Annotated in this window: 53 protein-coding genes and 1 pseudogene (1 of these 54 running past the window's edge); 24 read left to right on the top strand and 30 right to left on the bottom strand. The window is 70.2% G+C overall.

Annotation, left to right across the window (positions count from 1 at the left end; all coding sequences use genetic code 11):
- Positions 1-813, bottom strand: an 813-nt coding sequence (locus H293_RS0115160; protein WP_020118712.1) for a class I SAM-dependent methyltransferase, incomplete at its 3' end; no start/stop codon positions are given.
- A gap of 64 nt (positions 814-877) precedes the next feature.
- Complete coding sequence (locus tag H293_RS0115165; RefSeq protein ID WP_020118713.1) at positions 878-1999, bottom strand: acyltransferase family protein; 1122 nt, start codon at positions 1997-1999, stop codon at positions 878-880.
- 240 nt (positions 2000-2239) lie between these two features.
- Between H293_RS0115165 and H293_RS0115170 the strand changes: the two genes are divergently transcribed.
- Genes H293_RS0115170 through H293_RS0115180 form a run of 3 tightly spaced genes read left to right on the top strand, consistent with a single transcriptional unit; the run spans position 2240 to position 7734 of the window.
- Positions 2240-3703 carry a glycosyltransferase family 29 protein gene (locus tag H293_RS0115170; RefSeq protein ID WP_020118714.1) on the top strand — a complete coding sequence of 488 codons (1464 nt, stop codon included), beginning with the start codon at positions 2240-2242 and terminating at the stop codon, positions 3701-3703.
- The gene (locus H293_RS0115175; protein WP_020118715.1) at positions 3700-6033 is read left to right on the top strand and encodes a glycosyltransferase; all 2334 of its coding nucleotides are present in this window, start codon (positions 3700-3702) and stop codon (positions 6031-6033) included. The genes H293_RS0115170 and H293_RS0115175 overlap by 4 nt, the downstream gene beginning before the upstream one ends.
- 9 nt (positions 6034-6042) lie before the next feature.
- Entirely contained in the window at positions 6043-7734 is a 1692-nt protein-coding gene (locus H293_RS0115180) for a hypothetical protein (RefSeq protein WP_020118716.1), read from the top strand.
- Here H293_RS0115180 and H293_RS0115185 read toward each other — a convergent pair.
- The 6 genes from H293_RS0115185 to H293_RS0115210 form a co-directional block, all read right to left on the bottom strand.
- Positions 7724-8992 carry an NAD(P)/FAD-dependent oxidoreductase gene (locus H293_RS0115185; RefSeq protein ID WP_020118717.1) on the bottom strand — a complete coding sequence of 423 codons (1269 nt, stop codon included), beginning with the start codon at positions 8990-8992 and terminating at the stop codon, positions 7724-7726. The genes H293_RS0115180 and H293_RS0115185 overlap by 11 nt on opposite strands.
- Positions 8989-9411 (bottom strand): GtrA family protein, encoded by a 423-nt coding sequence (locus tag H293_RS0115190; RefSeq protein ID WP_020118718.1) that lies wholly within the window; start codon positions 9409-9411, stop codon positions 8989-8991. The genes H293_RS0115185 and H293_RS0115190 overlap by 4 nt, the downstream gene beginning before the upstream one ends.
- 55 nt (positions 9412-9466) lie before the next feature.
- On the bottom strand, positions 9467-10423 hold the full coding sequence (locus H293_RS52705) for a glycosyltransferase family 2 protein (protein ID WP_020118719.1): 957 nt from the start codon (positions 10421-10423) through the stop codon (positions 9467-9469).
- 67 nt (positions 10424-10490) lie between these two features.
- Positions 10491-11333 carry an FkbM family methyltransferase gene (locus tag H293_RS0115200; protein WP_078612581.1) on the bottom strand — a complete coding sequence of 281 codons (843 nt, stop codon included), beginning with the start codon at positions 11331-11333 and terminating at the stop codon, positions 10491-10493.
- A 134-nt stretch (positions 11334-11467) separates the two neighbouring features.
- Positions 11468-12814 carry an alpha-2,8-polysialyltransferase family protein gene (locus tag H293_RS0115205; protein WP_020118721.1) on the bottom strand — a complete coding sequence of 449 codons (1347 nt, stop codon included), beginning with the start codon at positions 12812-12814 and terminating at the stop codon, positions 11468-11470.
- Positions 12814-13800: a glycosyltransferase family 2 protein gene (locus H293_RS0115210; protein ID WP_028807866.1), complete on the bottom strand. Its 987-nt coding sequence runs from the start codon at positions 13798-13800 to the stop codon at positions 12814-12816. The genes H293_RS0115205 and H293_RS0115210 overlap by 1 nt, the downstream gene beginning before the upstream one ends.
- 198 nt (positions 13801-13998) lie before the next feature.
- Here H293_RS0115210 and H293_RS0115215 point away from each other — a divergent pair, with 198 nt between their 5' ends.
- From H293_RS0115215 to H293_RS0115230, 4 genes are all read left to right on the top strand, one after another.
- On the top strand, positions 13999-15387 hold the full coding sequence (locus tag H293_RS0115215; protein WP_028807867.1) for a DUF6716 putative glycosyltransferase: 1389 nt from the start codon (positions 13999-14001) through the stop codon (positions 15385-15387).
- 35 nt (positions 15388-15422) lie between these two features.
- The gene (locus H293_RS0115220) at positions 15423-16688 is read left to right on the top strand and encodes an N-acylneuraminate cytidylyltransferase (RefSeq protein ID WP_020118724.1); all 1266 of its coding nucleotides are present in this window, start codon (positions 15423-15425) and stop codon (positions 16686-16688) included.
- Positions 16689-16702: 14 nt separating this feature from the next.
- A complete protein-coding gene (locus H293_RS0115225) occupies positions 16703-17644 on the top strand; it encodes an N-acetylneuraminate synthase family protein (protein WP_020118725.1) in 942 nt (313 codons plus the stop codon).
- Between the two features lie 97 nt (positions 17645-17741).
- Positions 17742-18806: a hypothetical protein gene (locus H293_RS0115230; protein ID WP_020118726.1), complete on the top strand. Its 1065-nt coding sequence runs from the start codon at positions 17742-17744 to the stop codon at positions 18804-18806.
- Positions 18807-18841: 35 nt separating this feature from the next.
- On the opposite strand, the gene H293_RS0115235 is transcribed toward H293_RS0115230, so the two are convergent.
- Positions 18842-20353: a sensor histidine kinase gene (locus tag H293_RS0115235; protein WP_020118727.1), complete on the bottom strand. Its 1512-nt coding sequence runs from the start codon at positions 20351-20353 to the stop codon at positions 18842-18844.
- 25 nt (positions 20354-20378) lie between these two features.
- Positions 20379-21059, bottom strand: a complete 681-nt coding sequence (locus H293_RS0115240) for a response regulator transcription factor (protein WP_020118728.1) — start codon at positions 21057-21059, stop codon at positions 20379-20381.
- Positions 21060-21215: 156 nt separating this feature from the next.
- Here H293_RS0115240 and H293_RS0115245 point away from each other — a divergent pair, with 156 nt between their 5' ends.
- The gene (locus tag H293_RS0115245; RefSeq protein ID WP_028807868.1) at positions 21216-24545 is read left to right on the top strand and encodes a S8 family peptidase; all 3330 of its coding nucleotides are present in this window, start codon (positions 21216-21218) and stop codon (positions 24543-24545) included.
- On the opposite strand, the gene H293_RS54815 is transcribed toward H293_RS0115245, so the two are convergent.
- The 6 genes and pseudogenes from H293_RS54815 to H293_RS0115265 form a co-directional block, all read right to left on the bottom strand.
- A complete protein-coding gene (locus H293_RS54815) occupies positions 24439-25149 on the bottom strand; it encodes a group II intron maturase-specific domain-containing protein (RefSeq protein ID WP_078612582.1) in 711 nt (236 codons plus the stop codon). The two genes, H293_RS0115245 and H293_RS54815, sit on opposite strands and share 107 nt — an antisense overlap.
- Complete coding sequence (locus H293_RS0115250; protein WP_028807869.1) at positions 25085-25756, bottom strand: class I SAM-dependent methyltransferase; 672 nt, start codon at positions 25754-25756, stop codon at positions 25085-25087. Before H293_RS0115250 ends, H293_RS54815 begins: the two co-directional genes overlap by 65 nt.
- A 53-nt stretch (positions 25757-25809) precedes the next feature.
- Complete coding sequence (locus tag H293_RS60115; protein WP_033415409.1) at positions 25810-25983, bottom strand: DUF397 domain-containing protein; 174 nt, start codon at positions 25981-25983, stop codon at positions 25810-25812.
- A gap of 58 nt (positions 25984-26041) precedes the next feature.
- Positions 26042-26155, bottom strand: a pseudogene (locus H293_RS60120) (DUF397 domain-containing protein); the annotation flags it as partial.
- A gap of 50 nt (positions 26156-26205) precedes the next feature.
- Positions 26206-26403: a DUF397 domain-containing protein gene (locus tag H293_RS0115260; protein ID WP_020118731.1), complete on the bottom strand. Its 198-nt coding sequence runs from the start codon at positions 26401-26403 to the stop codon at positions 26206-26208.
- Between the two features lie 13 nt (positions 26404-26416).
- Positions 26417-27271 carry a helix-turn-helix domain-containing protein gene (locus H293_RS0115265; protein ID WP_020118732.1) on the bottom strand — a complete coding sequence of 285 codons (855 nt, stop codon included), beginning with the start codon at positions 27269-27271 and terminating at the stop codon, positions 26417-26419.
- Positions 27272-27478: 207 nt separating this feature from the next.
- Between H293_RS0115265 and H293_RS0115270 the strand changes: the two genes are divergently transcribed.
- The 9 genes from H293_RS0115270 to H293_RS0115310 all read left to right on the top strand — a co-directional run bounded on the left by H293_RS0115270 (position 27479) and on the right by H293_RS0115310 (position 37686).
- Complete coding sequence (locus tag H293_RS0115270) at positions 27479-27877, top strand: ATP-binding protein (protein ID WP_020118733.1); 399 nt, start codon at positions 27479-27481, stop codon at positions 27875-27877.
- Between the two features lie 663 nt (positions 27878-28540).
- Positions 28541-29761, top strand: coding sequence for a M20 family metallopeptidase (locus H293_RS0115275; protein ID WP_020118734.1), 1221 nt, complete (start codon positions 28541-28543; stop codon positions 29759-29761).
- Positions 29762-30069: 308 nt separating this feature from the next.
- A complete protein-coding gene (locus H293_RS0115280) occupies positions 30070-31128 on the top strand; it encodes a BMP family lipoprotein (RefSeq protein WP_020118735.1) in 1059 nt (352 codons plus the stop codon).
- 199 nt (positions 31129-31327) lie between these two features.
- A complete protein-coding gene (locus H293_RS0115285) occupies positions 31328-32899 on the top strand; it encodes an ABC transporter ATP-binding protein (RefSeq protein ID WP_028807870.1) in 1572 nt (523 codons plus the stop codon).
- Positions 32896-34023 (top strand): ABC transporter permease, encoded by a 1128-nt coding sequence (locus H293_RS0115290; RefSeq protein ID WP_020118737.1) that lies wholly within the window; start codon positions 32896-32898, stop codon positions 34021-34023. The genes H293_RS0115285 and H293_RS0115290 overlap by 4 nt, the downstream gene beginning before the upstream one ends.
- Positions 34023-35306: an ABC transporter permease gene (locus H293_RS60125; RefSeq protein ID WP_020118738.1), complete on the top strand. Its 1284-nt coding sequence runs from the start codon at positions 34023-34025 to the stop codon at positions 35304-35306. Before H293_RS0115290 ends, H293_RS60125 begins: the two co-directional genes overlap by 1 nt.
- Entirely contained in the window at positions 35303-35701 is a 399-nt protein-coding gene (locus tag H293_RS0115300) for a cytidine deaminase (protein ID WP_020118739.1), read from the top strand. The genes H293_RS60125 and H293_RS0115300 overlap by 4 nt, the downstream gene beginning before the upstream one ends.
- Before the next feature lie 27 nt (positions 35702-35728).
- Positions 35729-37006, top strand: coding sequence for a thymidine phosphorylase (locus H293_RS0115305; RefSeq protein ID WP_028807871.1), 1278 nt, complete (start codon positions 35729-35731; stop codon positions 37004-37006).
- A 95-nt stretch (positions 37007-37101) separates the two neighbouring features.
- A complete protein-coding gene (locus H293_RS0115310; protein WP_020118741.1) occupies positions 37102-37686 on the top strand; it encodes a Uma2 family endonuclease in 585 nt (194 codons plus the stop codon).
- A gap of 1 nt (position 37687) precedes the next feature.
- On the opposite strand, the gene H293_RS0115315 is transcribed toward H293_RS0115310, so the two are convergent.
- Entirely contained in the window at positions 37688-38611 is a 924-nt protein-coding gene (locus H293_RS0115315) for an AEC family transporter (protein WP_020118742.1), read from the bottom strand.
- A 133-nt stretch (positions 38612-38744) separates the two neighbouring features.
- On the opposite strand from H293_RS0115315, the gene H293_RS54825 reads away from it, so the two are divergent.
- Positions 38745-39131: an STAS domain-containing protein gene (locus tag H293_RS54825; protein ID WP_158694420.1), complete on the top strand. Its 387-nt coding sequence runs from the start codon at positions 38745-38747 to the stop codon at positions 39129-39131.
- On the opposite strand, the gene H293_RS0115325 is transcribed toward H293_RS54825, so the two are convergent.
- Both H293_RS0115325 and H293_RS0115330 read right to left on the bottom strand, forming a co-directional pair.
- Entirely contained in the window at positions 39015-40031 is a 1017-nt protein-coding gene (locus H293_RS0115325) for a sigma-70 family RNA polymerase sigma factor (protein ID WP_020118743.1), read from the bottom strand. The two genes, H293_RS54825 and H293_RS0115325, sit on opposite strands and share 117 nt — an antisense overlap.
- Positions 40032-40203: 172 nt before the next feature.
- On the bottom strand, positions 40204-41472 hold the full coding sequence (locus tag H293_RS0115330) for an MFS transporter (RefSeq protein WP_020118744.1): 1269 nt from the start codon (positions 41470-41472) through the stop codon (positions 40204-40206).
- Positions 41473-41535: 63 nt separating this feature from the next.
- Between H293_RS0115330 and H293_RS0115335 the strand changes: the two genes are divergently transcribed.
- On the top strand, positions 41536-42486 hold the full coding sequence (locus H293_RS0115335; RefSeq protein ID WP_033415410.1) for a LysR family transcriptional regulator: 951 nt from the start codon (positions 41536-41538) through the stop codon (positions 42484-42486).
- A gap of 21 nt (positions 42487-42507) precedes the next feature.
- On the opposite strand, the gene H293_RS0115340 is transcribed toward H293_RS0115335, so the two are convergent.
- Positions 42508-43263, bottom strand: a complete 756-nt coding sequence (locus H293_RS0115340; protein WP_078612585.1) for an alpha/beta hydrolase — start codon at positions 43261-43263, stop codon at positions 42508-42510.
- Between the two features lie 113 nt (positions 43264-43376).
- Here H293_RS0115340 and H293_RS0115345 point away from each other — a divergent pair, with 113 nt between their 5' ends.
- On the top strand, positions 43377-44540 hold the full coding sequence (locus H293_RS0115345) for an adenosine deaminase (protein ID WP_028807874.1): 1164 nt from the start codon (positions 43377-43379) through the stop codon (positions 44538-44540).
- Between the two features lie 137 nt (positions 44541-44677).
- The gene (locus H293_RS0115350; RefSeq protein ID WP_020118748.1) at positions 44678-45034 is read left to right on the top strand and encodes a hypothetical protein; all 357 of its coding nucleotides are present in this window, start codon (positions 44678-44680) and stop codon (positions 45032-45034) included.
- Between the two features lie 80 nt (positions 45035-45114).
- Here the strand turns inward: H293_RS0115350 and H293_RS0115355 are convergent, their stop codons facing one another.
- From H293_RS0115355 to afsQ1, 5 genes are all read right to left on the bottom strand, one after another.
- The gene (locus H293_RS0115355; protein WP_020118749.1) at positions 45115-45315 is read right to left on the bottom strand and encodes a PspC domain-containing protein; all 201 of its coding nucleotides are present in this window, start codon (positions 45313-45315) and stop codon (positions 45115-45117) included.
- 92 nt (positions 45316-45407) lie between these two features.
- Positions 45408-45959: a VanZ family protein gene (locus H293_RS0115360; RefSeq protein ID WP_020118750.1), complete on the bottom strand. Its 552-nt coding sequence runs from the start codon at positions 45957-45959 to the stop codon at positions 45408-45410.
- A gap of 93 nt (positions 45960-46052) precedes the next feature.
- Positions 46053-46706 (bottom strand): hypothetical protein, encoded by a 654-nt coding sequence (locus H293_RS0115365; protein WP_020118751.1) that lies wholly within the window; start codon positions 46704-46706, stop codon positions 46053-46055.
- The gene (locus H293_RS0115370; protein WP_020118752.1) at positions 46706-48283 is read right to left on the bottom strand and encodes a sensor histidine kinase; all 1578 of its coding nucleotides are present in this window, start codon (positions 48281-48283) and stop codon (positions 46706-46708) included. The genes H293_RS0115365 and H293_RS0115370 overlap by 1 nt, the downstream gene beginning before the upstream one ends.
- The gene (gene afsQ1, locus H293_RS0115375; RefSeq protein WP_020118753.1) at positions 48280-48957 is read right to left on the bottom strand and encodes a two-component system response regulator AfsQ1; all 678 of its coding nucleotides are present in this window, start codon (positions 48955-48957) and stop codon (positions 48280-48282) included. Before afsQ1 ends, H293_RS0115370 begins: the two co-directional genes overlap by 4 nt.
- A 229-nt stretch (positions 48958-49186) precedes the next feature.
- On the opposite strand from afsQ1, the gene H293_RS0115380 reads away from it, so the two are divergent.
- Positions 49187-49966, top strand: coding sequence for a SigE family RNA polymerase sigma factor (locus tag H293_RS0115380; RefSeq protein ID WP_020118754.1), 780 nt, complete (start codon positions 49187-49189; stop codon positions 49964-49966).
- Positions 49967-50185: 219 nt separating this feature from the next.
- On the opposite strand, the gene H293_RS0115385 is transcribed toward H293_RS0115380, so the two are convergent.
- Positions 50186-50914, bottom strand: a complete 729-nt coding sequence (locus H293_RS0115385; protein ID WP_078612587.1) for a uridine kinase — start codon at positions 50912-50914, stop codon at positions 50186-50188.
- A gap of 60 nt (positions 50915-50974) precedes the next feature.
- Here H293_RS0115385 and H293_RS0115390 point away from each other — a divergent pair, with 60 nt between their 5' ends.
- The gene (locus H293_RS0115390) at positions 50975-51370 is read left to right on the top strand and encodes a hypothetical protein (RefSeq protein ID WP_020118756.1); all 396 of its coding nucleotides are present in this window, start codon (positions 50975-50977) and stop codon (positions 51368-51370) included.
- Positions 51371-51444: 74 nt separating this feature from the next.
- Here the strand turns inward: H293_RS0115390 and H293_RS0115395 are convergent, their stop codons facing one another.
- From H293_RS0115395 to deoC, 3 genes are read right to left on the bottom strand one after another with little or no spacing between them, the layout of a single operon-like run.
- Positions 51445-52347: an aldehyde dehydrogenase family protein gene (locus H293_RS0115395; RefSeq protein WP_020118757.1), complete on the bottom strand. Its 903-nt coding sequence runs from the start codon at positions 52345-52347 to the stop codon at positions 51445-51447.
- Entirely contained in the window at positions 52340-53788 is a 1449-nt protein-coding gene (locus H293_RS0115400) for an aldehyde dehydrogenase family protein (RefSeq protein WP_020118758.1), read from the bottom strand. The genes H293_RS0115395 and H293_RS0115400 overlap by 8 nt, the downstream gene beginning before the upstream one ends.
- Before the next feature lie 5 nt (positions 53789-53793).
- Positions 53794-54753: a deoxyribose-phosphate aldolase gene (gene deoC / locus H293_RS0115405; protein WP_028807876.1), complete on the bottom strand. Its 960-nt coding sequence runs from the start codon at positions 54751-54753 to the stop codon at positions 53794-53796.
- A gap of 110 nt (positions 54754-54863) precedes the next feature.
- On the opposite strand from deoC, the gene H293_RS0115410 reads away from it, so the two are divergent.
- Positions 54864-55535 carry a PH domain-containing protein gene (locus H293_RS0115410; protein WP_020118760.1) on the top strand — a complete coding sequence of 224 codons (672 nt, stop codon included), beginning with the start codon at positions 54864-54866 and terminating at the stop codon, positions 55533-55535.
- A 181-nt stretch (positions 55536-55716) separates the two neighbouring features.
- On the opposite strand, the gene H293_RS0115415 is transcribed toward H293_RS0115410, so the two are convergent.
- Positions 55717-56844: the 3' portion of a phospho-sugar mutase gene (locus tag H293_RS0115415; protein WP_020118761.1), read on the bottom strand. It continues 504 nt past the right edge of the window; only the last 1128 of its 1632 coding nucleotides appear in the window; its start codon lies beyond the right edge, outside the window — the gene reads right to left on this strand; its stop codon occupies positions 55717-55719.

A 56844-nucleotide genomic window follows, 5' to 3' on the forward strand; every position in this document is an offset into this window, starting at 1 on the left:
GATCCGGCGGGCCGGGGAGCGGCGCGGCTTCGGAGGGGGGCTCGGTGCGGCCACGGGCTCCACGTAGTGCCGGGAGTGCGGGAACGGCGGCGCCTGCATCTTCTGCGCCCGCGCCCGCACCAGCCGGTGACCGGCCGCCTCCTGGACGCTCAGGCCCACGTCCGTCCGCTCCCGCAGCATCGCAAGGAGTTCCTCCTGGACCGGTTCCGGATCGCCCCAGGTCGCGTACAGCTTCTGCGTGCTGAGGCAGATCGGCCGCAGATCGCGGTTGAGCACCGCCTCCCACACGGCGACCGAGACGCCCGGGGTGTGCTCGGAGCGGAAGTCGTCCAGGACGACGATCCCGTCGGGGAGCAGGATCTCGCGGGCGGCGCCGATGTCGCCGTACACGTGCTCGTACAAGTGCGAGGCGTCGATGTGGACGAACCGGCAGGTGCCCGGCGCGACTTCGCCGGGGACGACCGAGGTGGGCCCCTCGATCACCCTCGGCAGGGCGTCGTGGAAGGAGAGGTAGTTCCGCTCGAAGGCCTGCCGGGTGAGGGAGGCGTACGACTTCGTGGTCTCCGCGCGATTGGCGCCGTCCGGTGCCTCGCCCCCGAACAGGTCGCACACCGTGAACCGCTCGCCGTCCCGCAGGTGCTGCCCGAGCAGGATCGCGCTCTTGCCCATGTACGCGCCCAGTTCCAGCAGGTCACCCGGTTTCTCCTGGCGCCGCAGGAACCAGCTGAACAGCATCTGGTCGAGCGGCGGGAACCAGCCGGGCACGTCGCGGAGTTCACCGGGATACCTGTACATGTGCTGTGCGTCACCCATGAGACCAGTGTGCTCGTCCAGCGGCGGCGCAGCGGTCGGCGAAGCGAACGTCAGGTGAACAGCGTCAGAGCGTCTTGTTGAGCGCGGTCCGCAGCCGCGGGGTCAGCCGGTCCTCCACGAAGCGGTTCAGCAGCCAGGCCAGGGTCAGCATCGCGGCGACGGTCAGGGCGAAGGTCACGGCCGACGGCAGGCCCAGGTCGCGGTGGAGGACCTTGATCACCACCCAGCCCAGGTGCTCGTGCACCAGGTAGAAGGGGTACGTCAGGGCCCCGGCCACCGTCAGCCAGCGCCAGTCGGCCCAGCTCAGCCAGCCCAGCGCGATCGCGGCGACCGCGACGAAGCCGAAGGCGACCACCAGCACGATGCCCAGCGAGGTGCGGTGGGCGAAGGCGTGGCGGTCGGACACGTTCCACAGCGACTGGACCGCGTAGTGCTGCCCGATCAGGAAGCTGACCGCCACGATGCCCCACGCGTACACGTCCCGCCGGTCGCGGTGGACGAGGTAGAGGCCGACACCGCCGATGAAGTAGGAGGCGTACTCGGGCATGAACACCACGTCGAGCAGCGGCTGGTGCGCGGCCCGCGTGATCGCCGCCGCCAGTGTCCAGCCGGCACAGAACATGATCACCCGGCGCCGGGAGGCCCCGGGCAGGACCACGCACAGCGCGAACAGCACGTAGAAGCGGACCTCCGCCCACAGCGTCCAGCAGACGCCGAGCACCCGGTCGACGCCCAGCGGCATCTGAAGCATCGTCATGTTCACCATGACGTCGCTCGGCGACAGCGCCTTGTAGGCGACCATCGGCAATGCGAACACCGCCGTGACCAGCAGAACCGCCGCCCAATAGGCGGGCAGCAACCGGGAGGCGCGGGAGGCGAAGAACGACTTCAGGGGCCGGCCCCAGCCGCTCATGCAGATCACGAATCCGCTGATCACGAAAAAGACCTGGACGCCGAGGCAGCCATAGGAGAAATAGGTGTGCAGCGTCGGGAACTGGCGTTGTGCGGAGCTTCCCCAGGACTGGGTGATGTCGCCGCCCCGGCCGCCGTAGTGGTACGCGGCCACCATCAGCGCGGCCACCAGCCGCAGTCCGTCCAGGGCCCGCAGCCGGTTCTCCCGGGGGCGCGGCGCGGGCAGTGGCCCTTCCGGCCGCCGGGGCAGGTCGGGTGCCGGCCGGACGGTCATGCTGGTCACGGAAATCCCCTTCGCAAGCTCCGAAGAGCCTATGTCACTCCTGTGGATGCGCCTCAGCACGTTAGTCCGAATCACGGCGATGTCTTACTCGCCGGATCAACGATTGGCCTTCTGGTCCCGGTGAGTTCACCTGAATGTCGTTTTGACTTCCTAAGTTCGCCCAGAATCCCCCCACGTCGCAGTAAACCCAAGAACTTGCCTTTGCTTTGGCAAGAAAACAACAGGAGTGCCATGACGACGGTCCAGAAGAGGCGTGCACGCGCGCGTGGAGGGGAGCTGGACGACTGCCTGCGCGCCTGCGCGGCGCACAGCGGCAAGGTGGTCGGCAGCATCGACCGCCGCCGTGTCGAACTCGGCGAACAGTTGCGCAAGCTGCTCGTCGTCTGGGGCACCACCGCCACGGCCACCCCGGCGGCGCCCGCCCCGTCCGGTGCGACCGCCCTGCTGAAGCGAGCCGTCAAGGGTGCCGCGAGCCCCTCGTCGGACATCCCGGCCGAACTGCTCGACGCCCTGCTGGCCGTCGCCAACAAGGCCCTGGAGTGCGGCTACGACGACGAGCTGAACCTGGCCCTGATCATCAGCGACACGGTCCTCGCCCAGCGGAAGAACTCCCGGGCCGGCTGGCGGCTGCGCGCCCGGCTCCTGGAGGCCCTCGGCGAGGAGACGGAGGCGCTGGAGGCGTACGAGAAGTACCTGAGCCTCACCGACGACGACGGCTTCGGTGTCCGCGCCCGGATCGCGGGCCTGCGTATCGCGGGGGAGAAGGAGCGCGAACTCCTCGAACTCCTCAAGGGCCAGGTCCCCGGCGCCCGCGCCTTCGCCGGCCGCCCCGCCACCGACGTGTGGGCCGAGGGCCTGGCCGCGCACGCCGTCGGCGACTGGACCGAGGCCGAGCCGCGGCTGGTGGGAGCGCTCCTCTCGCTGGCCGGCGAGAACGCCCCCGTGCAGGAGCGGCAGGAACTGCTCAGTCAGTACCTCGACCTGCGCTCCACCGAGGACACCGACGGCGCGGCGCTCACCCGGGCCGTCGCGCTCTACGCCGAGCAGCGCCGCAACCGCATGCGAGGCCCCGTCGCCGACCCCGGCATCGGCGGCGTGCAGTGGATCACCCTCGGCGAGTTCCGCAACCAGATCGCGGGCAAGTCGATCTGCCTGATCGCCAACTCCGGGCGTGTGGGAGCGAGTTCGATGGGCGCCGAGATCGACGCGTACGACCTGGTCGTCCGCTTCAACTCGTACCGGATCGACCCGAGGCACACCGGCGCCAGGACGGACATCCACGTCACGATCCACAAGCACGGCTTCAACTGGGACCAGCAGGTCACCACCCGCCTCGTCTTCGGCGGCGTCTCCGGCGACTGGAAGTACTCGCTGCGCAACCGCCTGGTGCCCGGCGCCCAGACCTACCTCGGCGACGAGTCGCTGCGCTGGCCCCTGCGCAACATCGGCAAGGTCGGCACCGACGTCTGGTCCGGCATCCCGACCTCCGGCTTCAACATGCTGTGGCTGCTGGACTTCCTCGACGTGAGCCCGAAGCTCGACCTGATCGGCTTCGACTTCTACGAGAGCGGTGCCTACCGGGTCCAGGAGGCGATGAAGCTCGCCATCACGTCCGTGCACGAATACACCAGCGAGAAGGCATGGGTCATGGAGCGGGCCCAGAGCGTGACCGACATGAGGATATCCCTGCGATGACCACCAACTCCCTGATCGGGACCACCGCCCCCCTGGCCCCGGTGACCGACGCGCACGCGCTCACCGGCAAGCGGAAGATCGCCTTCGCCAGCTTCGTCGACGAGAACTACCTGCCGGGCTTCCTCGTCCTGCTGAAGAGCCTCGCGCTGACCAACCCGGACGTGTGCGAGGACTTCGTCGTCCTCTACGACGACCTGCGCCCCGGTTCGATCGCGCAGATCCGCGCCCTGCATCCGAGGATCGTCCTCCAGCGCGTCGACGCCGAGCGCTACGACTCGTACAAGAAGGGCGACCAGGACAACTACCTGGTCCGCAAGGCGTACTTCATCCTGGACGTCTTCAGGATCCGCGCGTACGACACCATCATCACCCTCGACACCGACATGGTCGTCCTCGGCGACCTGAGCGAACTCCTGCGGCTGCGCGAGGGGCTCGCGGCCGTCCCGCAGTTCTTCTACGGGCAGCACAAGCTCAACTCCGGTCTGCTGGTCATCCAGCGCGAGTACCTGAGCGACTCCTTCTGCGCGAAGATCGACAAGTGCGGCCGCTCCGGCGACTACGAGCTCGACAAGCACGACCAGGGCATCCTCAACGCCGTCCTGGACGGCGACTTCGTGCGCCTCGACGCCCGCTACAACTTCGTCAAGCGGCGGCTGTCCGGCGACCTCGCGGTCCCCGACGACACCGCGATCCTGCACTTCACCGGGCGCCACAAGCCCTGGCAGGGCGGTGAGGCCGGGTACAGCCGGGCCGAGGAGCGCTGGCGCGAGTTCGAGCTGTCCGACGCCGAGTTCCAGGCCGCCTACATGGAGCAGCAGGGCGGCCTGCACCACGACCTGATCGTGCACTACGGCACCCCGCACGTGGCCCGCACCGGAGACGTCGAGGCCGCGCGCAAGGTGGCCGCCGCCCACATCTCCTCCGGTGACTACCAGGACGCCGTCGACGTCCTCAGCGGCGTCCGCATCCCGCTCGACGAGGCCTGGCCGCACGAGGTCCTCGGCCACGCCCTGATGAGCGTCTCCCGCTACGACGAGGCGAAGACCCAGCTCCTGCTGGCCTCCGCCGCCCCCAACCGGGCCGCCACCGCCTACGCCCGCCTCGCCCAGATGGCCTGGGTGCACGGCGACAACACCGAGGCCCTGCGGCACGCGACCGCCGGCATGGCCGTCGACCCGACCCACCGCCCCAGCCGCCTGTGGGCGCAGCGCGCCTCCGCCGTGCCGCCCCAGGAACTGGGCGCCCCCGAGGACCAGTTGGCGCATGTCGCCTTCTACATGGACCGGCAGGGCAACGCGGGCGACAAGCTCCTCCCGGAGAGTGTCCGCTCCGCCTTCGGACCCGACACCACCTCGCGCCGCTGGCACTCGGTGCACGCCCACCGCCTCTTCGACGAGGGCGCCCTCCAGCGCGTCAACCGCCGTCGCGGCCTGGTCATCGGCGGCGGCGGCCTGTTCATCCCCGACACCATGCCCAACGGCAACAGCGCCTGGCAGTGGAACGTCCCGGACGCACTCCTGAAGCGCATCGACGTGCCCATCGCGGGCTTCGCCGTCGGCTTCAACGCCTTCGACGGCCAGTCCTACCGCGCCAACCGCTTCCGCGACTCGCTCAGGCTCCTCGTGGAGCGGTCCTCCTTCTTCGGGCTGCGCAACCACGGCTCGATCGAGAAGGTCCGGGCCATGGTCCCGTCCCACCTCCACGACAAGATCCGCTTCCAGCCCTGCCCGACCACGGTCACCCGTCAGCTGGTGCCCGGCTGGCAGGACCCGGCCAAGCGGGACGACACGATCCTCATCAACGCCGCCTACGACCGCGCGGGCCTGCGCTTCGGCCACGACTACGGCTACTTCCTGGCCCAGATGGCCAAGGCCGTCCGTGACCTGGGCGAGCTTGCCCAGGTCCAGTGCGTGGCGCACTCCCTGGACGACGAGAAGATCGTCTTCGACCTGCGTCGCGAGCACGGCATCTCGATGCCGGTCATCCCGATGTACGACTTCGAGAACAAGGAGATCCTCGACCTCTACGCCCGCACCAAGCTGGTCATCGGCATGCGCGGCCACGCGGGCATGATCCCCTTCGGCTGCGGCACCCCGATCATCAGCCTCATCTCGCACCCGAAGATGGCGTACTTCCTGCGGGACATCGACCGGCCCGAGTGGGGCGTCTCGGTCCACGACCGCCACCTCGCCGACCGACTGGTGGAGCGCTCGACGGAACTGCTCGCCGACCACGACAGGACGGTCGCCGACGTCCACGGCCGCCAGCGGGAGCTGTGGAAGGTCACCGAGTCCAACGCCGCCGACCTGCGCGTCCTCCTGGGCGGCTGAGTACACGGCATGACGACGACGCTGGCCGACGACACGACCGTACGGCCCACCGCGCACAGCGGCCGCCGCCCGTCCCTGTGGTGGGCGGCGGCCGCCGTGCCGTCCGCGGCCACCGTGCTCTACGCGGTGCTCACCCGCGGTCTCACCGGCGACCTCCACTACGTCCTGGCCGCCCTGCGCACCGGCCGCGCGGCCGGCTACTCCCCCTCCGAGGTCTTCACCCACCGCCCGTTCTTCTACCGGTGGTTCGTCGTCCTCCTGGACCGGCTCGCCTTCTTCGGGGGCACGGCGGTGCGCGAGGCGGTGATGAACGCGGCGGGCGTCCTGCTCGCCGCCGCCGCGGCGTACGCCCTGTACGCGGCACTGCTGCGCCGGACCACGCTCCGCGAGGCCGCGGTGACGGCCGGCGCCACCGGACTCGCCCTGGCCCTCGCTCCCCGCAACGACTTCCTCCAGCCGGAGTGGACGGCCGTCGTCCTCACCGCCTTCGCCGTCGCCGCCGCCCTCGGCCCCCGGCGGCCCTGGCCCGCCGCCCTGCTCGCCGCGCTGCCACTCGGGCTCGCGGTGATGATGAAGTACTCCACCGCCGCGACGGCCGCGATCGGAGTACTTCTCGTCTACGCGGTCGACCGGGGCCGGGCCGTACGCATCACCCTGATCGGCATCCCGGCCGCCCTGGCCCTGTTCGGGCTCAGCGTCCTCGCGGGCACCCGAGAGTGGCAGTGGACCGAGGACATGCCGCAGATCAACCAGTCCGCGCTCAGCCGGACCGGCATCCGCCCGCACTTCATCCTCGAACGCACTGCGGACTTCCTCGCCGACCGCGCGGTCACCAGCCCGGTGCTGCTGCTCCTGCCGGGCGCGCTGCTGCTGGTCCTGACCCGGGTGCGGGGCCGGCTGCGCCGCACCGAACTCCTCGTGATCGCCGCGCTCATCGGTCTCGCCGCACAGGCGGTCGTGGTCGTGCAGGGCAACTGGTTCCTGTACCACGGCGCGCAGATGCCCGTGGTGGCCGCGGTCGTCTGGGGTGTCGCGGTGGGCGGCGCGCGCAGGTCCCCACCGTGGTGCTTCGGGGCCGTGTCCCTGCTGTACGGCGTACTGCCCGTGCTGTACGCCCAGTTGCCCGGCAGGTTCCAGCGGCCGTGGGAGGTCTGGGCGGCCGGACTGGTCGCGCTGCTCGCGGCCGCGGTGGACGTCCTGCTGGTGAAGCGGCTGCGGAACCGCTCGGCCGTCCTGGTCGCCCTGTCCGGCATCGTCCTGCTGGCCGCGAGCATCTGGCCGGGCTCCCCGCACCTGGTGCTGCACGGCAAGGTCACCGTCACCGGCTCCGGGTACCTGGAGCAGCAGCGGCGCACGGCGGACCAGGTCGACCGGATCGCCGCCGAACTGCCCGCCGGCGCCCCCGTGCTGTACCTGGCCTTCGGCGAGACGGCGTACGACCTCGACCACCCGGCCCAGTGCCGCTACCCGATCGCCACGTTCCTTCAGCGCACCCGCTATCTGCCGGACGTGGCCGGGCTGAAGTCGTTCAAGGAGAACGCCGACTGCGTCGACCACGACCCGGCCCCGTACGCGGTGCTGGAGCGGCCCTGGTTCCAGCCGGGCCACGTCGACCCGGAACTGTGGCGCCGGGTCACCGCCGTGTACGACTGCCCACCCGGAAGGCCGGGGGAGCGGCTGGTGCTGTGCGTCAGGCGTTGAGCCCGAGCGCGGCGGTGACCTCGCGGGCCATCGCCACCGAGTAGCTCTGCCCGCGGTCCTGCGGGTAGATCTGCGCCATCGTGGCCAGCGTGACCCGGCTCATGGGCGTCTCATGGGCCGGGATCAGCGCCCGGTACTCGGGCGTCACCACCGGCTGGGCGAACCCGGCCTTCGAGAAGTGCCAGGTCTGGATCCAGGACCTCTCGAAGGCCGGGTTGATCCGCCGCAGATACGGCACGAACGCGTCGAGCAGCTTGCCCGGGTCCGTGGTGAACCGCCAGTCCTCGCGCTCCACGTAGTTGCCGACGTAGAGGATGTGCCGGCCGCCGTACACGGACGGGTCGATCATCTTCGTGTGCTCGACCACCGCGAGGAACGGGAAGTCCGGCTCGTTGATGTTGAGCCAGTAGTACGGGATCGCGCTGCGGTCCAGCTCCAGGACGAAGCAGGTCGCGCCCAGGTACTGGTTCTTCCACACCGCGCTGTCGTCGGGCAGCCCGGCCGCCTTCGCGAAGGCGGGCTGCGGGGTGGTGACGATCAGCCGGTCGAAGGCGTACGACGATCCGTCCGCGCAGGTCACGACGGCCTCGTCGGCCCCGTCCTGCCGGATCGACTCCACCGCCTTGCCGAACTCGACCTTCCCGCCGCGCTCCTCGATCCCGTCCTTGAGCGCCGCGTAGACCCGCTCGAACCCGCCGTCCACATAGCCGAGTTCGAAGTTCCGGCAGTGGATCCGCGCCCACAGCCACGCCATCGACACGTGTTCGGCGCGGTCGCCGAACTTGCCGCGCAGCAGCGGCTCCCAGATCGCGGCGGTGGCCTTCTTCCCTGCCCACCTGCGCAGCCAGGCCAGCGCGGTGAGGTCGTTGTAGCGGTCGCCCTTGCGGACCGCCTTCAGCAGCGCCGACGAACCGGCGAAGCGCACGGCGTCGACCGGGCCGAACTCCGGGTGGCGCAGCATGTCGAAGGGCGTGGTGAAGTCGATCAGCCGCCCGCCCCGGTAGATGCCGGTGGTCGGCTTGTGAAAGCGCAGGGCGTCACCGAGCCCCAGCTCCTCGATGAGCGCGATCATCGCCTTGTCGCTGCGGAAGATGTGGTGGTAGTAGCGCTCCAGCGGAACCCCGCCGACCTCCAACGACGCGGCCAGGCCGCCGAGTTCGTCGGCCGCCTCCAGGACGGTGACCTGGTGTCCGGCGCGTACGGCGTCCCAGGCGGCGGTGAGGCCGGTGGCACCCGCGCCGATGATGCCGAGGTTCATGCGAAGCTCCACTTTCTGTTGAGCACGAACTGGAGCGCCAGGACCAGCGGCAGCGAAGCCGCCTTGATCATGTTGGCGTCGATCCCCAGGCCGTCGGTGAAGGCGAGGAAGAGCAGGTTCGTCAGGGCGATGCCGGTCAGGCCGACGGCGTAGAACCGCAGGAAGCGCACGACGAGGCGGTCGCGGCGCTCGAAGGTGAACCGTGCGTTGAGCACGAAGTTGTTGGCGATGCCGAGCGTGGTGCTGATCGCGTTGGCGAACTGCTCGTTCATCCCGGCCGCGTTGTGCAGCAGCAGGAAGACGACGAGGTCGAGGACGACCCCGCTGCCGCCTATCAGGGTGTAGCTGAGCAGCTGCCGGGACAGCCGTCGCCGGGCCGGAGCGGTGCCGGTCGCGGTCGACGTGGTGTCAGCGCTCACCGTCGCCGCCGATCACGTCGCGCACCAGATACAGCGGCCTGCCCTGCGCCTCGCTTTAGATGCGCCCGATGTACGCGCCGATGACGCCGAGGGACAGCATCTGCGTGCCGCCCAGGAACAGCACGACGCACATCATCATCGTCCAGCCGGAGACGGTGATGTCGGGGCGGAAGAACTTCATCGCGAGCGCGTAGAGAATGCCGAGCAGTGACAGCACGAGGACCACGAAGCCGAGCCGGGTGATCATCTTCAGCGGGGCGGTGGAGAAGCTGGTCATGCCGTCGATCGCGAGGCGGGCCATCTTGCGCAGCGGGTACTTCGTCTCGCCCGCGAAGCGTTCGTCGCGGTCGAAGGACACCTCGGTCTGCCGGTAGCCCATCGAGGCGACGATCCCGCGGACGAAGCGGCTGCGCTCCCGGTACTTGCGCAGCTCGTCCGCGACCCGCCGGTCAAGGAGGCGGAAGTCCCCGGTGTCCAGCGGGATGTCCACGTCGGTGGAGGAGCGCAGGACCCGGTAGTAGAGGTGGGCGGTGGCCCGCTTGAACGCGGTGTCCTGGCGGGAGCGCCGGCGGGCGTGCACGATCTCGGCACCCTCCCGCCAGGCGTCCACCAGCTCCAGGCTGACCCGCGGCGGATCCTGCAGATCGGTGTCCATCACGATCACCGCGTCGCCCAGGGCGACGTCGAGGCCCGCGGTGATGGCGATCTGGTGCCCGAAGTTGCGCGCGAAGTCGACGACGCGGACCCGCTCGTCGTTCTTGGCGAGGTCCTTCAGGATCGCCAGGGAGCCGTCGCCGGAGCCGTCGTTTACGTACACCAACTCGTAGTCGAACTCAGGGCGTTCACCGAGCGCCGTGGCCAGCTCGGTGTGGAACGCCTTGATGCCGTCTTCCTCGTTGTAGACCGGGAGGACGTACGAGACGAGGGAGCGGCGAACGGGCTCCGGCCCCGGTGGCGTCAGCTCTGCCGGGACGACATCGGGTATTCGCGGTCGAATGTCCTGCTGGGGCATTCGGAGAAGCTATGGAAGGTCTGTGAACTTCCGCCGAACTGGCCGTGGCCGGAAGCCGTCCGCACTGTCAATCGTTGGGCGTGAAGAGCAGGTTCCGTGTCTTGGGCGGCCGGGGCGCGTACCACGGGACGAGTGTGCCGTCGTCCTCGGTGATCCAGTGGCAGTCGTAGCCGAGAGGGTCGAACTCGGCGAGGAGGATCTGCATGTCGGCGTCCCGCAGCGCTTCCAGCAGCACGGTCGGCCGGTCGCGCTTGAGCACCTGGCGGGCCCCCTTGAGGACCGACAGCTCGTGACCCTCGACGTCGATCTTCACGAGGTCCAGCCTGGTCTCGGCGAACACCTCGTCGAGGCACACCAGCCGGATCCGCTTCTGCTCGGCGTCGGCGGCACCGCCCTCCAGGGTCGACCCCGTGGACAGGAGGTTGCCCGCGAAGCGGACGCTGATCTCGGCCCAGCCCGCCTCGCCGGACACGCCCGCCTGGTGGAGCTTGACGTTCTGGGCGGTGTTCGACCGCACGTTCACCGAAAGGCGGGCGTGGATCTGGTCCACGGGCTCGAAGGAGTGGACCTTCGCCTTCGGGTTGCCGAGGGCGGCGATCATCGAGAAGTAGCCGACGTGCGCCCCGACATCGGCGATCGTCGTGCTCTTCGCGGCGAGCCGGGACCAGGTGGCGAGGCTGCCGGGCTCATAGCCGAACCGGCCGTTCCACAGCGTGTCCAGAGCGACCGCCTCGTCATTCACGCAGAACATCACGAAGGGCGGGCAATAAGGGGAGTCGATCTCCACATAGCCGCGAAAAGGAAACTTTTTCCGATGGGCACGGATGATGTCGCTGGTGGCGACCGGCCGGACGGATGGTGCGTGCGCCAGCATGCGGGCGTTGGCTTCTTCGAGCTGGGGGATACGCATCCCGCGATGGTAGGGGTGCCGTGTGGACTTGTCATAGGTTCCGCACACCGCGAAAAGGCCAGGCCATGAGCGTATGACCTGGTCTTTCACGAAGGGTCGCGCACGCGTTTCCCGTGGTTCACCCAGTGTTTCGCCTAGCGTTTCACAGCCTTCTTGAACGCTCGCGCCCGCCGCACCACACGGCGCGCGGTGGAACTGCGCGGCAGGAACGTCAGCCGCTCCGGAATTCCGCCCGGCAGCCCCAGCGACGTCAGGCGCTTCTTCCGGAAATAGCGGCGGGTACGCGGGCCGAAGTGCTGGGAGAGAAAGCGTTCCGCGGCCGGGCGCAGCGACGGGTAGATCTGCGGCTGCAGGGTGAAACCGAGCGCGGTGATCAGGGCGTTGAGGAGGTCCCCGGGAACGGCCTCCTGCCCCTCTCGGCCCTCCAGGTCCGGCAGCACCGCGTCGGCCAGCACCACCGGGACCCGGTTGCTGTTCTGGTACGGCGTCAGCCGCTCCAGGAGCAGCTCGGTGCCGACTCGGGCGGCCGGCAGGTCGTAGAGGGCGGAGGCCGTGAACAGCGCGGTGGAGAAGCAGCCGACGACCAGCGCGGGCCGGGCCTTGGCGAACAGCACCTCGGCGAGCACCGGGGTGTCGAGGACGGTGAGGTCCACGCCGAGCTTCTCGGCCTCGGCCTCCAGCGCCCGGCTGTAGCGGGCCGGTGCGCTGGGGTGCGGCTTGAACACGACCGAGCGGTGCCCGCCGGCGACCGCGCCCTTCAGCATCCGTACGTGCAGGTCCTCCTCCTCCGCGGGGGAGAGGATGTCCAGCGCCGAGAGGTACTGGCCGAGCAGGAGCGCCGCGTTGTCCGGCAGGGGCGGCAACCCCTCCACGGCGGCGGTCAGTTCGCCCATCGCCTTCAGGAACGCGGACGTCGGCACCACGACCGGCGGTACGTCGAACTCGGTCAGCAGCATCGGCGTCAGGCCCGCCACCAGGTCCAGGTGGAGCAGGCGGCGCACCCGCGTGCCGACCAGCGGGTCGAGCTTGTTGCGGGTGGGGCCGTAGCTCATCAGGCCGTCGGCGTAGACGTCGACGGGGGCACCGGTGAAGATCTGGGCGACGGTGAGCGCGGGGGCGACCTGGATGGACTCCAGGACCAGTTCGACACGGTCCTCGCCGAGGCCCCACAGCAGCCGCAGGTAGCGCTCGAAGAGGGGGATGTCGTCCGGGCGGGGCGTCCAGGAGCCCGGGTGGAAGGGGCGGATCGCCTCGTTCCAGGACAGCACCTCGTCGAAGTGGTCGCGCAGCGGTGCGAAGCCCGGCATCTCGTCCAGCGGCGTCGAGGTCTCTGGTGTCGCCGTGTTGTTGAACACCAGCAGCACCCGGCGCTCGGGCTCCTCGAAGAGGTCGGAGTCGATCGCGGCGGCCAGGGTGACCGCGCCGTACAGCGTGGAAGCGCAGAAGATCTGGGTCGTTTTGCGGGAGCTGGTCGTGGACATCACGCGGCCGCCTTCGCAGTCGTGGCCCGCCGCCGCAGCCGCCGCAGCTTGGCGGAGCGGCGCAGGTCCATGGTGTCGAGCACGTCACCGAGCATGTCCTGCGGCATCCGCCGTATGGCCGCCGCGCTCATCGCCCGCAGCTGCCTGGCCACGGACGGCTCCCACTTGGACTCGTCGGAGAGATGGTGGGCGATGATCGCGCAGTAGGTGCGGACCGCCTTGGGCAGCAGCCGGTCGGCGTCCCGGTCCGCCGCCGTCTCCTCGACGACCTGGTCGAAGGCGCGGATGAAGTCCAGTTGGCGGGCGTCGCCGATCTGGGTGAGGGAGGAGGCCACCCCGCGCCGGTAGAACACCCCGAGCAGGCTCACCACGGCGAACGACTCGGCCTCGCGGTGCAGCTTCCAGATCCATGGCCGGTCCTCGGCCGTGCGCAGCCCGTCGGTGAAGTGCAACAGGCCCCGGTCGAGCAGCCGGCGGTGGTAGGCGCCGGCCCACGCGTACGCGTAGTCCACGGACGTCGAGCGGTCGGCGGGCAGGATCGCGTCCCGCGGGTTCAGCACCTCGTTCCGCCGCCCGATCGGGACCCGGTGCACGGTCCGGGCGCGCGCCACGGTCTGCACATGGTCGGTGCGGACGAAGTCGCAGCCCAACTCCTCGACGGCGACGACCAGCTGGGTGAGGTAGCCCGGCGCGAGCCAGTCGTCGCCGTCCAGGAAGGTCAGATACTCGCCGCGCGCCGCGTCCAGGCCGGTGTTGCGCGCGGTGGCGAGCCCCCCGTTCGTCTCGTGGTGGAGGACCTGCACCTGGGCGACCTTCGAGAGTTCCTCGGCCGCACGGTCGAGAATCGCCGGTGTTTCGTCCTTGGATTTATCGTTGACCAGCACGAACTCGAAATCTCGCCGCGCATTCATGCGAAGACTTCGGAGGGTGTCCGGGGCGTATTGCTGCACGTTGTAGAACGGCACGATGACGGAGAGCTTTGGCACCCGAGAAACGCTAGAAGGCGGTCCGGCAGCGGAACTTTCCGGCAAGGGGACTGCGGGTGAACTCGATGTGTCGGAACGGTGCATCCCGTGTACTTCCCGGTCTTCGGCGGGCCAGTTCGGCTCTCGGTGGGCTGTTGTTAACTTTTCGTTGATTCGCGGTTGGGCAGGACCTCGAATTTGCTTCCTAGCGTCGTCGTCGTGCCGCCAAGTACACCGAAGTCCCTTCGAATCGCCGTCCTCGCGGACTCCGACACCCGCTGGAAATGGGGTGCGCTGACCGCCGACCGCATAGCCCCGGGCCCGTCCATGGAAGCCGGACCCCGAGGCGAGGCGCAAGTCGGCCTCGCGCTGGACGGATACCTGCTGCGCGGGCGGGCCACGCCCACCGCACGCCAGCTCGAAGAGGTCGGCGTGCGCGCGGACTCCCTGCGGGAGGTCACCGCCGTCGAGTTCCTGCGCGCCATGGCCGAGGAGTCGTACGACATCGTCGTGCTGGCCCTCGTCGGCGGCGGCGTCCAGGCCATGCTGCACGGCCTGGCGCGGCTCTGGGACGGCCTGGAGAATCGGCCCGGACCCAAGAAGCGTCCCGTCGTCGTCACCGGCTATGTCGGCGTCGTCTACGAGAAGCTCGCCGACGGCCTGCTCCTGCGGCACGGGGCCGACCTGGTCCTCGCCAACTCCCGCCAGGACGCCGAGCGTTTCCGCGCGCTGTACGAGGGCGTCGGCGCGGATGCCTCGTCGGTCACGGAGGTGGCGCTGCCGTTCCTCGGCGGGGCGGCCTACGAAGGCGAACACGACCCGTACACCGTGGTGTTCGCGGTCCAGCCCTCGGTGCCGGACAACCGCAGGGACCGCGTGTACCTGCTGGACCGCCTCATCCGGCACGCCCGGCTGCACCCCGAGCGCGAGGTGCTGCTCAAGCTGCGCTCCAGGCCCGGCGAACACACCACGCACATCGAGGAGTTGCCGTACCAGAAGCTGATCCAGCGGCTCGAACCGCCGGCCAACTTCCGCCTGGTCTACGGCAACATGGGCGAGGTCCTCGACCGGACCGACCTGCTGGTCACCATCAGCTCCACGGCCGCACTGGAGTCACTGCACCGGCGCATCCCCACGGCGGTCCTCACCGACCTGGGCATCCGCGAGGTCCTCGGCAACCACCACTTCGTGGGGTCCGGCTGCCTCGCCTCCTGGGACCAGCTCGACGCGGGCCACCGGCCGGTGCCCGACGAGGAGTGGGTGGCCCGGCAGGGCGTCGTCGCCGGGGGCACCTCCCAGACGGAGTCTGGGGGAGGCACCTACGCCGACGCGTTCGACGCGGCCCGTGAGCGCATCGCCAAGCTGCTGGCCTCGCCCGAGCGGCCCCCGCTGACCCCGTACTACACACCCGTCACCGCCCCCGGCTACCTCCCGGGCATCCTCGCCCGCCACCACCTCGGCCCCGACGGCACCCCGCTGCCCGGCGCCCCCGCCCACGACAAGGAGCCGGGCCCGGTGCGGCAGATCGTGCGCCGCGCGGCCCGGGGCGCCTACCGGCACGGGGTGCAGCGCGTGGCTCCGGTGATCCGGCGGATGGGGGAGCTGTGACCACCTTCCGGAGCCCTTTCCAAGGAGCTGAACCCATGTCCCACCCGCAAGCGGGCCAAGGCGTCTCCATGCGCCGCGTGCTCGCGGTGATTCCCGCGCGCGGCGGCTCCAAGGGCGTGCCCGCGAAGAACCTCGCCCCGGTCGGCGGGGTGCCCCTGGTGGCGCGAGCCGTGCGCGAGTGCCGGGCCTCCCGCCTGGTGACCGACGTGGTGGTCTCCACCGACGACCAGGCCATCGCTGCGGCGGCCCGCTCGGCCGGTGCCGAGGTCGTGCTGCGGCCCGCCGCCATCGCCGGCGACACCGCCACCTCCGAGGCCGCCGTCCTGCACGCCGTGGACGCCCACGAGGCACTGCACGGAGCCACCGTCGACGTGGTGCTCCTCGTGCAGTGCACCAGCCCCTTCATCATCCGCGAGGACGTGGACGGAGTGGTCGGCGCCATCGTCGACAACGGCGCCGACTCCGCGATGACCGTGGCCCCCTTCCACGGCTTCGTGTGGCGCGACGCGGACGACGAGGCCCGCGTCGGCACCGTCGAGGAGGCCGACGCGGCCGTCGGCGGCGGCTACGGCGTCAACCACGACAAGTCCTTCCGCCCGCGCCGCCAGGACCGCCCCCAGGACTTCCTGGAGACCGGCGCCGTCTACGGCATGGACGCGCCCGGCTTCCGCAAGCACCAGCACCGCTTCTTCGGCCGCACCGAACTGGTCCGCACCGACCCCGCGCGCGTGCTGGAGATCGACGACCACCACGAGCTGGCCCGCGCCCGCGCGCTGGCCCCCCTCTTCGACGCGGACCGCCCCGGTTCGCTGCCTTCCTTCGAGGACGTGGACGCGGTCGTCCTGGACTTCGACGGCACCCAGACCGACGACCGGGTGCTGATCGACGCCGATGGAAAGGAGTTCGTCTCCGTGCACCGCGGCGACGGACTCGGCATCGCGGCCCTGCGCAACAGCGGCCTGAAGATGCTGATCCTCTCCACGGAGCAGAACCCGGTCGTCGCCGCCCGCGCACGGAAGCTGAAGATCCCCGTGCTGCACGGCATCGACCGGAAGGACCTCGCGCTGAAGCAGTGGTGCGAGGAGCAGGGCATCGCGCCCGAGCGCGTGCTCTACGTCGGCAACGACGTCAACGACCTCCCGTGCTTCGCCCTCGTGGGCTGGCCCGTGGCGGTCGCGAGCGCCCACGACGTGGTACGCGGCGCCGCCCGTGCGGTCACCACCGTCCCCGGTGGCGACGGCGCGATCCGAGAGATCGCCAGCTGGATCCTCGGCCCCTCTCTCGACTCCCTCACCAAGTAAGGAAACTGCCTGCCATGTCTGTCAACTCCCGCCTGCGCACCTTCGGCACCGAGCGCATCGCCGGTCCCGGCCAGCCCGTCTACATCTGCGGCGAGATCGGCATCAACCACAACGGCGAGCTGGAGAACGCGTTCAAGCTCATCGACGTGGCCGCCGAAGCCGGCTGTGACGCCGTGAAGTTCCAGAAGCGCACCCCCGAGATCTGCACCCCGCGCGACCAGTGGGACATCGAGCGCGACACCCCCTGGGGCCGGATGACCTACATCGACTACCGCCACCGCGTGGAGTTCGGCGAGGACGAGTACCGCCAGATCGACGCGTACTGCAAGGAGAAGGGGATCGCCTGGTTCGCCTCCCCGTGGGACACCGAGGCCGTCGCCTTCCTGGAGAAGTTCGACGTGCCGGCCCACAAGGTGGCCTCCGCCTCCCTGACCGACGACGAGCTCCTGAAGGCGCTGCGCGCCACCGGCCGCACGATCATCCTGTCCTCCGGCATGTCGACCCCGAAGCAGATCCGCCACGCGGTCGAGGTCCTCGGCTCGGACAACATCCTGCTCTGCCACGCCACTTCGACGTACCCGGCCAAGGCCGAGGAGCTCAACCTGCGCGTGATCAACACGCTCCAGGAGGAGTACCCCAACGTCCCGATCGGCTACTCCGGCCACGAGACGGGCCTGCAGACCACCCTCGCCGCGGTCGCCCTGGGCGCCACCTTCGTCGAGCGCCACATCACCCTGGACCGCGCCATGTGGGGCTCCGACCAGGCCGCGTCCGTCGAGCCGCAGGGCCTGGTCCGCCTGGTCCGCGACATCCGCACCATCGAGGCCTCCCTCGGCGACGGCGTCAAGAAGGTCTACGACTCCGAGCTCGGCCCGATGAAGAAGCTGCGCCGCGTCACCGGCGTGATCGCCGAGGCGGAGATCGCGGCCGCCGCGGGCGAGCCGATCTCGGTCTGAACCACCAGGTGCCGGGTCCTCGGCGGCTGTCCGCCCGGGGACCCGGTGTTGTCACCCGCGCCTCATGAGCGCCTTACGACGGGACGGTCGTACGTCGATGAGCCACCGCGCCGGGAACACCGGCACCCACACTCTCGCGTTCGTCGAGAGCCCGGTCCAGCTGCTGAACGTGCTGGAGTGGGCGCACGCCCACGCACCCGGCGCGGAGCTCGTCCTCGTCGTGCTGTCCCCGACCGACCCCATGACCCGCGGCCAGCTGCGCCGGATGGCCGAACTCGCTCGCGAGGAGGGCCACGAGGTCCGCTGGGAGGAGGCGAGGGGCGGCCCCGCGGCCCCCTTCCAGACCATCGGCGGCCTGGCGGGAATGCTCCGCAGGGCGGACCGCGTGGTCCTGGGCGACCCGTTCTCCCGCTACGTGCAACTCCTCCTGACCATCACCCGCGCCCCCGACCTGGTCGTCGTCGACGACGGCACGGCCACGATGGAGTTCGTGTCCCAACTCGCCCGAGGCGAACGCCTGGTGCGCTGGCACCGCAAGGGCGGCCGCCCCAGCCCCCGCGACCTCGCCTTCGCCCCGATCTCGGCGGCGGCCCGCAAGCGCCTGACTCCGGGGGAGGGCCGGGGGGTCGAGATCTTCTCCTCGATGCCGATGGCGGAGACCCCGGCAGGCGTGACGGTCTCGTCCAACGCCTTCGCCTGGACCCGCGCTCGCTTCGGCCCGCCGCGCATCACCAAGGGCGCCGACATGGTGGGCACCTCGCTCGTCGAGACGGGCGTGGTGGACGCCGACCGCTACCTGGAAGCCGTGACCCGCCTGGCCAAGACCCACGGCGCGACCCGCTACTTCGCCCACCGCCGCGAGGCGACGGAGAAGCTCCACCGACTGGCCGTGGAGACGGGCCTGGAGATCGTCCGCCCCGACCTCCCCCTCGAACTGATCGCCCGCCGGGGCCCCATCGGCCGCACGATCCTCAGCTTCCCCTCGACGGTCGTCCACACGCTCCCCCTCGCCCTGGCCGGCACGGAGGTTCGCGTCTCGGTCTGCGACATCGACCCGGACTGGCTGACGGAGACGGCCTCGCCCCGGGCGCAGGGGTTCCTGTCGGGGGTGACGGGGTCGGCGCGGGATGTGCACCGGTTGTCGGCGGTGGCGACGGGGTGAGTCCCAGCCGTTTTGATGAGAGCTACGACGGCGCGCTATTCCTCGGCTGGGGTGGGGGCTTGGGGGAGGTGCAGTTGGAAGCATGCGCCCAGAGTTCGGGGGGTGAGGGTCAGGGTGCCTTGGTGGCGGTGGGCCAGGTCGCGGGCGATGGCGAGGCCCAGGCCGGTGCCGCCGTGGTCGCGGGAGCGGGCGTCGTCGAGCCGGACGAAGCGTTCGAAGATGCGCTCGGCGTCTTCGGCGGGCACGCCCGGTCCGTCGTCGTGCACTGTGAGGTCGACCCGGCCGTCCTGGTTCCGGACGGTGATCTGGATGCGGTGTGTGGCGTGGCGGGCGGCGTTGTCGATGAGGTTGCGCAGCAGTCGTTCGTATGCGTCGGGGCTTCCGTGCACGTACGCGGGGCCGTCGCTGTCGCAACTCAGCTTCCACGGCCGTTCGTTGAGGGAATATTGCTCCGTCAGCCGGGAGGCGAGGGCTGTCAGGTCGACGGTCTCGGGGCCGGCTGCGGGCGTGCGGGTGTCGAGGCGGGCGAGGAGGAGCAGGTCCTCGGTGAGGGCTTGGAGGCGGCGGGTCTGCCGTGCGGCGGTGGTGGCCGCGGCGGGCCAGTCGGTGCGTTCCGGGTAGGCGAGCGCGACTTCCAGGCTGGCGAGCAGTGTGGTGAGGGGGCTGCGTAGTTCGTGGGCGGCGTCCGCGACGAAGCGGCGCTGCTGGGCGGCGGCGTCGTCGAGGCGTTGGAGGGTGGTGTTGATGGTGGTGGCCAGGGCGGCGATCTCGTCCCCCGTCTCGGGGACGGTGACGCGTTCGCGGGGGTCGTTCGCGGTGACCGAGGCGGTGAGGACGCGGATGGCTTCGACCGGCCGCAGCGCGATACGGACGGCGACGTAGGCGACGGCGGCGATCAGTACGAGGCTGACGAGCCCGGCCCGCAGCAGCAGGCGGTCGGTGGCCTCGGTGATGGTCCCGGCGATGTCCTCGGCTGCGTGCGGGAGCACCACCACATAGACCCGCAGCTGGGCGTCGGCGGCGACACCCAGAGCGGCGACTGCGTCGCTGCTCAGTTCATCGGCCCTGACATCGTCGTACAGGACCTGGTAGGTTCCGCCGTCCTTGCCGAACCGGTCCCCGGGTGCGGAGTCGGGGCGCGCCGGCAGGCGCACGGGACGGGTCGTGTAGCCCCAGTTCGGCCCCTCGTCCGGTGGGGCGGGCAATTCGGCCTTCGGTGGGGCGGGCAGCACGTGGCGGGTGCCGGGATCGAACTCCTCCATGCCTCCGCCGTAGGCGACGGCGGCGCGTCGGCCGGTCGCGACGATCTCGTACGGCACGGTGCTTCGGCGAGCGGGAACCGCACCCTTCTCCAGCTGATCGACGAGAGCCAAGAACTGTTTCTGCGTCTGTTCTTGGGCGATCCCTGTGCTCTGGCGGTAGACGTCGTGGTGTACCCACCAGCCGATGCCGGCCAGGATGACGGCGGCGGCCGAGGCGGCGGCCAGGGCCGTGCGGGCTCGTACCGAACGCGGCCACCAGCGATGTCGCGGCCCGGTCGCATTCACGGTTGGCCACCAGCGGCGTCGCGGCTCAGTCGCGTTCACGGTCGTCCACCAATCGGTAGCCGGTACCCCGCACGGTCTGCAGGGACTGCCGGTGGAAGGCGGCGTCGACCTTCTTGCGCAGTGCGCTGACGCGCGCCTCCACCAGGTTGGGATCCCATGCTTCGTCGGGCCACGCGTGATACAGCAGATCCGCTTTGGAGACCGCCTGGCCCGCCCGGCGGGCCAGCACCTCCAGCACGGCGAACTCTCTGGGTGTGAGTTCCACCCGGGCCCCGGCCCGGCGGCAGACCCGGCCGGCGACGTCCAACGAGAGGTCGCCCACGGCAAGGACGGGTGGTGCGACCGTGGCGGCTCGTCTGACCAGGGCCCGCAGCCGTGCGACGAGCACCAGGTAGGAGAAGGGTTTGGCCAGGTAGTCGTCGGCCCCTGTGTCCAGGGCCTCTGCTTGATCCCAGTCCCCGTCCTTGGCGGTGAGGACCAGGATGGGGGTCGCGTTGCCCTCTCGGCGCAGTTGGGCGCAGACCTTGTAGCCGTTGAGTCCGGGCAGCATCAAGTCCAGTACGACCAGGGCGTATTCGCCGGTCCGGGCCATCCACAGGCCCTGCCGCCCGTCGTGGGCGAGGTCGACGCTGTAGCCCTCGGCGGTCAGACCGGTGTGCAGGGTGTGGGCAAGGGGCACCTCGTCTTCGACCACCAGGATGCGCATGCGGTGCAGCCTTGCACAGCGCCGCCCCGCCTTCCTGATCGGCCGGTCAGGTTGGATCAGCATCCGGTCAACGGGGTCCCGGCACGCTGGCGGAGTGTCTTCGCCGGAAGACAACAAGTTCTCGGACAGCCCCCAGGGGGAGACTTGCGCAGACAAGTGAAAAGAGCGTCCGTGGCCACGATCGCCACGGCGGCAGCCGTGGCCCTGGCGGCGGGCATGACCAGCCCGGCGTCGGCGGAGGCCGAGAGTGCAGCCAATGACCCGGCCGGCGCCTCGGCGGTGCAGACCGCGCCCAAGCACCGCATCACCCTGATCACCGGCGACCGCGTCGTCGTCGACGCCAAAGGCCGTGTCGTCGGCCTGGAGCGGGCCAAGGGCCGTGAGGGGATACCCGTCCAGATCCGCAAGGCCGAAGGACACACACTCGTCGTGCCGACCGACGCCGCGCGGCTGATGGCCACCGGCAAGCTCGACCAGCGGCTCTTCGACGTCACCGAGCTCAACAAGGCGGCCAACCGCAAGGCGCAGAAGCAGGGACTCAAGCTGATCGTCGGCTACCGCGGCGCGGCCGCGGCGGCGAAGGCGGACGTCCGTGACGCAGGTGACACCGAGGTCCGCAGGACTCTCAAGTCGCTGAACGCGGACGCGGTGCTGACGCCCAAGGGCGACGCGCCCGACCTGTGGGCCGCGGTCACCGACACGGGGTTCGACGGCGCGAGGACCGCCTCCGGTGTCGCCCATGTGTGGCTCGACGGGGTCCGAAAGGCCAGCCTCGACAAGTCCGTCCCGCAGATCGGCGCCGACAAGGCGTGGGCAGCCGGGTACGACGGCAAGGGCATCAAGATCGCCGTCCTCGACACCGGTGTCGACAGGACCCACGCCGATCTCAAGGGTCAGGTCGTCGCCGAGAAGAACTTCTCCACCGCCGCCGACGCGATCGACAGGTACGGCCACGGCACGCACGTGGCGTCCATCGCGGCCGGCACGGGCGCCGGGTCCGCGGGCAAGTACAAGGGCGTCGCGCCCGGAGCCAAGCTGCTCAACGGCAAGGTGCTCGGCGACGACGGCTACGGCGAGGACTCCGGCATCATCGCCGGTATGGACTGGGCGGTCGAGCAGGGCGCCGATGTCGTGAACCTCAGCCTGGGCGGCGCGGACACTCCCGACATCGATCCGCTTGAGGCCCAGGTCAACAAATTGTCCAAGGAGAAGGGCACCCTCTTCGCGATCGCCGCGGGCAACGACGGGGCCCAGCAGACGATCGGCTCCCCGGGCAGCGCGGAAGCCGCGCTCACCGTGGGCGCTGTCGACGACAAGGACAGGCTGGCCGAGTTCTCCAGCATGGGCCCCGGCCTCGATGGACAGATCAAGCCCGACGTGACCGCGCCCGGCGTGGACATCACGGCAGCCTCGGCCCCGGGCAGCGTCATCGCCAAGGAGGTCGGCGAGAAGCCGGCCGGCTACGTGAGCATCTCGGGTACGTCGATGGCGACCCCGCATGTCGCGGGCGCTGCGGCGATCCTGAAGCAGCAGCACCCCGACTGGACGTACACCCAGCTCAAGGGCGCGCTGACCGGCTCCGCCGAGGGCGGCGCCTACACGCCGTTCCAGCAGGGTTCGGGCCGGATCCAGGTCGACAAGGCCATCAAGCAGACCGTGGTCGCCGACCCGACGTCGGTGAGCTTCGGCCTCCAGCAGTGGCCGCACACCGACGACACGCCGGTTACCCAGAAAGTCACGTACAAGAACCTCGGGACGACCGACGTCACGCTGACCCTCGCGGTGGCGGGCACCAACCCGAAGGGGCAGGCCGCACCGGCCGGCTTCTTCACGCTCGGCGCGAAGACGCTGACCGTCCCGGCGGGCGGCTCGGCCTCCGCCGACCTCACGGTCAACACCAAGCTGGGCGGCACCGTCGACGGCGCCTACTCCGCGTACGTCACCGCGACCGGTGGCGGCCAGAGCGTCCGCACGGCGGCGGCGGTGCAGCGCGAGGTGGAGTCGTACGACGTCACGCTGAAGTTCCTTGGCCGTGACGGCAACCCGGCGAAGTACTACGGCACCAGCCTGGACGGTGTCTCCGGGCTGGCACAGGGCAAGTGGTACGCGCCCTACGACGAGTCCGGCACCGTCAAGGTCCGTGTTCCCAGGGGCGGTTACATCTTCAACTCGTCCGTCTACGTCGACCCGGACGACTACGCCAAGGGCTTCGACTGGGTGACGCAGCCGAAGCTGAGCATCACCAAGAAGGCCACGATCACGGTGGACGCGCGGACCGCCAAGCCGGTGGACATCACCGTGCCCGACACGGCGGCGAAGTCGAAGGTCGCTACGCCGATGTACACCGTCGGCGTGCCGGACGGCAGCTACTCGTACGGCTGGTGGCTGGACTCGTACGCCAACTTCCGTACCGCGCACGCCGGCCCGCAGATCACCGACGGCAGCCTCTACCAGCAGTGGGGCGGTCACTGGGTCAAGCCCGCCGCGGAGTACGACACCCTCGCCGGCGGCAAGGTCAAGCAGCTCGCCACCGGCTACACCAAGCACTACAAGGCGAGTGAACTGGCCACGGTGAAGACCGGTCTGGGCGCCTCGTCGAGCGGCAAGAAAGGCGTGATCTACGCCTGGGGCGAGCTGCCCGGCAGTACAAGCACCTTTGCGCCCGGGGTCCAGCAGACGCTGCCCGGTACACGTACGCTGCGCCTGTCCACCGCGGGCGGGGCGAAGTGGAAACTCGACTTCGAGCAGCACGGCGGCGTCGACGAGTCCGGCTCCCCGATCGTCGAGGCCTTCTACACGCTCGGCACCCCGCAGACCCTCAAGGCCGGCAAGAGCTACGAGAAGACCTTCAACACGGCTGTCTTCGGCCCGCGCGTCGGCTCAAGCCTCGGTATCTACCGCGAGGGCAACGGTATCTACGGCTCCCTGCCGCTGTTCACCGACGGCGAGACCCACTCCGGCTCCTCGCTCTACTCGTCGGCCACCACGACCCTCTACCGCAACGGCACCAAGGTCGGCTCGAACAGCGACCCACTGGAAGGGGCGGGCATCTTCAAGGTCCCGGCCGGCGACGCCGCGTACAAGCTGACCACCTCCGTCAAGCGCAGCGTCAAGGTCGCCGCGGCCTCCACCCGCGTCGACGCCAGCTGGACCTTCCGCTCCAAGAAGGCCGACCTGGCCAAGCTGCCCGCGTCCTCGATCCGCTTCGACGCGGCCGTCGGTCTGGACAGCAGGGCCCCGGCCAACAAGAAGATCTCCGTCCCGGTGACCGTCCAGGGCTCGGCAGCGGGCTCGAATCTGAAGTCCCTGTCGGTGTACGTGTCGTACGACTACGGCCAGACCTGGAAGAAGGTCACCGTCAAGAACGGAAAGATCGCGGTCACGAACCCGGCCAAGGGCAAGGGGATCTCGTTCCACGCCAAGATCGCCGACAAGAAGGGCAACAAGTCGACGATCTCGATCTACAACGCGTACTACGGGAAGTGACCTGATCCGGTGGATCACCGACAGGTTCGCTGAACGCGCTGATACATGGCCGGCCCACCGGAAGATCTCCTTCCGGTGGGCCGGCCCGAGCGGTGAAACGGTAGTTCTTCGACTGCTCGGCGACCTGGTGGTCACGGGTGGGGACGAGGTGAGGTCGGCCCGGGGCGCCCTGCCGACGTTTCCGTCGGTGGGTTTCCCCGGACCGCCTCCCGCACCCGCCGTGCGCGTCTCTACCGGAGAAAGAAGGTCCCCTCTCCTTGGCCGAGCACAGCCTGAGGAAAACCAGTTGAACCCAGGTTCGCCGGTGCTTGCGGCGAAGCCACCCAAAGACCTGCTTCCAGGTATAGGCCCGCAGGTAGGTGAAGGTCGCCTTCGACGAACCGTGCTCGAAGTAGGCGGTCCAGCCCCGCAGCACCTGATTGAGCTGGTGCAGCAAGTGGCTCCGCTGCCCTGTGTCACCGACGCGAGCCGCGCGCTCAGGTGCGCGAGGTCTGTGGCCCGACCACGGAACTCCACGAGGGGACTGCCTTTCCGGCGCGCTAAAAGCCGTCCTGTGCCGGCTTCCTCGCCAGCAGGTACGCCCGGGACAGCTTCTCCTCGCCAAGGGGCTCCCTTAGTACCCGGAGGATCACCTGGAGGCCCGCCTTGGTCAGGGGCTCGGCCACCGCCTCAGGGGTGCGCAGCCAGTAGTCCAGGGAGATCTTGTGGCCGAAGCGTTCGTCGAGGTGCAGGTGGGTGCCGCCGGGTTCGTACTGGAAGCCGATCAGGGCGTGGGCGCCGGGGGCGAGGACGCGGTGGAACTCGGCGAAGGCTGTGCCGAGGTGCTCGTCCGGTACGTGGATGATCGAGTAGAGGGCCGTGATGCCGCCCAGCGTCTCGGACGGCAGGTCCAGCGATGTCATCGAGCCCACGTGGAAGCGGAGGTCCGGGTGGGCCCGGCGGGCCAGTTCCGCCATGCGCGGAGAGACATCCACACCGAATACCGGGATGCCGAGTCCGTGGAGCGCCGCGGTCACATGTCCCGGGCCGCTGCCGATGTCGGCCACGGGGCCTGCGTTCTGCTCCTTCACCAGTTCCGCGAAGCCGGTGATCTGGGCTCTGTCCAGCGTGGGGATACCGGCCCAGTCGGAGAACTGCTCGGTGTAGGGCTCGGCGATCGTGTCGTACGCGGTGCGGGTGGCCCGTATGAAGTCGGGGGTCTCGGCGTTCACGGGCTGCACCCTAGTAGGGCGTCACGAGGTGGCGGGTGCGGTTTCCCTGACGGTCATCGGGGGTTGGCGAGTGGGGACTTCAGCGCTTCGAGGAAGGCCGCGAAGGGCCCGGCCGGGAAAGTGAGGGCGGCCCTGGTGGGGGCCTTGGAGTCGCGTACGGCTATGTGGGAGCGCAGGTCCGCTATCTCCACGCAGTCGTTGCCCTCGCCGCCTCCGGAGTACGACAAGCGCGTCGAGGAACGGCGCGAAGGCTGCGGTCGGGAAGGTGAGGACGGCGCCGCCCAGGGACTTGGAGTCGCGTATGGCTATGTGGGCGGGGGAGGTCGCGATCTCCACGCAGGAGTCGCCGTCACCGGGGCCTGAGTAGGACGAACTCCGCCAGTTGTCGGGAGTGCTCATGGGGGTGTCACAGCGATTTGGCCAGCCTGCAGATGCAGCCACGCAGGCAGTCAACGGGAGGCGTGCGGGGTCTTCACGGCTTCGAGGAATGCGATGAAGGACTCCGCGGGGAAGGTGAGGGTGGCGCGGGCCGGGGACTTGGAGTCGCGGATGGCTATGTGGGTGGGGCGGGTTGAGATCTCTACGCAGGCGTTGCCGTCGCCGCCGCCTGAGTAGGACGACTTCCGCCAGTTGTCGCGTGCGCTCATTGGATACCTCGCCTCACAGCTCTTTGGCCAGATTGTGGATCAGGTCCCGTGTCTGTTCTGGATCGAGTGACGATGCTTCTACTCTACGGAAGAGCGTTCGAAACACGCCGAGTTGGGCCTCCGCGTCGATGAATGCCGTGCCGTGTGGCGCGTCACGGACCACGGTGTCCAACTCCGGGATGTCGCCACCGGCATAGATCATGGCGCTGCCTGTGTCGTCGAAGCGCTCCAGGGCGAACGGTACGACGCGGACGGTGATGTGGTCCGCTTCGGAGAGCTCCAGCATGTGGGCAAGTTGGGCTTGCGAGGTTGCCCGGCCGCCGACCCTGATGCGTAGCGCTGCCTCGTGGATCACTGCCTGGTAAGGGGTCGGTGTTGGCCCTTCGAGGATTGCTTGACGCTGCCTGCGATGTCGAACGCGCAACTCCCGTTCTTCAGCCGGAAGTTCTGGGATGCGGGTCGAGAAGAGTGCCCGTGCGTAGTCCTCGGTCTGAAGGAGGCCGGATACGTGCAGCAGGTCCACGTCCCATCGGAAGGCGGCGTTGTGTTCCAGCTCGGCGAGGTCCAGGAACGGTGTGGGCAACTGCTCCCGGTACTCCTCCCACCAACCGCGCGTCCGGTCGGTGGCCAGCCTCACCAGGGCAGCAATCAACTCCTCGTCGGAGCAGGCGTAGTTCGCCGCCATGCTGCGCAGGCGCTTCTCGCTCACGCCGGTCTGGGCGAATTCGATCTGGCTGATCTGGCCGGAGCTCACGCCGAGCAGGGCTGCCGCCTCCCGTCCGCTGAGGCCGGCCTCCTCTCGCAGCCTGCGGAGTTCGGTTCCTAGTCGCATCTGCCGTGCGGTGGGTTCCCGCCTCAGTCCCGCCATGGAGTGCTCCCCGGAATCAACACGCCCACGGGCGCGACTCGTTCGGGTTCAGATTACGCGATCTGATTGATAGACCTGGAATTGCAGGTCTACTGTCAGTCGCGCAACGCACACTCTGCGGAAGTGCGCCGTGCCGGCATGCCCTGGCGGTCGCGGCGATGCCACCGCGCGTCTATCCCGAGCCAACGGTCGAACTGGAGTTGACGCATGCCCGAAAACAAACCCTGGGAGTACACGCTCTACATCCCCGACGACCCCCGAGCCGTCACCGTCGCCCGCCGTACCCTCCGGCTCATCCTGACGATGCACGGCCTGATCCGTCTGACGGACACCGCGGAGCTCCTCGGCGCGGAGCTGGTCTCCAATGCCGTACGGCATACGAAAGGGCCGGCTGCGTTGCGGGTGCGGTGGTCGGCCGGGGTGTTGCGGATCGGGGCCCGGGATGCGGACCCGCAACCTCCTGAGCCGCCCGGGGAGTTCGGGCTGGAGGAGGGTGGGAGGGGGCTGGCGTTGGTGAAGGCTTGCGCGGATCTGTGGGGGTGGCAGCCGCTGGCCCGGCAGGGCAACCGTGGGAAGTTCGTGTGGTGTGAGCTGGGGGCTGCATAGGTGGGGGCATGGGGCCCGACCGCTTCCTCATCGGCCCACTCCAGCACGCACGGGGGAGGAGCGAGCGGACGGCCCGGGGGAGCGGGGGCACGTGGGTGGTTGATCAGGGTGGTCGAGTCACGGACCGGGATTCCCGCTTGCGCGGCGCGTACCGCGGCTACGGCGGCCGGGCTCGGCGGCGAGCGGGGCGTGGGTGGTGAGTGGCTCGGCCGGGAGGGTGAATCCTCAGCCGCGCGGGTGGGGGCGCCCCTGTTTTCTGGGGTCGGAAGTTCGCGCAGCCTTCGCCCCGGTGTGCGGTCGTCCGTCGGCTGCCGCGTTGGCGGTCACCAGGCGATCACCGGCCGGACAGGCGTCTGTCGTCGCCGAAACGCCCGTCATCCCCGTCGATCACGCCGTGTGGCGTCCCCCACATCCCGGTCGTGACCGTCCTGGTCCTCCGCGTGGACCCTGTCCCCGCCTCGTCCCGATCCCGTTTCGACAGATGAACAGAGCCGCCGGGGGTACGCGCAGCATGGTATGTGTGGGAAAGGAGGTTCCTACCCACCTCAAAACACATCCATGCGCCGAGCGGCCAGATTTTCTTCCCCCCGCGGGTTGAAGTTTTGTTGATCGCGGGTCGGTTGGTCGCCCCGGCGTCCTACCCTTTAGAGGGTGAAGCAACTGATGTCACTGGAGTCCGAGGTCGATCTGCCCGGGGAAGCGCTGCTCCCCGGCGTGCTGAGCGACGCGCTGCACGCCGAACTCGTCCACTTCCGACGCGACTTGCACATGCATCCGGAGCTCGGCAATCAGGAGTTCCGGACCACCGCGGCGATCAAGGAACGGCTGGAGCGGGCCGGGCTGAAGCCCCGGGTGCTCGCCGTCGGGACCGGGCTCGTATGTGACATCGGCGACTGGGACGGCCAAAAGCCCATGCTCGCCCTGCGCGCCGACATCGACGGCCTGCCCATCCCGGACATGAAGACCGAGTGCCCGTACCGGTCCACCGTGCCCGATCGGGCGCATGCCTGCGGGCACGATGTGCACACCGCCGTGGTGCTGGGGGCCGGGCTCGTCCTCGCCGACCTGCACAAGCGGGGGCTGCTGCCGCGGCCCGTGCGGCTGGTCTTCCAGCCCGCCGAGGAAGTGCTGCCCGGCGGCGCCGCCGACGCCATCGACTGCGGCGTGCTGGAGGGGGTCGGCAAGATCCTCGCCGTGCACTGCGACCCGCGGGTCGACGCCGGGAAGATCGGGCTCAGGACCGGGGCGATCACGTCGGCCTGCGACCGCCTGGAGATCGCCCTCGACGGGCCCGGTGGGCACACCGCCCGGCCGCACCTCACCACCGACCTCGTCACCGCCGCCGCCCGCGTGGTCACCGACGTGCCCGCGATCGTCGGCCGGCGCGTGGACACCCGGGCCGGGCTCGCCGTGACCTGGGGGCGGATCGAGTCGGGGCACGCCCCGAACGTCATCCCCCAGCACGCCGAGCTCTCCGGGACCGTGCGCTGCCTCGACCTCGACACCTGGCAGCAGGCTCCGGACATCGTGGTCGCCGCGATCGACGAGGTCGCCAATCTGCACGGGGCCAAGTCCGAGATCAACTACGTGCGGGGCGTGCCGCCGGTCGTCAACGACGCGGACGTCACCGAGCTGATCCGCGAGGCCATGACCGCCCGGCGCGGTGCCGACTCGGTCGAGAGCACCGAGCAGAGCCTCGGCGGCGAGGACTTCTCCTGGTACCTCCAGCACGTTCCCGGGGCCATGGCCCGCCTCGGGGTGCGGACGCCGGGGGAGCGGACCGTGCGCGACCTCCACCAGGGCGACTTCGACGCCGACGAGTCCGCGATCACCGTAGGTGTGGAGCTCTTCACGGCCGCGGCCCTGCTGGACGCCGCACAGTGATCCCAGCGTGACGGACGGCCCCCACGCGTGACGGACGGCCCCCACGGGGGCCGTTCCTCCGACCGGCGCAACAGTGTCGTAAGCCAATTGTGCGCACATCGAAATCCCGGTGTGCGAGGGCGCAAGAGCCTCAGTTCAGACGCTGTTTGCCTCGAATCGATAACGGCTTCGGAAGAGGTCTGTTTCCGACATCTACGCGCGTTACGATGCCGCGAAGCCAACGCCGCAGGGGCGTTCAGGCCCGGGCACTGGCATGGTGCTCACATGAAGCGCCGACAAGGCGCTCAGGTCAGGTGAAGGAGCCTCCCGTGCGCCGGGTAGCCAAGCTTTCCGCTGCGTGTATCGCCACCGCAGCTCTCGCACTGACTGCCACTGCCTGTGGCAGCACTTCCTCCGGGAACGACAGCTCGTCGTCCGCCTCTGCCGGCAGCAGCAAGGGCGGCATCAAGATCGGTCTCGCCTACGACGTCGGCGGCCGTGGTGACCGCTCCTTCAACGACTCCGCCGCCCGCGGCGCCGACAAGGCCGCGAAGGAGTTCGGCGGCTCCCTCAAGGAGCTGACCGCCAAGAGCTCCGACACGGAGGCCGACCGCGAGCAGCGCCTGACCGACCTCGCCGACGCCGGCTACAACCCGATCGTGGCCGTCGGCTTCTCCTACGCCACCTCGGTCGACAAGGTCGCCGCCAAGTACCCGAAGGTCAATTTCGGCCTCATCGACGCGGTCGCGAAGGCCAAGAACGTCGACAGCATCACCTTCACCGAGGAGCAGGGTTCCTACCTGGCCGGTGTCGCCGCGGCGCTGAAGACCAAGAAGGACCACGTCGGCTTCATCGGCGGCGTGGACACCCCGCTGATCAAGAAGTTCGAGGCGGGCTACGCCCAGGGTGTCAAGGACACCAACCCCAAGGTCAAGGTCGACGTCCAGTACCTGACCCATGGCTCGGACTTCTCCGGTTTCGCCGACCCCGCCAAGGGCAAGGAGGCCGCGTCCGGCATGCTCGACAACGGCGTCGACGTGATCTACGCCGCGGCCGGCTCCTCCGGCAACGGCTCGATCGAGGCCGTCTCCGGCGTCAAGGGCGCCTGGGCCATCGGCGTGGACTCGGACCAGTACAACATCCCGGGTCTGGCCAAGTTCAAGAACTCGATCCTGACCTCGATGGTCAAGAACGTCGACGTCGGCGTCTACGACTTCATCAAGTCCGTCCACGACGGCAAGCCGCTGACCGGCAACCAGCTCTACTCGCTCGCCAAGGGCGGTGTGGGCCTCTCCACCAGCGGTGGCTTCATCGACGACATCCAGCCCAAGCTGGACGAGGCGAAGAAGAAGATCGTCGACGGCACCATCACGGTCAAGACCAGCTGACCTGACGGTTCCCGCCGGAACCCGGGCTCGACGAGGGGGCCTCGACAACCCCCTCGTCGAGCCATAACAATGTGTCAACTCTACGCGTGTAGCGCGGAGTTGCCGCGCTAGCGTCGCCGACGCCTGCCCTCCCCTACGCAGCCCCTTTCCCCCAGGAGAGTGCGCCATCAACGCGTCCAGCCCTCCCGCTGCCGTCGAACTGCGCGGCATCACCAAGCGATTCCCAGGCGTCGTCGCCAACAAGGACATCGACATCACCGTCCGCACGGGCACCGTGCACGCCCTGTGCGGTGAGAACGGTGCCGGCAAGTCCACCCTGATGAAGATCCTCTACGGCATGCAGCAGCCGGACGAGGGCACCATCACGGTGGGCGGAGAATCGGTCACCTTCCACACGCCCGCCGACGCCATCGCCCGCGGCATCGGCATGGTCCACCAGCACTTCATGCTCGCCGACAACCTCACCGTCCTGGAGAACGTCGTCCTGGGCGCGGAGAAGCTGTACGGCATCGGCGGCAAGGCCCGCGCGAAGATCAGGGAGATCTCCGACGCGTACAACCTGAACGTCCGCCCCGACGTCCTCCTGGAGGAGCTCGGCGTCGCCGACCGCCAGCGCGTGGAGATCCTCAAGGTCCTCTACCGCGGCGCCAAGACCCTGATCCTCGACGAGCCCACCGCCGTCCTCGTGCCCCAGGAGGTCGACGCCCTCTTCGACAACCTGCGCGAGCTCAAGGCCGAGGGCCTCACCGTCATCTTCATCTCGCACAAGCTCGGCGAAGTCCTCTCCGTGGCCGACGAGATCACGGTCATCCGCCGCGGCACCACCGTCGGCACCGTCAAGCCCGCCGGCACCACCTCCAAGCAGCTCGCCGAGCTGATGGTCGGCAGCGAACTGCCCACCCCGGAGACCGAGGAGTCCACGGTCACCGACGTGGCGCTGCTCAAGCTGGACGGCCTGCGCCTGGCCCAGACCGACCTCGACGGCGTCGAGCGGATCATCCTCGACGACATCTCCTTCACCATCCACAAGGGCGAGGTCCTCGGCATCGCGGGCGTGGAGGGCAACGGCCAGTCCGAGCTGGTCGAGGCCATCATGGGCATCCGCACCCCCGACTCGGGCACGGTCACCCTCGACGGCACCGACATCTCCCACGTCCCCACCCGCCACCGCCGCGAGTCCGGCGTGGGCTACATCCCCGAGGACCGGCACCGCCACGGTCTGCTCCTCGAGGCCCCGCTGTGGGAGAACCGCATCCTCGGCCACGTCACCGAGAAGCCCAACTCCCGCGGCCAGCTCCTCGACATCAAGGCGGCCCGCACCGACACCGAGCGCATCATCCAGGCGTACGACGTCCGCACCCCCGGCATCGACGTCACCGCCGCCTCGCTGTCCGGCGGCAACCAGCAGAAGCTGATCGTCGGCCGCGAGATGAGCCACGCGCCCAAGCTGCTCATCGCCGCCCACCCCACCCGCGGTGTGGACGTCGGCGCGCAGGCCGCGATCTGGGACCACATCCGCGAGGCCCGCCGCGAGGGCCTGGCCGTGCTGCTGATCTCCGCCGACCTGGACGAGCTCATCGGCCTGTCCGACACCCTGCGGGTGATGTACCGCGGCCGACTGGTCGCCGACGCCGACCCCGCCACCATCACCCCCGAGGAGCTGGGCTCCGCCATGACCGGGGCGGCCACCGGCCACCTGGAGCACGCAGAAGGCTCCGCAGGGGACTCCGCAGCGGTCTCCGCCGAGGACGACGAGGACGACTCCCGATGAACAAGCTGACCCAACGCATCGACAAGGAGCGGCTGCTCCTCGGCATCGCGGCCCCGCTGCTGGCGGTCGTCGCCGCGCTCGTCGTCACCACCCTGGTGATCCTGGCCACCGGCAAGAACCCGGGCGCCGCCTTCAGCGACATGCTGACGTACGGCTCCGCGAGCGACAGCCAGGTCTACATCCTCAACAAGGCGACGACGTACTACCTGGCGGGCGTCTCGGTGGCCATCGGCTTCCGGATGAACCTGTTCAACATCGGCGTCGACGGCCAGTACCGCATCGCCGCGTTCTTCGCCGCGGTCCTCGGCGGCGCGCTGACCACGCCGGGCTGGATCTCCATCCCACTGATCATCCTGTGCGCCATGGGCACCGGCGCCGTGTGGGCGGGCATCGCGGGCGTGCTGAAGGTGACCCGCGGCGTCAGCGAGGTCATCTCGACGATCATGCTCAACGCGATCGCCACCGCGATCATCGCCTACCTGCTCCAGCCCGGAAAGCTCGCCGAGCTCCAGGCCGGCGGCACGGTGGTCTCCACCAAGCCGCTGCCTCAGTCGTCGTACTTCTTCCAGATCGACACCGGCGCCGCGGGCGAGCTGTGGGGCTTCATCGTGATCGCCGTGATCGTGGGCATCGCGTACTGGTTCGTGCTCGGCCGCACCCGCTTCGGCTTCGACCTGCGCACCGTCGGCCAGTCCGAGAGCGCCGCCGCCGCGAGCGGTGTGTCCGTGAAGAAGATGATCGCGACCAGCATGCTCATCTCCGGCGCCATCGCCGGCCTGATCGGCATGCCGACCCTGCTCAACGACAGCCACCAGTTCAGCAACGACTTCCCCGTGGGCATCGGCTTCACCGGTATCGCCATCGCCCTGCTCGGCCGCAACAACCCGGTCGGCATCGCGCTGGGCGCCCTGCTCTGGGGCTTCCTGGAGCGCACCACCAACCACCTGGAGTTCGAGGGCTACGACAAGGAGATCCTCGGCGTGATCCAGGGCGTCATCGTCCTGTGCGTCGTCATCGCCTACGAGCTCGTACGCCGTTACGGACTCAAGCGCCAGCAGCAGCGGGTCGGCGCCGAGCTCGCCGCCCAGGCCGCAGCCCCGACCCAGAAGCAGGAGGTGGCGTGATGACTGCCACGATGACCGACACGCCGCCCCCCGCGGCACCCAAGGCGGACACCGCCACCCGGTCGGGCCGCCCGCTCGGCCAGATCCTCATGATCGTCGCCGGTGCGCTGCTGCTCGTCGCCGCGGTGCGCGTCATCTCCGGCTCCGACCAGCTCACCTCCGAGGGCCAGGTCTCCGCCGCGCTCAGCCTCGCCGTGCCGATCGGCCTCGCGGGTCTCGCCGGTCTGTGGTCCGAGCGGTCCGGTGTGGTCAACATCGGCCTCGAGGGCATGATGATCCTCGGTACCTTCGGCGCCGGCTGGATCGGCTGGCAGTCCAGCCCCTGGCTCGGCCTGCTGTGCGGTGTCGGCTTCGGCGTCCTCGGCGGCCTGCTGCACGCGGTCGCGACCGTCACCTTCGGCGTCGACCACATCGTCTCCGGTGTCGCGATCAACCTGCTCGCGCTCGGCACCACCCAGTACCTCGCCAAGCTGTTCTTCGTGGACGGCAAGGCGGCGGACGCGGGCGGCAACCCCAAGCAGTCCCCGCCCGTCGACTCCCTGCCCAGCTTCGACGTCCCGGGCGTGTCCAGCGGGCTGCACTCCATCGAGAACCACCACTGGTTCCTGATCTCGGACATCGCCGGCATCCTCGGCGGCCTGTTCACCAACCTGTCGGTGGTGACGGTTTTCGCGGCCGTGCTGTTCATCGGCAGCTGGTGGCTGCTGTGGCGCACCCCGTTCGGCCTGCGCCTGCGCTCCTGCGGCGAGAACCCGATCGCCGCCGAGTCCCTCGGCGTCAACGTCTACAAGTACAAGTACATGGCCGTGGCCGTCTCCGGCGGTCTCGCCGGCCTCGGCGGCGCCTTCCTCGCGCTGGTCACCTCGCACAGCTACCTCGAAGGCCAGACCGGCGGCCGCGGTTACATCGGCCTCGCCGCCATGATCTTCGGCAACTGGCGGCCCGGCGGTCTCGCCATGGGCGCGGGCCTGTTCGGCTACTCCGACGCCCTCCAGCTGCGCAACGGCGGCGAGACCGTCCACGCGCTGCTGCTCCTGCTGTTCGTGCTGCTCCTGGCGATGGCCGGCTGGAAGCTGTACAAGAAGGCGCACTGGCAGGGCGGCATCAGCCTCCTGGTGGCCGCGGGCGTCCTGGTCTGGTACCTGGTCACCGACGAGGTCCCGAGCGACTTCGTGGGTGCCACGCCGTACGTCGTCACGCTGCTGGTGCTGTCGCTGTCCGCGCAGCGCCTGCGGATGCCCAAGGCGGACGGCATGCGCTACCGGAAGGGCCAGGGCAAGTGACATCCCCCGTCGTCGACTGGGACGCTCTCAGGTCGGCCGCCCGGGACGCCATGTCCCGGGCGTACGCCCCGTACTCCGGCTACCCGGTCGGCGTCGCCGCCCTGGTCGACGACGGCCGTACGATCACCGGCTGCAACGTCGAGAACGCCTCCTACGGCCTCGGCCTGTGCGCCGAGTGCGGTCTGGTCTCGGAGCTGCACAACACGGGGGGCGGCCGGCTCACGCACTTCACCTGCGTGGACGGCAAGGGCGCGGTGCTCGTCCCGTGCGGCCGCTGCCGCCAGCTGCTCTACGAGTTCGGCGGCCCGGACCTGCTCCTGGAGACCCCCGCGGGCATCCTGCCGCTGTCCGAGATGCTCCCGCAGGCCTTCGGGCCGGACCATCTCACCAAGTAATTCCCGGAAGGAAAGCCCTGCATGGCCATGGACGCCATCTCCGTCATCCGCACCAAGCGGGACCGCGGTGAACTCAGCGACGAGCAGATCGACTGGGTCATCGACGCGTACACCCGCGGGGAGGTCGCCGACGAGCAGATGTCCGCGCTCGCGATGGCGATCCTGCTCAACGGCATGAACCGGGGCGAGATCGCCCGCTGGACGGCCGCGATGATCGCGTCCGGCGAGCGCATGGACTTCTCGTCCCTGTCCCGCCCGACGGCGGACAAGCACTCCACGGGCGGCGTCGGCGACAAGATCACGCTCCCGCTGGCGCCCCTCGTGGCGGCCTGCGGCGCGGCCGTGCCCCAGCTCTCGGGCCGCGGCCTCGGCCACACCGGCGGCACGCTCGACAAGCTGGAGTCGATCCCCGGCTGGCGCGCCCTGCTGTCGAACGAGGAGATGCTGAACGTCCTCGACACCACCGGCGCGGTGATCTGCGCGGCGGGCGACGGCCTGGCTCCCGCCGACAAGAAGCTCTACGCCCTGCGTGACGTCACCGGCACGGTCGAGGCGATCCCGCTGATCGCGTCGTCGATCATGTCGAAGAAGATCGCGGAGGGCACGGGCTCGCTCGTGCTGGACGTCAAGGTCGGTACCGGCGCGTTCATGAAGACCATCGAGGACGCGCGGGAGCTGGCGTCCACGATGGTGGGCCTGGGCACGGACCACGGTGTGAAGACGGTCGCCCTGCTGACGGACATGTCGACCCCGCTGGGCCTCACGGCGGGCAACGCCCTCGAAGTCCGCGAGTCGGTGGAGGTCCTGGCGGGCGGCGGCCCCTCGGACGTGGTGGAACTGACCATCGCGCTGGCCCGCGAGATGCTGGACGCAGCGGGCATCCGCGACGCCGACCCGGCGAAGGCGCTGGCCGACGGCTCGGCGATGGACGTCTGGCGCCGGATGATCGCGGCGCAGGGCGGCGACCCGGACGCGGAGCTGCCGGTCGCGCGTGAGCAGCACGTGATCAAGGCGGGGGCCTCGGGCGTCCTGACCCGCCTCGACGCCTACGGCATCGGCGTCGCCGCCTGGCGCCTCGGCGCGGGACGTGCCCGCAAGGAGGACCCGGTGCAGGCGGGCGCGGGCGTGGAGATGCACGCCAAGCCGGGCGACACGGTGACGGAGGGCCAGCCGTTGCTGACCCTGCACACGGACACCCCGGACCGCTTCGAGTACGCCCTCCAGTCGATCGAGGGTTCCTACGACATCGGGGCGGCCGGTACGGCGTTCACGGCGTCGCCCGTTGTGCTGGAACGTATCGCCTGACCAGGCATTTCCCCTTTCGGGTGAACGGGATCGGTGGACCCCCACCGGTCCCGTTCGGCATGCTGGGATCGGTGACGCAACCGAAGGAGACCGCCATGAGCGCACTCACCGTGGGCCACGACCCCGAGCAGAGCTGGGACGACCTCGTCCGGTTCTGGGAGGAGATGGACTGGCCCGAGGGCAGCAAGGTGGAGATCATCGAGGGGATCATCACCGTGTCACCTGCTCCCGCACCCCGTCACAACGTGATCGCGGAACGCATCCAGCGTCGCTTGTACTCCGTGATCCCCGAGAACTGGGGCGTCTATCAGACACAGGCCATCGCCGTACCCTCGCGGCTCGGCATGTTCATCCCGGACATCCTGGTCGCCCCGGTCCAGGACTGCACCGAGGCGGACACCTATCTGCCGGCCGCTGTGGCCGAGCTCGTGGTTGAGGTCACCTCCAGGAAGAACGCCCGCCACGACCGTGTGAGCAAGCCGGCCGCGTACGCCTCCGCCGGCATCCCCCTCTATCTCCTCGTCGACCGCTGGGCCCCCGAAGGCCCCACCGCGACTCTCTACGGAGAGCCCCACGGAGACGTCTACCGGCCGCTGTCCGTCGCCAAGTTCGGTGAGCTGCTCACCATCCCGGCGCCCTTCGACCTCGTCATCGACACCGGCGAGTTCCCCGAGACGTGAATCACCCCAGAACCGCCGCCACGACCACCAGCACCGGCACCGACAACACCGTCGACACCAGGATCGAGTCCCGGGCCAGTCGCTCGCCCACACCGTAGGTGGACGCGTACGTGTAGAGGTTCTGCGCTGCCGGCAGGGCCGATGTCACCACCACGTCTAGGAGCAGGGGCCCGTGCAGGCCGAAGACCCCGGCCGCCAGTGCCCAGGCCGCCGCGGGCTGCCCCACCGACTTCAGCGCGACCGAGAGCAGGACGAGCTGCCGGTCCGGGCCCCGGCCGGGCATCGTGCTGCCGCACAGGGAGATGCCGAAGGCGAGGAGGACGGCCGGGACCGACATGCCGCCGATCAGGGTCAAGGGGTCCATGACGGGGGCCGGGACCTTCAGACCGGCCGCCGAGACCGCCACCCCGGCCAGCGAGCCCACCGCGATCGGATTGCGGAGCGGGGTCAGCAGTCTCCGCCACAGCGGGCCCTTCTCCCCCTCGCCCGACGCCAGGTCCAGGACCGTCAGCGCGACCGGGGTCACCCCCACCAGCTGGAACAGCAGCACCGGCGCCACCAGCGAGGCGTCGCCCAGGACGTACACCGCGATCGGGATGCCGAGGTTGCCGGAGTTGACGTAGGACGAGCACAGCGCGCCGATCGTCGTACGGCCCAGGCCCCAGCCCCGGACGACACCCACCGCCACGAAGACCCCCGCCGCCGCGACCGTGCTCAGGGCCGTCACCAGCAGGCGGCTGGAGAAGATCACCGACAGGTCGGCCCGGGCCAGCGTGGTGAACAGCAGGGCGGGGGAGGCCACATGGAAGGCGAGCTTGGTCAGGACCTCCCGGCCCTGGTCGCCGAGGTAGCCGCGCAGACCGATGAGATAGCCGACGGCGATGACCACCGCGATCACCGCGAAGCCGGTCAGCACTCCCTGCACGGGGGCTCCTCAAGGGTGAGGAGGGCGTGGCGTATCCAGGGAGGTGCTGATGGGTGGCGCATACAGGTAACCCTCGGGGGCAGATGCCACCCAGGTCAACGTGATCCTTCCCGCGCGGTCGAGGCGTCGGCCGATGAATTGTGCCCGCCCGTCAGGTCTACCGATCGTGGACGCCATGACACCCGCTGTACTCGTGCTGGCCGGCCCCGTCACCCGGGACGAGGTGACGGGGCTGGGCGACGAGGTCCGGGCCCTGTTGCGGACGACCGGCGCCGGAGTGGTGGTGTGCGATGTCGCCGGGCTCGGGCCGCCGGGGCTCGGCACCGTCGACCTGCTCGCCCGGCTCCAGCTCGCGGCCCGGCGCGCCGGGGGCCGGATCAGGCTGCGCGACCCCGACCCCGCGCTACACGCCCTCCTCGCCCTCGTCGGCCTCCGCTTCGAGGTGGAGGGGCAGGTCGAACAGGGGGAACCAGCGCTGGGTGTCGAGGAAGAAGTGGAACCCGGTGAGCCGGCCGTCTGAGATCTCCAGCACCTGGACCGCCCACGGGGTGAAGCCGCCCTTGTCCGGGTCCGGCTTGTACTGCGCGAACCCCGGCAGGCCGTTGACCTGCACCGGTACCAGGCGGGAGCCCTCGCAGGCCGAGCCCAGGGTCGTCATGAAGCCCGTGATGTCGTCGTGGCCCGTCAGCCACAGGTCGAACGGCGGCATCGTCATGATGGCGTCCTCGTGGAGGAGCGCCGTCAGTGCCGTCATGTCGTATCCCTCGAACGCCTTCACATAGCGCTCCAGGAGCTTCTGCTGCTCCTCGTCCAGCGGGTCGGACACGGCCGCGTCGGCGCCGTGCTCCTCCCGCTCGGCGAGGGTGGCGCGGGCCCGCTGGAGGGCGCTGTTGACCGAGGCGACGGAGGTGTCGAGCAGTTCGGCGACCTCGCTCGCCTTCCAGGCCAGCACCTCGCGCAGGATCAGCACCGCGCGCTGCTTGGGCGGCAGCTGCTGGAGGGCGGCCATGAAGGCGAGCCGCACGGTCTCCTTGGCGACGGCCGCCTCCGCCGGGTCCTCGACGGTCGGCAGCATGCGGCTGTCGGGCATCGGCTCCAGCCAGGTGTGGTCGGGGCGGGGGGAGAGGGCGGCCTGGGCGAGGGGCGTCGACTCCGTGAGGTCCATGGGGCGGGCGCGCTTGTTGCCCGCCGTCAGCATGTCCAGGCAGACGTTCGTCGCGATGCGGTACAGCCAGGAGCGGAGGCTGGAACGGCCCTCGAACTTGTCGTAGCTCCGCCAGGCCCGGACCATCGTGTCCTGCACCGCGTCCTCGGCCTCGAAGGAGGAGCCGAGCATGCGGTAGCAGTACCCCGTCAGCTCGGTGCGGTGTTTCTCGAGCCTGATGTCGAGGTCCGTCGTCGTAGCCGTAGTGTCCGTCATCGTCCACCCACCCCTGTGGCCGTGCTGCGTCGCGCCTTTGCGCCCACTACTCGGAAACTACCGCAGCCCACTGACAACGGCCCCTGGAGCGAGCGAACACGCAGGTCAGAGGCTGGATACAGCAATCCCCCCGACCGGCCGACCCCGGTCGGGGGGATGTAGGACGTGCGGCTCAGGCCGTCGCGAGCCGCTGCTGGGCCCGGGCCGCACGTGTTCCGAGGACGATGATCGACACCACGCCGAGCACCGCCAGCAGTCCGACCCCGACTGTCCCGGCCCAGCCGCCCGCGTGGAAGGCGAGCGCGCCGACCGTGCTGCCCGCGCTGGAACCGATGTAGTAGGCGGACTGGTAGAGGGCCGAGGCCTGCGCCCGGCCGTGGGTGGCCGTCTTGCTGACCGCCGAGGACGCCACCGCGTGGCCGGCGAAGAAACCGCCAGTGATCAGGACCAGGCCCAGCAGGACCAGGGGGAGCGAGTCCGCGAGGGACAAGAACAGGCCCGTCGCCGTCGTACCGCCCGCCGCGTACAGCGCGCCCCTGCGGCCCAGGCGGCCGACCAGCCGGCCCGCCGTCGACGCGGACACCGTGCCCACCAGGTAGACCAGGAAGACCGAGCCGATGATGCCCTGCGGCAACCCGAACGGGGCCTCCGTCAGGCGGTAGCCGATCACCGTGTACACGCCGCCGAAGACCGTCATGAACAGCGCGCCGATGGCGTACAGGCGGCGCAGCAGCGGGTCCGAGAGGTGCGTGCGGACCGTGCCGAGCAGCACGCGGGGCCTCAGGGAGCCCGCCTTGAAGTGCTGCGGTGCCGGGAGCAGCAGGCGGAACGCCACGGCACAGGCCACCGCGATCGCGCCGATGACCCCGACGGCCACCCGCCAGCCCCACTCCTGCGCGACCCAGCCCGTGATGACCCGGCCGCTCATTCCGCCGACGCTGTTGCCGGCGACGAACAGGCCGATCGCCGTGACCAGGGCCTTCGGGCGGACCTCCTCGGCGAGATACGCCGTGGCGGAGGCGGGCAGCCCGGCCAGGGCCGCCCCCTGCACCGCCCGCAGCACGACCAGCGCGGTCAGTGAGGGCGCGAAGGGGACCAGGATCCCGACCGTCACCGCGACCGCCAGCGAGGCCGTCATGACCGTACGGCGTCCGAAGCGCTCGGAGAGGGCGCTCATCGGCAGCACGAACAGCGCCAGACCGCCGGTCGCCGCCGCCACCGTCCAGCTCGCCTCGCTCGCCGCGACCCCGAACTCGCCCGAGATCAGCGGGAGAAGGGCCTGCGTGGAGTACAGCAGCGCGAAGGTGGCGACCCCGGCGAGGAAGAGGGCGAAGCTCATCCGGCGGTAGCCGGGGCCGCCCGGGGACAGACGGGAGTCGACGGCGACGGGGACGGGGGATGCGGCGCCCACGCGGGTGGACGCCTCGGTACTGGCAGGCATGCTTCGAAGTTACGTACCGCTTCGCTCATCCGTCCAATGCATGGATTCGCCATAATCGTTCCCATGGAGCATCAGCAGAGGTCACAGGGGCGCCTGTCACCGTCCAGTGACACAGAAGACATGGTGATGTTGCTGGCCCCGCGGCTCGCCTACTTCGCCGGCGTGGCCCGCACCGAGCACGTCACCCGCGCCGCCCAGGAGATGGACGTACCCCAGTCGACGCTGTCCCGGGCCATGGTCCGTCTCGAACAGGACCTCGGCGTCGACCTGTTCGCCCGTATCGGCCGCACGGTCTCCCTCACCCCCGCCGGCCGCACCTTCCTCGGCTCCGTGGAACGCGCTCTCGGCGAGATCCGGCGGGCCGCCGACGAGGTCCGTGCCGACGCCGACCCGGAAACCGGCAAGGTCGCCTTCGGCTTTCTGCACACCATGGGCTCGGAGACGGTTCCCGGCCTCATCCGGGCCTTCCGCGCCGACCACCCCCGGGTCCGGTTCAGTCTGGTCCAGACCTACGGCGAGGCGATGATCGAGCGCCTGCGCGCGGGCGAGCTGGACCTGTGCCTGACCTCCCCGGTGCCGGACGCCCCCGACCTCGTCGCCCGGCGCCTCGACGAGCAGAAGCTGCGGCTCGTGGTCCCCACCGACCACCCCCTCGCGGCCCGCAGGCGGGTCCGCCTCGCCGAGGCCGCCGAGGAGTCCTTCGTCACCCTGGAACCCGGCTACGGCCTGCGCCGCATCACCGACGACCTCTGCCAGGAGGCCGGCTTCAAACCGAGGATCGCCTTCGAGGGCGAGGAGGCGGAGACGCTGAGGGGGCTGGTCGCGGCGGGCCTGGGCGTCGCCCTCCTGCCGCCCCCGGCCTTCCCCCGCCCAGGAGTCGTGGAACTGACGGTCACGGCCCCTCGGGCGGCCCGCGAGATCGGCGTCGCCTGGCTCGACGGCCACCCGGACACCCCGCCGGTGGCCGCCTTCAAGCAGTTCCTGCTGTCGAGAAGGGGCAACCTGCTGCCGTGACCCGCAACCCGCTGTCCTGACCTACCGCCGCCGCCCGAACCCGGAAGCCAGCGGCATCCGCAGCCCCAGCGGCGGAGGCGCGGCCAGTGCGTCCCGCACCGGCCGGGACAGCACCCGCCCGAACAGCGCCCCCATGACGAAGTCCTCGGTCAGGGCCTGCACTTCGGCCCGGTACTGGTGCAGTCCGTGCCCGTCGGAGTGCACCTCGAACCGGCACACCTCCCGGTTCGCCTTCTTCGCCCGCGACGCGAGCCGGAACGACAACTCGGGGTCCGCCTGCTGGTCGTTGGTCCCGTGCACGATCAACACCCGCCGCCCCACGAGCTGCTTGACCGGTTCGGGGGTGGCCGCCACATCGTCCTCGGGCAGCCAGGGAGCGACCGCGACAACGGAGTTGACGGCCTCGTGGCCGCCCGCGCGCAGTGCCGCCCGTGCGCCCATGTCGACGCCGACCAGGGACACGGGGACGTCGCCGTACCGCCGTACGACCTCGTCGGCGGCCCAGGTCGCGTCGTGCGCGGGGTGCGCCTCGCTGCCGTTCCAGCCGCGATAGCGGTAGTGCACGAGGTGGGCCGCGAGCCCCTCGGCGTGCCCCGCACGGGCGAGTCGTCGCCCCAACGCCCTGACGGCGGAGGGGAGTCGCATCGAGGCGGGTCTGCGCAGAGAGGTCTCGTCGCCGCCCGGGAGCAGCAGCACCACCCCGCTCACCGCCGCCGGCTCCGGGCCGAGTGCCCTGCCCAGTCGGGCGGTGCGCACCGGCGTCGCTTGCTGTGCCATGGCAGAACAGTGTCAGAAGCCCGGGTGTACGACACGGGGCGGGGCGGTCACCGTTACGTATCGGCGGATTCGTACAGCGGGCGCTCTACGCGCGTAGGAGTTAGAGTGCGCAGATGACGAGCCAGACTGACCGGATGGGGAACTCCCCGAGCTCGGACCAGATCCGCCGAGCACCCAAGGTTCTGCTGCACGATCACCTCGACGGCGGGCTGCGCCCCGGCACGATCGTCGACCTCGCCCGGGACACCGGGTACACCGGACTCCCCGAGACCGACCCGGACCGGCTGGGCGTCTGGTTCCGCGAAGCCGCCGACTCCGGTTCCCTGGAACGGTACTTGGAGACCTTCTCGCACACCGTCGGCGTCATGCAGACCCGTGAGGCGCTGGTGCGGGTGGCCGCCGAGTGCGCCGAGGACCTCGCCGAGGACGGCGTCGTCTACGCCGAGGTGCGCTACGCCCCCGAGCAGCACCTGCAGAAGGGGCTGACCCTCGAAGAGGTCGTCGAGGCCGTCAACGAGGGCTTCCGGGAAGGCGAGCGCAGGGCCAGGGCGAACGGCCACCGCATCCGCGTCGGCGCCCTGCTCACCGCCATGCGGCACGCGGCCCGGGCCCTGGAGATCGCCGAGCTCGCCAACCGCTACCGCGACCTGGGCGTCGTCGGGTTCGACATCGCGGGCGCGGAGGCCGGTTACCCGCCCACCCGGCACCTCGACGCCTTCGAGTACCTGAAGCGCGAGAACAACCACTTCACCATCCACGCCGGCGAGGCCTTCGGGCTGCCGTCCATCTGGCAGGCCCTGCAGTGGTGCGGCGCCGACCGGCTCGGGCACGGCGTGCGCATCATCGACGACATCCAGGTCCACGAGGACGGCACGGTCAAGCTCGGACGGCTCGCCTCCTACGTCCGGGACAAGCGGATCCCGCTGGAGCTGTGCCCCAGCTCCAATCTCCAGACCGGGGCCGCGTCGTCGTACGCGGAGCACCCGATCGGACTCCTGCGGCGGCTGCACTTCCGGGCCACCGTGAACACCGACAACCGGCTGATGTCCGGCACCAGCATGAGCCGGGAATTCGAGCACCTTGTCGAGGCGTTCGGTTATTCACTCGATGACATGCAGTGGTTCTCCGTCAATGCGATGAAATCAGCGTTCATTCCTTTCGATGAACGACTCGCGATGATCAATGACGTCATCAAGCCCGGATATGCCGAGCTGAAGTCCGAATGGCTGTTCCAGCAGACCGCCTCCACCAGCGGTTCTGTGGACGACAAGGGCTGACCGGGCAAAATCGTGGGTGCGAAATGCGGGCGGGTGTTCACAATCCGTCCGCATTTCGATGTTTGCGGCGGGTGGGTTCCCGTGTTTACGGTCATGGACCGCTGACATCCCGCAAACCCATTTCGAGGACGCATTTCATGAAGCAGTCTGCTGCCAAGACCCTCGGTGTCGCCGCCCTCGGTGCCGCCTTCGCCGCCGCCGGCGCGGGTGCCGCGAACGCCGCTCCGGCGGTCCCGGACGCCACCCAGGCGCTCGGCTCCGTCTCCCAGGGGCTCCCCACCGAGAACGTCACCAAGTCGCTGCCGGGCGCCGGTGAAGCGCTGTCGCAGGCCCAGCCGGCGATCGGCACGGGCCTGTCGGCCGCGCAGCCCGCCGTCGAGAAGGTCCTCGCCGACGGCCCGACCGGGCCCGTCGCCGGTCTCCTGGGCGGCCTGCCGATCGGCCAGGTGCTGCCCGGCAGCGGCACCGGCCTGAACGGACTGCCGCTCGGCTGAGCCCGCCGCTCCTCGTACATGCCGGTGGGGCGCACCCCGAGATCTCGGGGTGCGCCCCACCGGCGTACTCGTCCAGGGCGTTACCAGGCGGTCCGCGCCTTCTCCTCGGAGGGGAACAGGATCCACAGGGCGATGTAGAGCAGGAACTGCGGGCCCGGCAGCAGACAGGACACCAGGAAGATCACGCGCATCGTGGTCGCGGAGGTGCCGAAGCGCCGTGCCAGCGCGGCACACACTCCGCCGATCATGCGGCCGTCGGTGGGGCGGGCGAGGCGGGACATTGCGGCTCCTTCGTGAGCGTCGGTGGTCGGGTCCGAGTGACCCTCTCCAGCTGTCTTCAACGCTACGGAGACGAACGCCACAAAGCGTCGCTCTACGGTGCGATCCCGACCCTGGGAATCGTCGGGGTCCGACCCTGAGCCGGCTCCTCCTGGCGGAGGGTGGTGCGCCGGCGGCGCTCGGTCCTGCGGCGGAGCGACTGGCGGACCGCCGGTACGACCGCGAGGTGCGCGAGGGCGACGCCCGCGGTGTTCAGGAACAGGGAGTCGATGTCGACGACCTGGCCGGGGACGCCGGTCTGGAGCAGCTCTATGCCCAGGGAGATCAGCGCGCCCGCGGCACAGGTGCGGATCAGGGAACCGACCGGGGACGCCCACAGCCGGCCGTGCACCATCGGGAGCAGGAAGCCGAGCGGGGCCAGCAGCGCGAGCCCCTCACCGATCCGGCGGGCCGCCTGCTGCCCGCCGAGGGCCAGGTCGGCGCGGATGCCGGCGAAGGGGTGCAGGTTGGCGGGGACGACCCAGGGCACGTCCAGCGGCCGCAGCGTGAACCAGGCGACGAACGCGAGGTGTGCGACCAGGAGGGCACCTCCTGCCACACGGACGCGTAGGACGGTATCGCCGCCGACGAAGCCTTGACGCTGCACGATCCCCAAGACGCCCCGCTCGGCACGATCGGTTCCGGAACACCCCGGGGTACCTGGGTGAGGCCTGCGCCACACATGCCGGCCGGCTCCGCGTCAGCCGCCCGTCACCTCGGCCGACGTCGGCTGGTGGCTGCCCGGCTGGGCACGGACCTCGTCGGTGCAGTCGTAGCGGCGCAGCGGTGCGGTCGAAGGGCCGCCGAGGATGACGGAGCCGTCGCCCTCGGCCGCGGCCGAGTCGGAGAAGGTGCACACGACCTGGGCCAGGGCGTAGGCGGAGAGCTCGGCGGGCGGCGTGCTCAGCCGGAGCGTGTCCTCGGGGTCCTTGGGGCGCGGCCCGCTGACGGTCATGCCGCCGCGCACATACGTCTGGTACCCGGCCTCCCGCTCGGCCGCCGACGGCGTCTCGGCGAGCTGGTCGAGGAGCCCCTGCGCGACCAGCACCCGCCGCTCGGAGTCGGCGGTGCCGTCCGGGACCCTCAGGCTCCGGTCCACGGCCACCAGCGACGCCCCGCACAGCAGGAACACCTGTACGGCCAGCCCGTGCGAGGACGGCTCCGCGGCGCCCGGCTCGGACAGCGAACACCGCACCCGTGAGGGCGCGGGCCCGAAGTCGGTGGGCACCTCGGTGGGCCGGATCCCGCACCCGGCGACCAGCAGACCGAGCACCGGGAGCGCCAGCAGCCGCAGCACGTTCAGCCCGGCACGCGGTGTGCCCGCCCTCTCCTCGCGTCGTCCCTGCGGGCGCATCACGCCTCCCCCTTCTTCGCCCCGTCGTCGGCCCTCTTGGCCTCCATGAGCTGTTCCGCCAGCTCCGAGGCGTCCCGGGGAATCCGCAGCGTGAAGACGGCACCCCCGTCGGGAGAGTTCGCCGCGGTGATCTCGCCGCCGTGGATGTGGGCGTTCTCCAGGGCGATCGAGAGGCCGAGACCGCTGCCCTCGGAACGGGGGCGGGAGGCACTGGCCTTGTAGAAGCGGTCGAAGACATGGGGAAGCACGTCCTCGGGGATACCGGGGCCGTGGTCGCGGACCCCGATGACCACCTCGTCGTCCGCCGCGCGCACCGCCACCCGCACCGGGGAACCGCCGTGCTTGAGCGCGTTGCCGATCAGGTTGGCCAGGATCACGTCCAGGCGCCGCGGGTCGAGACGGGCGTGGATGCCCCGCTCGGCGTCCAGCTCCACCGCGTCCAGCCACGCCCGCGCGTCGATGCACGCGGTGATCTGGTCGGCCACGTCGACGTCGTCCAGGACCAGCCGGGCCGTACCCGCGTCGAAGCGGGTGACCTCCATCAGGTTCTCGACCAGGTCGTTCAGCCTGCGGGTCTCGCTGACCACCAGCCGCACGGCCGGTTCGATCATCGGGTCCATCGAGCCGGACTCGGCCTCCAGCTCCTCCTCCAGGATCTCCGTCACGGCGGTGATCGCGGTGAGCGGCGTACGCAGTTCATGGCTCATGTCCGCCACGAACCGCCGGGACGCGTCGTCGCGCGCGGACATGTCCTCGACCCGCTTCTCCAGCGCCTCGGCCGCGTAGTTGAACGTCCTCGACAGATCCGCGAGTTCGTCGGTGCCCGACACCCTGAGCCGGGTGTCAAGACGGCCCTCGCCGAGCCGCCGGGCGGCGACCCCCAGCCGGTGCACCGGCTTCAGTACGGTCGTCGCGGCGGCCTGCGCGAGCAGCGCGGAGCCGATCAGGGCGAGCCCGGTGGCGATACCCAGCGACCAGGCCAGGGAGTTGAGGTCCTTGGCCTCCGGTTCGAGGGACTTGAGCATGTAACCGGTCGGGCCGCCGCCGATCACCCGTGTCCCGGCGATCAGATACGGGGTGTCGTGGGCGACGGTCCGCTGCCAGTACAGGTGGTAGGCGTACTTGTTGGCCGAGTCGACCTGCTGCTTCTCGTTCACCGCCTCGCGCAGCGACACGGGCACGTCCTGGAGCGTGAAGCCGTCCAGGGCACCCGAATTGCCGTAGACCGTCCGGCCCTTGGTGTCGGAGGCCACGAGCAGCACGCTGAAGCGCTGGCTGCTGCCCGCCATCTGCCCCGCCGCCTGCTGGAGTTCGTCCTGCGTGGGGTCCTCGGGCAGGGCGCCCGCGCGGTTCTGCATCTCCTGCTGGAAGTCCCGCAGGACCGCGTCCTGGGCGCGGGTGAGCACCGCCTCGCGGTTGAGCCAGTAGGCGATCCCGGACGCGGACACGGCGGCGGTCAGCGCCACCAGGCCGAACACGACGACAAGACGCAGCCGCAGGCTGGTGAAACGCAGCCGTGACCACACACCCTTGCGAGCCGCGAACCAGTCGCGGAGCCCCCCTTGTGCTTCGGTCACTGAGGCGTGTCCAGCCGGTAGCCCACGCCCCGCACGGTACGGATCAGCGTCGGGGACGACGGCACGTCCTCGACCTTGGCACGCAGCCGCTGCACACAGGCGTCCACCAGGCGTGAGTCACCGAGGTAGTCGTGCTCCCACACCAGCCGCAGCAACTGCTGGCGGGACAGCGCCTGGCCGGGTCGCCGGCTCAGCTCAAGGAGCAGCCTGAGCTCGGTCGGGGTGAGCTGGAGGTCCTCGCCGTTCTTCGTCACGGTCATGGCCGCGCGGTCGATGACCAGCGAGCCGAAGCTCGCCGCGTCGGTCGACTCGCGCTCACCGCGGCGCAGCACGGCCCGGATCCGGGCGTCCAGCACCCGCCCCTGGATCGGCTTGACGACATAGTCGTCGGCGCCGGACTCCAGGCCCACCACCACGTCGATGTCGTCGTTGCGGGCGGTCAGCAGGATGATCGGCAGCTGGTCCGTGCGCCGGATGCGCCGGCACACCTCGAACCCGTCGATACCGGGCAGCATCACATCCAGCACGATCAGGTCCGGCCGCTGCTCACGCAGCAGTTTGAGGCCGTCCTCGCCGGTGGCAGCGGTGGCAACCCGATGGCCCTGGCGCGTGAGGCTCAGCTCCAGGGCCGTACGGATGGCGTCGTCGTCCTCGATCAGCAACAGGGAAGGCACGGGCTCATTCTGGCCCATGGAGGGGGTGCGGTACGACCTGTGGGGACACGCAGTCCGTACGGCACCCGTCCGTGGGTGCTCTGTGCAATTCCTGAGACGGACCCCTGTGACAGGTCTGTGACAGTCGGCGGACACGGCCATGAAGGTGCGAGGGCAAGCTTTTCGGCACGGGCAAGGCAGCACCGCCCGGCAGACCGAAACACCGGAAGTCCACGACGGGGGGCGCGAGATGAGCACGCTGCACAGCAACATCACCAGCGCAGTGGTCACGCGCCTGCACGACGTGAACGGGGGCCGGGGTTCCGAGAAGTCCGGTGCCGATGGGGGTCCCGCCCGCGCGAGCGTAGCCGAGCGTGGGGGAGGGCGGGGGTGCGCTCGCGGCACCGGGCGTCAGCACACCGGGTACATGTCGGTGGTTGACACCATCACGGGGGAAACGCACGGGGGATCGTCGTACAGGGAGGGCTCGGGGGAGCGTCGTTCGCTGTCGGAGGCGGAGTTCACCGCCTACGTCCAGGAGCGCCGCGCCTCCCTGTACGCCACCGCGTACCACCTGACCGGTGACCGCTTCGAGGCCGAGGACCTGCTCCAGAGCGCGCTGTTCTCGACGTACCGGGCATGGGACCGGATCAGTGACAAGGCCGCGGTCGGGGGCTACCTCCGCCGCACCATGACGAACCTGCACATCAGCGCGTGGCGCCGCCGCAAGCTGAACGAATACCCGACCGAGGAACTGCCGGAGACGCCCGGCGACACGGACGCGATGCGCGGCACCGAGCTGCGCGCGGTCCTGTGGCAGGCGCTCGCCCGGCTTCCCGAACTCCAGCGCACGATGCTGGTCCTTCGTTACTACGAGGGCCGCACGGACCCGGAGATCGCGGAGATCCTCGACATCAGTGTCGGCACGGTGAAGTCCAGCATCTGGCGGTCCCTGCGCCGCCTGCGCGAGGACGAGGTCCTCAGCTTCGGCCGTGACGAGGAGAACGCCTTCGGGGAGCTCGTGGCCTGAGGGTTGGGGGGACGCAAGGTACGGGGGCCAGGGGTACCGGCTGGGGGGCCGGTACCCGTGGGGGGATCAACGGGGGTCACGGGGGACCAACGGGGACCTGGGGAAGCACCGAGAAGCGGGACTGGAGGGCCGGGGGGTCCGTCCAGTCCCGCTTTGCTGTGTGCCCTCCCAGCTTCTCGCCCACGGTGAAGTCGGCCCTGTCGCAGGGCTCCCGGCCGCTCAGGCCGCCGGAGTCGCCACCGGAGTCGCCGCCGGAGTCGCCGCCGGGCGGCGGCCCGCTGCCGCGGTGGCCAGGCGGCCGAGGGCCTCGTCCTTGCCGCAGCGGTGGGCGCCCAGCGCGGTCTGGCGGGCGATGATCGAGCGCTCCCGGCGCATCAACCGCCAGCCGCGGCGCAGCAGGAAGGGCACGGACTTGCGGCCCTCGCGCAGATCCCGCAGGAACCGGCGGCGGAACGTGCGCACCGGGCCCCGGCTCAGACACAGCGCGTCGGCCAGCACACCGAGCTCCCGGCAGCGGTTGACGATCTCGGCGGCGAAGATGCCCTCCGCGATGAACAGCGGGGTCCGGTCCATCTCGACCGCCTCCTCGCCGGTGCGGGCGCTCAGCGAGATGTCGTAGACCGGGATCTTCGTACGGCCCGTGCGGCACAGGTCGACGATCGCCGCCACCGCGGTGTCCGCGTCCCACGACCCGGGGTGGTCCCAGTCGATGTCGGAGCTCCCCGCCATCAGCGGCAGTGTCGGGTCGTCGCCCTCCTTGTAGAAGTCGTCGAGCCTGAGGACCGGAAGACCGGAACGGGCCGAGAGAAGGGACTTGCCGGAGCCGGAGGGGCCGCAGAGCAGCACGACTCGCGTCGGTATGGGCGGTTGGGGACTCACGGGACACCAGTGTGAGGCATTCACCCGCTGTTCATCGACCCCGCGGGTTGGCTTTGAAGCGTGCGTCACACCTCAACTACCCTTCGTGTCGACACGCTTACCCAGTGCACGGAAAAGGTGGCAGAAACGATGGCCCGACACGCGAACCCGACCGTCCAGCGCACGCTCACCGCCCTCGCGAGCGCGGGTGTCGCACTCGGCGCAGGTGCCGGGGCGGCCGCCGCGGACACCGAGCCGGTTGTCGACGTGCTGCACACCCGGCCCACCTCGCTCGGCAACATCGACCCCCAGGCCGGACTTCGCTCCCTCACCGGCACGGTCGGCTACGTCACCGGCCCGGTCGCCGGCCTCAAGCCGAACCCGCTGGCGGGCACGGGCGTGGACCCGCTGGACAACGGGCTGGGGACCCAGCTGGCGGACTTCCAGCCGCTGACCTCGCAGGCGCTCACCGGTCCGGTCGCGCAGGCGCAGTCGATCGGGAGCATGCCGGTGGTGGGGTCGGTGGCGGGACTGCTGGGCAACTGACTCCGGCGCCACGGCGGAGAGCCGCGCCTTCCCCACCGGACGGAGGGAAAGCGCGGCTCTCCGGCTTCAGGGGCTCAGTACGACGAGCCCGACGCGCCCAGCGACCCCGTCGGGTGCCACACCGTCTTCGTCTCCAGGAACGCCGTCAGACGGTCGATGCCCGGAGCCGCCGTCCAGTCGTCCACAGGCTGTGGACGAAGGACTCGCTTCAGGTTGTCCGCCGCCGCGATCTCCAGCTCCTTCGCGAGGACCTCGTCCGCGCCCGCCAGATCGATCGCGTTGACGTCCTGGTGGGAGGCGAGGGGGGCCGCGATCTCCGCCGTACGGCCCGAGAGGATGTTGACCACGCCCCCGGGGACGTCGGAGGTGGCCAGGACCTCGCCCAGGGACAGGGCGGGCAGGGGAGACCGCTCCGAGGCGATCACGACCGCCGTGTTGCCCGTCGCGATCACCGGGGCCAGCACCGAGACCAGGCCCAGGAACGACGACTCCTGCGGGGCCAGGACGGCCACCACGCCCGTCGGCTCGGGCGAGGACAGGTTGAAGTACGGTCCGGCCACCGGGTTGCCGCCACCGACCACCTGGGCGATCTTGTCGGTCCAGCCCGCGTACCAGACCCAGCGGTCGATCGTCGCCTCGACCTGTTCGGCCGCCCTGGACTTCGACAGCCCCTCGGCGTCGGCCACCTCGTGGACGAACTGCGCCCTGCGGCCCTCCAGCATCTCCGCGACACGGTAGAGGACCTGGCCGCGGTTGTACGCCGTCGCGCCCGCCCAGCCGCCGAACGCCTTGCGCGCGGCCACGACCGCGTCACGGGCGTCCTTGCGGCTCGACTGCGGTGCGTTCGCCAGCCACTTGCCCTTCGAGTCCGTCACCTCGTACACCCGGCCGCTCTCGGAACGCGGGAACTTCCCGCCGACGTACAGCTTGTAGGTCTTGAAGACAGACAGACGCTGCTGCTCGGACTTCTCAGACATCGAGGTACGCCTCCAGGCCGTGGCGGCCGCCCTCGCGGCCGAACCCCGACTCCTTGTATCCGCCGAACGGCGAGGTCGGGTCGAACTTGTTGAACGTGTTGGACCAGACGACCCCGGCCCGGAGCTTGTTCGCGACCGCCAGGATGCGCGAGCCCTTCTCGGTCCAGATGCCCGCCGACAGGCCGTACTGCGTGTTGTTCGCCTTGGCGACCGCCTCGTCGGGCGTACGGAAGGTCAGGACCGACAGCACCGGGCCGAAGATCTCGTCCCTCGCGATGGTGTGCGCCTGGGTGACGTTCGTGAAGAGCGTCGGGGCGAACCAGTAGCCGGAGGACGGGAGTTCGCACTCCGGGGACCAGGGCTCGGCACCCTCGGCCGCGCCCTTGTCGACGAGCGAGGTGATCCGCGCGAGCTGCTCGGCGGAGTTGATCGCGCCGATGTCGGTGTTCTTGTCCAGCGGGTCGCCGAGCCGCAGGGTGGACAGCCGGCGCTTGAGCGAGTCAAGCAGCTCGTCCTGGATCGACTCCTGGACCAGCAGGCGGGAGCCCGCGCAGCAGACCTGGCCCTGGTTGAAGAAGATGCCGTTGACGATCCCCTCGACGGCCTGGTCGATCGGGGCGTCGTCGAAGACGATGTTGGCGCCCTTGCCGCCCAGTTCGAGGGTGAGCTTCTTGCGGGTGCCCGCGACCGTGCGCGCGATCTCCTTGCCGACGGCCGTGGAGCCGGTGAAGGCCACCTTGTTGACGTCCGGGTGCGCGACCAGCGCGGCACCCGTGTCGCCGTAGCCCGGAAGGATGTTGACGACGCCCTTGGGCAGGCCCGCCTGGCGGCAGACGTCCGCGAAGAACAGGGCGGACAGGGGGGTCGTCTCGGCGGGCTTGAGGACGACCGTGTTGCCGGTCGCCAGCGCCGGGGCGATCTTCCACGCCAGCATCAGGAGCGGGAAGTTCCAGGGGATGACCTGGCCGGCCACGCCAAGGGGCTTCGGGCTCGCGCCGAACCCGGCGTGCTCCAGCTTGTCGGCCCAGCCCGCGTAGTAGAAGAAGTGCGCGGCGACCAGGGGGAGGTCGGCGTCGCGGGTCTCCTTGATGGGCTTGCCGTTGTCCAGGGTCTCCAGGACGGCGAGCTCGCGGCTGCGCTCCTGGATGATCCGGGCGATGCGGAACAGGTACTTGGCGCGCTCCGAGCCGGGCAGCGCCGACCACTTCTCGAAGGCCTTGCGGGCGGCCCCCACCGCGCGGTCGACGTCCGCCTCGCCCGCCTGGGCGATCTCGGACAGGACCTCCTCGGTCGACGGGGAGACGGTCTTGAAGACCTTGCCGTCGGCGGCCTCCACGAACTCGCCGTCGATGAACAGACCGTAGGAGGGGGCGATGTCGACGACCGAGCGGGACTCGGGCGCCGGGGCGTACTCGAAAGCGGATGCGGATGCGGATGCCATGGTGATCAGTCCACCGTCACGTAGTCGGGGCCGGAGTAGCGGCCGGTGGCCAGCTTCTGACGCTGCATCAGCAGGTCGTTCAGGAGCGAGGAGGCGCCGAAGCGGAACCAGTGGTTGTCCAGCCAGTCCTCGCCGACGGTCTCGTTGACCAGTACGAGAAACTTGATCGCGTCCTTGGTCGTACGGATACCGCCCGCCGGCTTCACGCCCACCTGCACGCCGGTCTGGGCGCGGAAGTCGCGCACCGCCTCCAGCATCAGCAGGGTGTTCGCGGGAGTGGCGTTGACCGCGACCTTGCCGGTGGACGTCTTGATGAAGTCCGCGCCCGCCAGCATGCCGAGCCAGCTCGCGCGGCGGATGTTGTCGTACGTCGACAGCTCGCCGGTCTCGAAGATGACCTTGAGCCGGGCGTCCGTGCCGCAGACCTCGCGCACGGCGACGATCTCGTCGTACACCTTCAGGTACCTGCCCGCGAGGAACGCCCCGCGGTCGATGACCATGTCGACCTCGTCGGCGCCGGCGGCCACGGCGTCGCGCACGTCGGCCAGCTTCACCTCCAGGGCGGCGCGGCCCGCCGGGAACGCGGTGGCCACGGAGGCGACCTTGACGCCGGAACCGGCGACGGCCTCCTTGGCGACGGCCACCATGTCGGGATAGACGCAGACCGCGGCCGCGGCGGGTGTGGTCCGGTCGGTCGGGTCGGGGCGGACCGCCTTGGCGCCGAGCGCCCGGACCTTGCCCGGGGTGTCCGCGCCTTCCAGCGTCGTCAGGTCGACCATCGAGATGGCGAGGTCGATGGCGTACGCCTTCGCGGTCGTCTTGATGGAACGCGTACCGAGCGAGGCGGCACGCGCCTCCAGGCCGACCGCGTCCACGCCGGGCAGCCCGTGAAGGAACCGGCGCAGACTGCTGTCGGACGCGGTCACGTCCGTGAGCGGGTGTGCGGCTGATGCAGTGGTGGGCATGGTCACCAGACGAGCATATCTACGCGCGTAGCGGCTGTACACCCCGGAGAACGGGTTCCGAGGGCACCCGCGCACGGGCGCGAAGCCGGACGGAGCTTAGGATCGGCCTCATGACGACCGCACCCCCCGAGTCCAGGGACCGCACCTACCGCTCATCCATGGCGTTGATCGGCGGTTTCCTCCTCCTCGTCATCATCGGCTGGCTCGGTATCGACGCCGTCGTCTCCGGCACCGGCCGCACACCGTGGCTCGCGCTCGCCCTCCTGATCCTCGTCGTACCGCTGGTGATCGCCTTCACCCTGCGCCCGGCCGTCTTCGCGAACGACGACCGGCTGCGCGTCCGCAACCCCTTCCGTGTGATCGTGGTGCCGTGGGGGCAGGTCGAGACGTTCCGCTCCGGCTACTCGAACGAGGTGTTCGTCGAGTCCGGCGCCAAGTACCAGCTGTGGGCGATCCCGGTCTCCCTGCGCGGCCGCAAGAAGGCGGCGCGGCAGACGGCCCGGCAGGCCGCCCGGCCGTCCGACGCCCGCCGCTCCGGCAGGGGCCTCGGCCTGTTCGGCGGCGGCATGCAGGCGGACGGCTTCGGCGACCGTACGCCCGTCCCGGAGGGGCCCACCCGGGCCGAGACCGACAAGATCATGGACGAACTGCGCGAGATCCTGGAGGCCCGGGGGAAGGCGAAGACCTCTCAGGGCGAGGTGTCCGTGCGGTGGGCCTACGAGATCATGGGGCCGGCGGTGGCGGGCGCGGTGCTTCTGGCGATCCTGGTGGCGATGGGGTAACGCTTTCCGGGCTTTCCGGGCTTTTACGGGGTGCCGGGTCTTTCGGGGTGCCGTCGTTGTCGTGGGGTGCCGTGGGGTGGGGCCCGGGTGAGTCTGGGTGAGTCTGGGTTACGGCGGGCTTGGGCGGAGAGGGGCGGCCCGGACGGGGGACGGGGCCGCCCCTCAGCTCGGCTGTCGGGCGTCAGATGCCGGCTGCCGCAGAGAGGTCCCGCTTGATGGCGGTCAGCAGGTCCGTCGCCCTGGCGCGGGCCGCCGGGAGGTCGGCGTGGGTGGCCACCGGGACGACCACTTCCAGGTAGCACTTCAGCTTGGGCTCGGTGCCGCTCGGGCGGACGATGACCCGCGCGCCGTCCAGCGTGTAGCGCAGGCCGTCGGTGGGCGGGAGCTTGTCCGTGCCGCGCGTGAGGTCCTCGGCCTTCGTGATGGCCAGGCCCGCGAGCTCGGTCGGCGGGTGCTCGCGGAGCTGCTCCATCGCCCGGGCGATGACCGACAGGTCCTCCACGCGCACCGAGAGCTGGTCCGTGGCGTGCAGGCCGTGGGTCACGGCGAGGTCGTCGAGGAGGTCGGGAAGCGTGCGGTTCTGTTCCTTCAGCCCGGAGGCGAGCTCCGTGATGAGGAGGGCCGCGGTGATGCCGTCCTTGTCCCGGACGCCCTCGGGGTCCACGCAGTAGCCGAGGGCCTCCTCGTAGCCGTAGCGCAGGCCCTCCACACGGGCGATCCACTTGAAGCCGGTGAGGGTCTCCTCGTAGGGCAGGCCCGCCTTCTCGGCGATCCGGCCGAGGAGGGAGGAGGAGACGATCGACTCGGCGAAGGTGCCGCGCACTCCGCGGGCCACCAGGTGGGCGGCGAGGAGGGCGCCCACCTCGTCGCCCCGCAGCATGTGCCAGGTGCCGGCTTCCTTGACGGCGACCGCGCAGCGGTCCGCGTCGGGGTCGTTCGCGATGATCAGGTCCGGGTCCGTCTCCCCGGCCTTCGCGAAGGCCAGGTCCATCGCGCCGGGCTCCTCCGGGTTGGGGAACGCGACGGTCGGGAAGTCGGGGTCGGGCTCCGCCTGCTCTGCGACGAGTTCCGGGGCGGGGAAGCCGGCGCGGGCGAAGGCGGCGAGGAGGGTGTCCTTGCCGACTCCGTGCATCGCCGTGTAGACCGTGCGGGCCGTGCGGGGGGAGTTCTCGGCGAGTACGGCGTCCGTGCGGGCGAGGTAGGCGTCCAGGACGCTGTCGTCGAGGGTCTCCCAGCCGGTGCCGGGGCGGGGGACGTCGTCGAGGGAGCGGACGGCGGCGATCTCGGCGGCGATCTCCGCGTCGGCGGG

Origin of the sequence: Streptomyces canus 299MFChir4.1, from assembly GCF_000383615.1 — a bacterium.
Taxonomy (GTDB): Bacteria; Actinomycetota; Actinomycetes; order Streptomycetales; family Streptomycetaceae; genus Streptomyces; species Streptomyces canus_C.

Excerpts from the sequence above, each read along its gene's own strand:
- H293_RS0115410 (WP_020118760.1), top strand. The coding sequence starts at position 54,864 with ATGACGACCGCACCCCCCGAGTCCAGGGACCGCACCTACCGCTCATCC.
- H293_RS0115265 (WP_020118732.1), bottom strand. The coding sequence starts at position 27,271 with ATGGCGGGACTGAGGCGGGAACCCACCGCACGGCAGATGCGACTAGGA.
- H293_RS0115340 (WP_078612585.1), bottom strand. The coding sequence starts at position 43,263 with ATGGCACAGCAAGCGACGCCGGTGCGCACCGCCCGACTGGGCAGGGCA.
- H293_RS0115395 (WP_020118757.1), bottom strand. The coding sequence starts at position 52,347 with ATGTCTGAGAAGTCCGAGCAGCAGCGTCTGTCTGTCTTCAAGACCTAC.
- H293_RS0115240 (WP_020118728.1), bottom strand. The coding sequence starts at position 21,059 with ATGCGCATCCTGGTGGTCGAAGACGAGGTGCCCCTTGCCCACACCCTG.
- H293_RS0115345 (WP_028807874.1), top strand. The coding sequence starts at position 43,377 with ATGACGAGCCAGACTGACCGGATGGGGAACTCCCCGAGCTCGGACCAG.
- H293_RS0115365 (WP_020118751.1), bottom strand. The coding sequence starts at position 46,706 with ATGCGCCCGCAGGGACGACGCGAGGAGAGGGCGGGCACACCGCGTGCC.
- H293_RS0115170 (WP_020118714.1), top strand. The coding sequence starts at position 2,240 with ATGACGACGGTCCAGAAGAGGCGTGCACGCGCGCGTGGAGGGGAGCTG.
- H293_RS0115275 (WP_020118734.1), top strand. The coding sequence starts at position 28,541 with ATGTCACTGGAGTCCGAGGTCGATCTGCCCGGGGAAGCGCTGCTCCCC.
- H293_RS0115220 (WP_020118724.1), top strand. The coding sequence starts at position 15,423 with ATGTCCCACCCGCAAGCGGGCCAAGGCGTCTCCATGCGCCGCGTGCTC.
- H293_RS0115330 (WP_020118744.1), bottom strand. The coding sequence starts at position 41,472 with ATGCCTGCCAGTACCGAGGCGTCCACCCGCGTGGGCGCCGCATCCCCC.
- H293_RS0115400 (WP_020118758.1), bottom strand. The coding sequence starts at position 53,788 with ATGGCATCCGCATCCGCATCCGCTTTCGAGTACGCCCCGGCGCCCGAG.
- H293_RS60125 (WP_020118738.1), top strand. The coding sequence starts at position 34,023 with ATGACTGCCACGATGACCGACACGCCGCCCCCCGCGGCACCCAAGGCG.
- H293_RS0115175 (WP_020118715.1), top strand. The coding sequence starts at position 3,700 with ATGACCACCAACTCCCTGATCGGGACCACCGCCCCCCTGGCCCCGGTG.
- H293_RS0115355 (WP_020118749.1), bottom strand. The coding sequence starts at position 45,315 with ATGTCCCGCCTCGCCCGCCCCACCGACGGCCGCATGATCGGCGGAGTG.
- H293_RS0115305 (WP_028807871.1), top strand. The coding sequence starts at position 35,729 with ATGGACGCCATCTCCGTCATCCGCACCAAGCGGGACCGCGGTGAACTC.
- H293_RS0115205 (WP_020118721.1), bottom strand. The coding sequence starts at position 12,814 with ATGTCCACGACCAGCTCCCGCAAAACGACCCAGATCTTCTGCGCTTCC.
- H293_RS0115185 (WP_020118717.1), bottom strand. The coding sequence starts at position 8,992 with ATGAACCTCGGCATCATCGGCGCGGGTGCCACCGGCCTCACCGCCGCC.
- H293_RS0115335 (WP_033415410.1), top strand. The coding sequence starts at position 41,536 with ATGGAGCATCAGCAGAGGTCACAGGGGCGCCTGTCACCGTCCAGTGAC.
- H293_RS0115270 (WP_020118733.1), top strand. The coding sequence starts at position 27,479 with ATGCCCGAAAACAAACCCTGGGAGTACACGCTCTACATCCCCGACGAC.
- H293_RS54825 (WP_158694420.1), top strand. The coding sequence starts at position 38,745 with ATGAATTGTGCCCGCCCGTCAGGTCTACCGATCGTGGACGCCATGACA.
- H293_RS0115180 (WP_020118716.1), top strand. The coding sequence starts at position 6,043 with ATGACGACGACGCTGGCCGACGACACGACCGTACGGCCCACCGCGCAC.
- H293_RS52705 (WP_020118719.1), bottom strand. The coding sequence starts at position 10,423 with ATGCCCCAGCAGGACATTCGACCGCGAATACCCGATGTCGTCCCGGCA.
- H293_RS0115350 (WP_020118748.1), top strand. The coding sequence starts at position 44,678 with ATGAAGCAGTCTGCTGCCAAGACCCTCGGTGTCGCCGCCCTCGGTGCC.
- H293_RS0115260 (WP_020118731.1), bottom strand. The coding sequence starts at position 26,403 with ATGAGCGCACGCGACAACTGGCGGAAGTCGTCCTACTCAGGCGGCGGC.
- H293_RS0115325 (WP_020118743.1), bottom strand. The coding sequence starts at position 40,031 with ATGACGGACACTACGGCTACGACGACGGACCTCGACATCAGGCTCGAG.
- H293_RS0115230 (WP_020118726.1), top strand. The coding sequence starts at position 17,742 with ATGAGCCACCGCGCCGGGAACACCGGCACCCACACTCTCGCGTTCGTC.
- H293_RS0115390 (WP_020118756.1), top strand. The coding sequence starts at position 50,975 with ATGGCCCGACACGCGAACCCGACCGTCCAGCGCACGCTCACCGCCCTC.
- H293_RS0115380 (WP_020118754.1), top strand. The coding sequence starts at position 49,187 with ATGAGCACGCTGCACAGCAACATCACCAGCGCAGTGGTCACGCGCCTG.
- deoC (WP_028807876.1), bottom strand. The coding sequence starts at position 54,753 with ATGCCCACCACTGCATCAGCCGCACACCCGCTCACGGACGTGACCGCG.
- H293_RS0115290 (WP_020118737.1), top strand. The coding sequence starts at position 32,896 with ATGAACAAGCTGACCCAACGCATCGACAAGGAGCGGCTGCTCCTCGGC.
- H293_RS0115225 (WP_020118725.1), top strand. The coding sequence starts at position 16,703 with ATGTCTGTCAACTCCCGCCTGCGCACCTTCGGCACCGAGCGCATCGCC.
- H293_RS0115165 (WP_020118713.1), bottom strand. The coding sequence starts at position 1,999 with ATGACCGTCCGGCCGGCACCCGACCTGCCCCGGCGGCCGGAAGGGCCA.
- H293_RS0115200 (WP_078612581.1), bottom strand. The coding sequence starts at position 11,333 with ATGCGTATCCCCCAGCTCGAAGAAGCCAACGCCCGCATGCTGGCGCAC.
- H293_RS0115310 (WP_020118741.1), top strand. The coding sequence starts at position 37,102 with ATGAGCGCACTCACCGTGGGCCACGACCCCGAGCAGAGCTGGGACGAC.